The 57,671-nt window shown below is 39.6% G+C and carries 53 protein-coding genes, 1 other RNA gene, 1 pseudogene and 1 riboswitch (2 of these 56 cut by a window edge); of the genes and pseudogenes, 40 read left to right on the top strand and 15 right to left on the bottom strand.

What is annotated here, in order from left to right; translation table 11 throughout:
• The 10 genes from B5473_RS04570 to B5473_RS04525 all read left to right on the top strand — a co-directional run.
• On the top strand, positions 1-460 hold the 3' portion of the coding sequence (locus tag B5473_RS04570) for an ABC transporter ATP-binding protein (protein WP_079523884.1). 248 nt of this gene lie to the left of the window's left edge; the window shows 460 of its 708 coding nt (coding positions 249-708); the start codon falls outside the window, past its left edge; its stop codon occupies positions 458-460.
• Positions 461-473: 13 nt separating this feature from the next.
• Positions 474-1,337 (top strand): branched-chain amino acid ABC transporter permease, encoded by an 864-nt coding sequence (locus tag B5473_RS04565; protein WP_079523883.1) that lies wholly within the window; start codon positions 474-476, stop codon positions 1,335-1,337.
• Positions 1,338-1,341: 4 nt separating this feature from the next.
• A complete protein-coding gene (locus B5473_RS04560) occupies positions 1,342-2,367 on the top strand; it encodes a branched-chain amino acid ABC transporter permease (RefSeq protein ID WP_079523882.1) in 1,026 nt (341 codons plus the stop codon).
• The gene (locus B5473_RS04555) at positions 2,364-3,368 is read left to right on the top strand and encodes a 3-oxoacyl-ACP synthase (protein WP_079523881.1); all 1,005 of its coding nucleotides are present in this window, start codon (positions 2,364-2,366) and stop codon (positions 3,366-3,368) included. Before B5473_RS04560 ends, B5473_RS04555 begins: the two co-directional genes overlap by 4 nt.
• Before the next feature lies 1 nt (position 3,369).
• Complete coding sequence (gene phaZ / locus B5473_RS04550; protein ID WP_079523880.1) at positions 3,370-4,269, top strand: intracellular short-chain-length polyhydroxyalkanoate depolymerase; 900 nt, start codon at positions 3,370-3,372, stop codon at positions 4,267-4,269.
• Positions 4,270-4,285: 16 nt separating this feature from the next.
• Positions 4,286-5,017 carry a 3-oxoacyl-ACP reductase FabG gene (gene fabG, locus B5473_RS04545; protein ID WP_079523879.1) on the top strand — a complete coding sequence of 244 codons (732 nt, stop codon included), beginning with the start codon at positions 4,286-4,288 and terminating at the stop codon, positions 5,015-5,017.
• Between the two features lie 15 nt (positions 5,018-5,032).
• Entirely contained in the window at positions 5,033-6,511 is a 1,479-nt protein-coding gene (locus B5473_RS04540; RefSeq protein ID WP_079523878.1) for a class I adenylate-forming enzyme family protein, read from the top strand.
• Between the two features lie 206 nt (positions 6,512-6,717).
• Positions 6,718-8,820 carry an MMPL family transporter gene (locus B5473_RS04535; RefSeq protein ID WP_079523877.1) on the top strand — a complete coding sequence of 701 codons (2,103 nt, stop codon included), beginning with the start codon at positions 6,718-6,720 and terminating at the stop codon, positions 8,818-8,820.
• Between the two features lie 104 nt (positions 8,821-8,924).
• The gene (locus B5473_RS04530; RefSeq protein WP_079523876.1) at positions 8,925-9,593 is read left to right on the top strand and encodes a response regulator transcription factor; all 669 of its coding nucleotides are present in this window, start codon (positions 8,925-8,927) and stop codon (positions 9,591-9,593) included.
• Entirely contained in the window at positions 9,590-10,963 is a 1,374-nt protein-coding gene (locus tag B5473_RS04525) for a sensor histidine kinase (RefSeq protein WP_079523875.1), read from the top strand. The genes B5473_RS04530 and B5473_RS04525 overlap by 4 nt, the downstream gene beginning before the upstream one ends.
• Before the next feature lie 55 nt (positions 10,964-11,018).
• Here the strand turns inward: B5473_RS04525 and B5473_RS04520 are convergent, their stop codons facing one another.
• From B5473_RS04520 to madL, 3 genes are all read right to left on the bottom strand, one after another.
• Complete coding sequence (locus tag B5473_RS04520; RefSeq protein WP_079523874.1) at positions 11,019-11,954, bottom strand: carbohydrate kinase family protein; 936 nt, start codon at positions 11,952-11,954, stop codon at positions 11,019-11,021.
• A gap of 273 nt (positions 11,955-12,227) precedes the next feature.
• Positions 12,228-12,989, bottom strand: a complete 762-nt coding sequence (madM, locus tag B5473_RS04515; RefSeq protein WP_079523873.1) for a malonate transporter subunit MadM — start codon at positions 12,987-12,989, stop codon at positions 12,228-12,230.
• Between the two features lies 1 nt (position 12,990).
• Positions 12,991-13,398, bottom strand: a complete 408-nt coding sequence (madL, locus tag B5473_RS04510; protein WP_079523872.1) for a malonate transporter subunit MadL — start codon at positions 13,396-13,398, stop codon at positions 12,991-12,993.
• A gap of 191 nt (positions 13,399-13,589) precedes the next feature.
• On the opposite strand from madL, the gene B5473_RS04505 reads away from it, so the two are divergent.
• From B5473_RS04505 to B5473_RS04475, 7 genes are read left to right on the top strand one after another with little or no spacing between them, the layout of a single operon-like run.
• Positions 13,590-14,240, top strand: coding sequence for a GntR family transcriptional regulator (locus B5473_RS04505; RefSeq protein ID WP_079523871.1), 651 nt, complete (start codon positions 13,590-13,592; stop codon positions 14,238-14,240).
• 23 nt (positions 14,241-14,263) lie between these two features.
• A complete protein-coding gene (locus B5473_RS04500) occupies positions 14,264-15,190 on the top strand; it encodes an ACP S-malonyltransferase (RefSeq protein ID WP_079523870.1) in 927 nt (308 codons plus the stop codon).
• A 2-nt stretch (positions 15,191-15,192) separates the two neighbouring features.
• Positions 15,193-16,842, top strand: coding sequence for a malonate decarboxylase subunit alpha (gene mdcA, locus B5473_RS04495; protein ID WP_079523869.1), 1,650 nt, complete (start codon positions 15,193-15,195; stop codon positions 16,840-16,842).
• 12 nt (positions 16,843-16,854) lie between these two features.
• Positions 16,855-17,724, top strand: coding sequence for a triphosphoribosyl-dephospho-CoA synthase (locus B5473_RS04490; RefSeq protein ID WP_079523868.1), 870 nt, complete (start codon positions 16,855-16,857; stop codon positions 17,722-17,724).
• The gene (locus tag B5473_RS04485) at positions 17,678-17,974 is read left to right on the top strand and encodes a malonate decarboxylase subunit delta (protein ID WP_079523867.1); all 297 of its coding nucleotides are present in this window, start codon (positions 17,678-17,680) and stop codon (positions 17,972-17,974) included. The genes B5473_RS04490 and B5473_RS04485 overlap by 47 nt, the downstream gene beginning before the upstream one ends.
• Positions 17,967-19,655 (top strand): biotin-independent malonate decarboxylase subunit beta, encoded by a 1,689-nt coding sequence (locus B5473_RS04480; RefSeq protein WP_079523866.1) that lies wholly within the window; start codon positions 17,967-17,969, stop codon positions 19,653-19,655. The genes B5473_RS04485 and B5473_RS04480 overlap by 8 nt, the downstream gene beginning before the upstream one ends.
• Entirely contained in the window at positions 19,646-20,248 is a 603-nt protein-coding gene (locus tag B5473_RS04475) for a malonate decarboxylase holo-ACP synthase (protein WP_079523865.1), read from the top strand. The genes B5473_RS04480 and B5473_RS04475 overlap by 10 nt, the downstream gene beginning before the upstream one ends.
• 109 nt (positions 20,249-20,357) lie before the next feature.
• Here B5473_RS04475 and ssrS read toward each other — a convergent pair.
• The 3 genes from ssrS to B5473_RS04460 all read right to left on the bottom strand — a co-directional run bounded on the left by ssrS (position 20,358) and on the right by B5473_RS04460 (position 21,885).
• Positions 20,358-20,549, bottom strand: a non-coding RNA gene (ssrS, locus tag B5473_RS04470) — 6S RNA.
• A gap of 158 nt (positions 20,550-20,707) precedes the next feature.
• The gene (locus tag B5473_RS04465; RefSeq protein ID WP_176142014.1) at positions 20,708-21,352 is read right to left on the bottom strand and encodes a YfbR-like 5'-deoxynucleotidase; all 645 of its coding nucleotides are present in this window, start codon (positions 21,350-21,352) and stop codon (positions 20,708-20,710) included.
• 362 nt (positions 21,353-21,714) lie between these two features.
• The gene (locus B5473_RS04460; protein ID WP_254865240.1) at positions 21,715-21,885 is read right to left on the bottom strand and encodes a YjfB family protein; all 171 of its coding nucleotides are present in this window, start codon (positions 21,883-21,885) and stop codon (positions 21,715-21,717) included.
• A 323-nt stretch (positions 21,886-22,208) separates the two neighbouring features.
• On the opposite strand from B5473_RS04460, the gene B5473_RS04455 reads away from it, so the two are divergent.
• From B5473_RS04455 to B5473_RS04430, 7 genes are all read left to right on the top strand, one after another.
• Complete coding sequence (locus B5473_RS04455; RefSeq protein WP_079523863.1) at positions 22,209-22,952, top strand: LysM peptidoglycan-binding and 3D domain-containing protein; 744 nt, start codon at positions 22,209-22,211, stop codon at positions 22,950-22,952.
• 85 nt (positions 22,953-23,037) lie between these two features.
• Positions 23,038-23,577 (top strand): superoxide dismutase family protein, encoded by a 540-nt coding sequence (locus B5473_RS04450; protein WP_079523862.1) that lies wholly within the window; start codon positions 23,038-23,040, stop codon positions 23,575-23,577.
• Positions 23,578-23,938: 361 nt separating this feature from the next.
• Positions 23,939-24,964 (top strand): TAXI family TRAP transporter solute-binding subunit, encoded by a 1,026-nt coding sequence (locus B5473_RS04445; RefSeq protein ID WP_079523861.1) that lies wholly within the window; start codon positions 23,939-23,941, stop codon positions 24,962-24,964.
• An 85-nt stretch (positions 24,965-25,049) separates the two neighbouring features.
• Entirely contained in the window at positions 25,050-25,556 is a 507-nt protein-coding gene (locus tag B5473_RS04440; protein ID WP_079523860.1) for a DUF1850 domain-containing protein, read from the top strand.
• Entirely contained in the window at positions 25,549-27,564 is a 2,016-nt protein-coding gene (locus B5473_RS04435) for a TRAP transporter permease (RefSeq protein ID WP_079523859.1), read from the top strand. Before B5473_RS04440 ends, B5473_RS04435 begins: the two co-directional genes overlap by 8 nt.
• A 167-nt stretch (positions 27,565-27,731) precedes the next feature.
• Entirely contained in the window at positions 27,732-27,869 is a 138-nt protein-coding gene (locus B5473_RS20590; protein WP_014824892.1) for a hypothetical protein, read from the top strand.
• A 148-nt stretch (positions 27,870-28,017) separates the two neighbouring features.
• On the top strand, positions 28,018-29,130 hold the full coding sequence (locus B5473_RS04430; RefSeq protein WP_079523858.1) for an amidohydrolase: 1,113 nt from the start codon (positions 28,018-28,020) through the stop codon (positions 29,128-29,130).
• Positions 29,131-29,772: 642 nt separating this feature from the next.
• Here B5473_RS04430 and B5473_RS04425 read toward each other — a convergent pair.
• Entirely contained in the window at positions 29,773-30,483 is a 711-nt protein-coding gene (locus B5473_RS04425; RefSeq protein ID WP_079523857.1) for a Fe-S oxidoreductase, read from the bottom strand.
• A gap of 107 nt (positions 30,484-30,590) precedes the next feature.
• Here B5473_RS04425 and B5473_RS04420 point away from each other — a divergent pair, with 107 nt between their 5' ends.
• The 5 genes from B5473_RS04420 (at position 30,591) to ltrA (ending at position 36,118) form a co-directional block, all read left to right on the top strand.
• The gene (locus B5473_RS04420) at positions 30,591-31,019 is read left to right on the top strand and encodes a DUF4395 domain-containing protein (RefSeq protein ID WP_079523856.1); all 429 of its coding nucleotides are present in this window, start codon (positions 30,591-30,593) and stop codon (positions 31,017-31,019) included.
• Positions 31,020-31,390: 371 nt separating this feature from the next.
• On the top strand, positions 31,391-32,665 hold the full coding sequence (locus B5473_RS04415) for a polysaccharide deacetylase family protein (protein WP_079523855.1): 1,275 nt from the start codon (positions 31,391-31,393) through the stop codon (positions 32,663-32,665).
• 26 nt (positions 32,666-32,691) lie between these two features.
• On the top strand, positions 32,692-33,186 hold the full coding sequence (locus B5473_RS04410; RefSeq protein ID WP_079523854.1) for a sigma-70 family RNA polymerase sigma factor: 495 nt from the start codon (positions 32,692-32,694) through the stop codon (positions 33,184-33,186).
• A 3-nt stretch (positions 33,187-33,189) separates the two neighbouring features.
• Positions 33,190-34,266, top strand: coding sequence for a S26 family signal peptidase (locus B5473_RS04405; RefSeq protein ID WP_079523853.1), 1,077 nt, complete (start codon positions 33,190-33,192; stop codon positions 34,264-34,266).
• Positions 34,267-34,855: 589 nt separating this feature from the next.
• On the top strand, positions 34,856-36,118 hold the full coding sequence (gene ltrA, locus B5473_RS04395) for a group II intron reverse transcriptase/maturase (RefSeq protein ID WP_079523941.1): 1,263 nt from the start codon (positions 34,856-34,858) through the stop codon (positions 36,116-36,118).
• A gap of 55 nt (positions 36,119-36,173) precedes the next feature.
• On the opposite strand, the gene B5473_RS04390 is transcribed toward ltrA, so the two are convergent.
• From B5473_RS04390 to B5473_RS04380, 3 genes are all read right to left on the bottom strand, one after another.
• On the bottom strand, positions 36,174-37,145 hold the full coding sequence (locus tag B5473_RS04390) for a DMT family transporter (RefSeq protein ID WP_079523851.1): 972 nt from the start codon (positions 37,143-37,145) through the stop codon (positions 36,174-36,176).
• 229 nt (positions 37,146-37,374) lie between these two features.
• Positions 37,375-38,598 carry a peptidase T gene (gene pepT / locus B5473_RS04385; RefSeq protein WP_079523850.1) on the bottom strand — a complete coding sequence of 408 codons (1,224 nt, stop codon included), beginning with the start codon at positions 38,596-38,598 and terminating at the stop codon, positions 37,375-37,377.
• 30 nt (positions 38,599-38,628) lie between these two features.
• Positions 38,629-39,294 (bottom strand): lysoplasmalogenase, encoded by a 666-nt coding sequence (locus B5473_RS04380; RefSeq protein ID WP_079523849.1) that lies wholly within the window; start codon positions 39,292-39,294, stop codon positions 38,629-38,631.
• Positions 39,295-39,464: 170 nt separating this feature from the next.
• Here B5473_RS04380 and B5473_RS04375 point away from each other — a divergent pair, with 170 nt between their 5' ends.
• Positions 39,465-41,144, top strand: a complete 1,680-nt coding sequence (locus B5473_RS04375; RefSeq protein WP_079523848.1) for a hypothetical protein — start codon at positions 39,465-39,467, stop codon at positions 41,142-41,144.
• Positions 41,145-41,404: 260 nt separating this feature from the next.
• On the opposite strand, the gene nfsA is transcribed toward B5473_RS04375, so the two are convergent.
• Entirely contained in the window at positions 41,405-42,139 is a 735-nt protein-coding gene (gene nfsA, locus B5473_RS04370) for an oxygen-insensitive NADPH nitroreductase (protein WP_079523847.1), read from the bottom strand.
• Between the two features lie 246 nt (positions 42,140-42,385).
• Positions 42,386-42,500, top strand: a riboswitch (SAM riboswitch).
• A 116-nt stretch (positions 42,501-42,616) separates the two neighbouring features.
• Here nfsA and B5473_RS04365 point away from each other — a divergent pair.
• The 3 genes from B5473_RS04365 to B5473_RS04355 all read left to right on the top strand — a co-directional run bounded on the left by B5473_RS04365 (position 42,617) and on the right by B5473_RS04355 (position 46,128).
• On the top strand, positions 42,617-43,921 hold the full coding sequence (locus B5473_RS04365) for an O-acetylhomoserine aminocarboxypropyltransferase/cysteine synthase family protein (RefSeq protein ID WP_079523846.1): 1,305 nt from the start codon (positions 42,617-42,619) through the stop codon (positions 43,919-43,921).
• A gap of 189 nt (positions 43,922-44,110) precedes the next feature.
• Positions 44,111-44,509, top strand: coding sequence for a hypothetical protein (locus B5473_RS04360; RefSeq protein WP_079523845.1), 399 nt, complete (start codon positions 44,111-44,113; stop codon positions 44,507-44,509).
• A 632-nt stretch (positions 44,510-45,141) separates the two neighbouring features.
• Complete coding sequence (locus B5473_RS04355) at positions 45,142-46,128, top strand: homoserine dehydrogenase (RefSeq protein ID WP_079523844.1); 987 nt, start codon at positions 45,142-45,144, stop codon at positions 46,126-46,128.
• Between the two features lie 237 nt (positions 46,129-46,365).
• Here the strand turns inward: B5473_RS04355 and B5473_RS04350 are convergent, their stop codons facing one another.
• Complete coding sequence (locus B5473_RS04350) at positions 46,366-46,596, bottom strand: DNA-binding protein (RefSeq protein WP_079523843.1); 231 nt, start codon at positions 46,594-46,596, stop codon at positions 46,366-46,368.
• Positions 46,597-46,717: 121 nt separating this feature from the next.
• Here B5473_RS04350 and B5473_RS04345 point away from each other — a divergent pair, with 121 nt between their 5' ends.
• The 6 genes from B5473_RS04345 to B5473_RS04325 all read left to right on the top strand — a co-directional run bounded on the left by B5473_RS04345 (position 46,718) and on the right by B5473_RS04325 (position 53,315).
• Entirely contained in the window at positions 46,718-47,584 is an 867-nt protein-coding gene (locus tag B5473_RS04345; protein WP_079523842.1) for a DMT family transporter, read from the top strand.
• A gap of 430 nt (positions 47,585-48,014) precedes the next feature.
• The gene (locus B5473_RS04340; protein WP_079523841.1) at positions 48,015-48,701 is read left to right on the top strand and encodes a response regulator transcription factor; all 687 of its coding nucleotides are present in this window, start codon (positions 48,015-48,017) and stop codon (positions 48,699-48,701) included.
• A gap of 144 nt (positions 48,702-48,845) precedes the next feature.
• Positions 48,846-51,041, top strand: coding sequence for a sensor histidine kinase (locus B5473_RS04335; protein ID WP_079523840.1), 2,196 nt, complete (start codon positions 48,846-48,848; stop codon positions 51,039-51,041).
• A 59-nt stretch (positions 51,042-51,100) separates the two neighbouring features.
• Positions 51,101-51,322, top strand: coding sequence for a hypothetical protein (locus B5473_RS20385; RefSeq protein ID WP_139377677.1), 222 nt, complete (start codon positions 51,101-51,103; stop codon positions 51,320-51,322).
• Between the two features lie 73 nt (positions 51,323-51,395).
• Positions 51,396-52,466: a metallophosphoesterase gene (locus B5473_RS04330; RefSeq protein ID WP_079523940.1), complete on the top strand. Its 1,071-nt coding sequence runs from the start codon at positions 51,396-51,398 to the stop codon at positions 52,464-52,466.
• Positions 52,467-52,490: 24 nt separating this feature from the next.
• Positions 52,491-53,315, top strand: coding sequence for an undecaprenyl-diphosphate phosphatase (locus tag B5473_RS04325; protein WP_079523839.1), 825 nt, complete (start codon positions 52,491-52,493; stop codon positions 53,313-53,315).
• Positions 53,316-53,362: 47 nt separating this feature from the next.
• Here B5473_RS04325 and B5473_RS04320 read toward each other — a convergent pair.
• The 3 genes and pseudogenes from B5473_RS04320 to B5473_RS04310 all read right to left on the bottom strand — a co-directional run.
• Positions 53,363-53,725: pseudogene (locus tag B5473_RS04320) on the bottom strand (AIM24 family protein); the annotation flags it as partial.
• Positions 53,726-53,957: 232 nt separating this feature from the next.
• The gene (locus B5473_RS04315; protein ID WP_079523838.1) at positions 53,958-56,090 is read right to left on the bottom strand and encodes a heavy metal translocating P-type ATPase; all 2,133 of its coding nucleotides are present in this window, start codon (positions 56,088-56,090) and stop codon (positions 53,958-53,960) included.
• The gene (locus B5473_RS04310; RefSeq protein ID WP_079523837.1) at positions 56,083-56,451 is read right to left on the bottom strand and encodes an ArsR/SmtB family transcription factor; all 369 of its coding nucleotides are present in this window, start codon (positions 56,449-56,451) and stop codon (positions 56,083-56,085) included. The genes B5473_RS04315 and B5473_RS04310 overlap by 8 nt, the downstream gene beginning before the upstream one ends.
• Positions 56,452-56,913: 462 nt before the next feature.
• Here B5473_RS04310 and B5473_RS04305 point away from each other — a divergent pair, with 462 nt between their 5' ends.
• Positions 56,914-57,671: the start of an ATP-binding protein gene (locus tag B5473_RS04305; RefSeq protein WP_079523836.1), read on the top strand. It continues 1,144 nt past the right edge of the window; only the first 758 of its 1,902 coding nucleotides appear in the window; the start codon lies at positions 56,914-56,916; its stop codon lies beyond the right edge, outside the window.

The following is a 57,671-nucleotide window of genomic DNA, read 5'->3' as shown; positions in this document are numbered from 1 at the left end:
TGTGCCGGAAGACCAAGGCATTTTCGGACAGCTGACAGTAGAGGAAAACATGAAAGTGGCGATCCGCAAAGAAACGGACGCAACAATGCAAAAGCAGGCATACATTTTAGAGTTATTCCCGGATTTGAAAAAGTTTTGGAAGAAGCAGGGCGGCAATTTATCGGGTGGTCAAAAGCAAATGCTTGCGATGGCAAGGGCTTTTGTCAATGACAGCAAGCTGCTTTTAATCGACGAACCATCCAAAGGCCTTGCGCCAATTGTGATCGAGAAAGTAATGGAAGCTATTACTGAAATGAAAAAGCATACATCGATTGTACTTGTCGAACAAAACTTTATGATGGCGAGTAAAATCGGCGATACATTCACATTAATCGATGACGGGCGGACAGTGCAATCAGGAGAAATGCAAGGTTTGATTGAAGACGACCAGCTTAAGCGTAAATATTTAGGAATCGGATAAGGAGGGGAAGCTGATGGAACTAATAATCAGTTTAACGATAAATGGACTAGCGACAGGAATGCTTATTTTCTTACTGGCAGCCGGGTTGACGCTTATATTCGGGCTAATGGATGTGCTGAATTTTGCGCACGGCGGACTGTTCGTATGGGGTGCCTATACAGGGGTGTTCACATATTTATGGAGCAATAGTTTTATAGTCGGAATTGTTGTCGCGATTCTCACAGGTCTTGCCCTTGGGTTTATTACGGAAAAGCTTATTATTAAGCCGGTTTACGGGAATCACGTACAGCAGATTCTGATTACGCTCGGGTTCATGCTCGTTCTGCAGGAAATGATTAAAGTTGTTTTCGGTCCAAACGGTGTACCTGTTAAAGTTCCTTCTTACTTGGCAGGCAGTTGGCAAATTGGTGATTTAACGATTATTAAATACCGGATTTTCATTATCGTTGTAGGTTTTGCTTTATTCGGTGTTCTGTATTTCATTTTAAATCGTACGAAAATCGGATTGGTCGTTCGGGCTGGGGTTATGAACCGTGAAATGACACAGGCATTAGGTATTAACATTAAGCGCGTATTTTTGATTGTCTTTATGTGCGGTGCAGCATTGGCGGCGTTGGGTGGAATGCTGATGGCACCGTATTCAGGGGTTGTGTATGCGGAAATGGGAATGGAATATGCGATTTTAGGATTTATCGTTGTAGTCATCGGTGGAATGGGAAGTTTCCAAGGTTCATTGATGGCAGCGATTTTAGTAGGGCTTGCCGGGAGTTTTATGGCATATTATGTGCCGTTTCTATCCGTTGCGGTCAATATGATTTTAATGGCAAGTGTTCTGATTTTCCGTCCACAAGGCTTATTCACAGTTGCGAAGGGGTGATTCTATGTTAAAACAGCCATTAATTTTATCGAAAATGAATTTAGTGTTTGCAGTCGTAGTAGGAATCATGGCTGTATTACCGTTTGTACTGGATTCTCGAACGATGACGATTTTATTAACGCAGTTTTGTATTTTTGCAATACTCGCGATGAGTTACGATATTTTACTAGGTTACACGGGCATTATTTCATTCGGTCATGCGATGTTTTTCGGGATTGGTGCGTATACGACAGCGATTATGCTGAGCGATTTCGGTCCGTCAATCGGTATATTCGCTGCTTCAATTTTAGTAGGAATTGTATTATCCGCAATTATTAGTGTAATAAGCGGCGCATTGACGCTTCGTTTGAAAAGTCACTTTTATGCAATGTTTACGTTAGCGATTTCAGGGTTGTTTTTAGTGCTGGCAGAAAAGTGGCGGACGGTAACGAAAGGAAATGATGGATTTACATTCCGTGCACCGGAACTGTTTCGTGAGCGGCTGTATTTTTACTTTTTAGTGCTCATTTGTCTCGTTGTCATTTTCATATTACTGAAACGAATTGTTGCATCACCATTCGGGAAAGTGCTTGTTGCGATTCGTGAAAACGAGCAACGTACACGGTCACTCGGGTTTAAAACATTAGGTTATAAAATCATTGCTTCCGTTATTGCGGGTGCTGTTGCAAGTTTGGCAGGTTCGCTTTACGCGATATCGTTGCGCTTTGTCAATACGAGTGTTCTGACGATGGACATTACACTCGATGCACTAATGATGACGATTATCGGTGGAGTTGGAACGCTAATCGGACCAATCATCGGGGCAGGTGTCATTGAATTTGCCCAGCATTATTTATCAGGTCTTGCAAGAGACTATCCTATTTTTGAACGGTGGATTATTTTCTTCGGTATTCTGTACATTTTAGCTGTTATATTCTTCCCGCGAGGCATCGTAGGTACAGTTTCAATGCGCTACCATGAGTGGAAGATGAAAAAGGGCCAAAAAACAAAGGCATCTGTAAAGCTTCGTGAAAAGGAGATACAGCGATGATCGGAATAACGGGATTAGGAATGTATTTACCTGAAGGAAGAATGACCGGTGCCCAAATTGCGGAGAAGGCAAATATTCCAACGGTTGTCGTTGAAACGAAAATGGGCATTATTGAAAAAGTGGTTGCCGGTCCAAATGACCATCCAGTTGAAATGAGTGTAAAAGCAGCAAAGGAAGCGATTTCCGAAGCACAAGTGGATGCAAAAGATATTGATGTCGTGATTTATATTGGGGAAGAACATAAAGAGTACCCGTTATGGACGGCTGCCATTAAAATACAGGAAGAAATCGGTGCGGTCAATGCTTGGGCATTTGATGTCCAGCTTCGTTGCGGTACGGCGATTATGGCGATGAAAGTAGCGAAAAGCTTAATGCTGGCAGATGATTCTGTTAAGACAGTGCTACTGGCTGGAGGGTACCGCAACCATGATTTTATCGATTATGAAAATGAGCGGACACGTTTTATGTTCAATTTAGGCGCAGGTGCAGGTGCAATGATTTTGCAGAAAAACGCGGGCGGGCACGAAGTACTGGAAGCCTCGCTCATTACAGACGGTTCATTTTCGGAAGATGTCGTTGTTCCGGTAGGAGGTACAAAGGAACCGCTAACAGTTGACCATATTCAGGAAGGCCACTATATATTGGATGTTCTCGATCCTGAGGGGATGAAGCTTCGGTTGGAGCAGAAATCATTAAGCAATTTTTTAAAGGTAATTCACCAATCACTGCAGAAAAGTGGATATAGCGAAAATAATTTACATTATGTTGCGATGCTCCATATGAAAAAGTCTGCACATGACTATGTCTTAAAAGAGCTCGGCCTGTCAGAAGAGAATTCGATTTATTTATCGCATTACGGGCATATCGGGCAAATCGATCAGATTTTATCTCTGTGCCTCGCGCGTAAGGAAGGGAAACTGCAGGAAGGGCAAATTGTTTCATTAGTGAGTGCAGGTATAGGCTACGCATGGGGTGCTATTACAGTAAAGTGGGGGGCTTAATATGAATAAGCTGGACGTTTTAGCAAAAGTGGAATTATCAAATGGTGAAACTTTATCTTATCGGAAACGAGAAGGCGGCGATGAACTTGTCCTATTGGTTCATGGCAATATGACAAGTTCAAAGCATTGGGATTTGCTGATGGAATCAATGGATGAACGATTCACCATTTATGCGGTGGATATGCGCGGCTTTGGCGGATCGACTTACAATAAACGGATTACATCGATCAAAGATTTCAGCGATGATATTAAGCATTTCGTTGATGCACTTGAATTAAAGGACTTTACGATTGTTGGCTGGTCTACAGGCGGAAATGTGGCGATGCAGTTTTGTGCAGATTATCCGGGATACAGTAAAAAGCTCATATTATTTGCTTCCGGTTCAACACGCGGTTATCCATTTTATAGTTCAAATGCGGACGGTACTCCGGATTTTACAAAGCGCTTATCGACAATCGAGCAAATTGAGCAGGACCCTGTTAAAACAATCCCGATGCAGCAAATGTATGACACGAAAAATCGTGACGGGCTGAAGTTTATATGGAACAGTGCTATTTATACACAGAAACAGCCGGACGAGGAGCGCTATGAGCAATATGTGGATGATATGCTGACACAGCGTAATTTGGCGGATGTGTACCATGCGTTAAATACTTTTAATATAAGTGCAGTCGATAATGAAGTCGCAAAGGGTGCGAATCAGGTGAAGGATATTCAGATTCCGACATTTGTTTTATACGGTGACCGTGATTATGTAGTGAATGGGGCGATGACAACCGAAATTATCGAGGATTTTGGAGGCCGCGCTCAAATCATGAAGCTGGCAAACTGCGGACACTCACCGCTAGTCGACTGTCTGGATGAAACGAAAGAGGCAATCGAGGAATTTATCTTATCTTAAAAGGGGTCGGGGCTATATGCGATTAGAAAATAAAGTAGCAATTATTACAGGTGGTGCGGGCGGTATTGGCCTTGCAGCAGTAAAGCGTTTTTTGGAAGAAGGCGCAAAAGTAGCCATCGTAGATTATGACAAACAACAAGGAGAAAAAATTGAAGCAGAGCTGGGGGAAAATGTCGCTTTCTTTGCAGTTGATGTATCGAAACTGGCTGACGTAAAGGAAATGGTTGAACAGGTTGTTGATCGTTTCGGCAAAATCGATATTTTAATAAACAATGCAGGGATTACCCGTGATGCAACTCTTGTAAAAATGAGCGAGGAAGATTTTGAAAAGGTCATTCAAATTAACTTGAATGGTGTTTACTACTGCACACAAGCAGTAGCACCTCATATGATCGCACAAGGGTCTGGGAAAATTATCAGTACTTCATCGGTAAGTGGTGTATACGGTAATTTTGGTCAAACAAACTATGCCGCGACAAAAGCGGCCATTATCGGGATGACAAAAACATGGGCTAAGGAGCTTGGTCGTAAAGGAATTAATGTAAACGCTGTTGCTCCTGGATTTACCGCAACACCCATGGTCGAAAAAATGCCGGAAAAAGTACTCCAGCAAATGGAAGGCATTACAAGTTTGCAACGATTAGGGAAACCGGAAGATATCGCAAATGCTTATTTATTTTTAGCATCGGATGAGGCGAGTTATATTACAGGTCATGTTCTGCAAGTTGATGGCGGCATTATGATGTAGAAGGTGGGATGGCTAATGCAACAGCTGGACTTTTGGATTGCGAAACGAGCGGGCCAAACACCGGATAAAACAGCTTTAATTCAAATAGAAACAGGTGAGACGTGGACATATAAAGAGTTGATGCAGCATGCGAATGGATGGAGCAGCACTTTTTCCAACCAGCAGTTACAGCAGGGAGACCGAGTTGTAACGTTGATGGAAAATTCAATTGAAAGCTTTGCCATTTTAATTGCTTGTCGTTTAAATGAATTGATCTATGTTCCATTAAATACAAAATTATCTATATCCGAATTACAGGTGGTTTTATCTGATTGCACACCTGCTTTATTAATTACTGATGATACGCATTGTGAACGGGCAATGCAGCTTTCGCCAACCAAATTTTTAACATGCGGTAGCTCTGAATTAGTTGAGCCTACTACATATAATTGGCGTGATGAACCTCAGCTTCCGTGGATGATTATTTATACCGGGGGGACGACGGGTAAACCAAAAGGTGTTGTCCTGTCGTATGAAGCTGTCACTACGAATGCGATGAATACCGTCATTAGCTGGGGGTTAAATGATAAGGACTGCACACTGAATTATATGCCCCTTTTTCATACAGGAGGAATTAATGCACTTGCATTGCCGATTTTAATGGCAGGCGGAACAGTGGTTATCGGCCAGAAATTTGATCCGGAAAGAGCGGTTCGGGCCATTAATGAATATAAAACGACGGTTTCATTATTTGTTCCGACAATGTACCAATCGATTATAGAAACTGAGTATTTTAAACAGTCCAGTTTTCCGACAGTGAAAGTATTTTTATCGGGAGGCGCACCTTGTCCTAAACCTATATATGAATGTTTTCAAAAAAGAGGGCTGCTTTTTAAAGAGGGCTATGGGTTAACTGAGGCAGGTCCAAATAACTTTTCCATCGATGCGGAAGTTGCGATGAACAAAAAGGGTGCTATCGGAAAAAGTATGCTTTTCAATGAAGTAAAAATTATCAATAAAGAAGGTCAGCAATGTGCAGAAGGAGAAGTTGGCGAACTTTGCTTAAAAGGCAGCCATGTTTTTTCACATTATTGGAAAAACGAAGAGGCAACGAGCGAAACATTTGAGGATGGCTGGTTAAAGACAGGTGACTTGGCGAAGTTTGATGAGGACGGCGATTATTATATTGTCGGACGGAAGAAGGAAATGATTATTACGGGCGGAGAAAATGTGTATCCGCAAGAAGTTGAACAATGTTTAATCGCCCACGAAGCGGTACAGGAAGTATCCGTTATTGGTATTCCGAATGAAAAATGGGGCGAATGTGTTGTAGCGTTTGTAATTTCTGAAGATCATTCCGAACCACTTCAATGGGAGCTGTTAAAGTACTGTAAAAAACACCTCGCCAATTACAAAGTACCGAAACAAATCTACTTTCTGCAGGAGCTTCCGAAAACCGTCGTCGGGAAAATTGATAAGAAACAGCTTATCAATTGTGTATTTATAACGGAATAGAAAGCTTATTACAAAATTGAATGAAAAGAAGAAACATAGAAATTCATTATTCAATAGTTTCTCGAAATTTAAGAAGATCGAAATGCGATTAAACAGGCATTTCGATCTTTTCTTTTGGCTATGTATAGACTGATATTTTCATTGAAGTTTATATAAAGTTCATATAGCTCCTTTATAATGCAGAGGTATTAAAAAGGAGGATATCGATGAACAAGTTATTAAATCCAATTACAGATTGGGTATCAACAAAACGCGGTGCCTGGATTACACTTATTGTCTGGCTAGTGTTGATGATTGGCTTAAGTGCCGGTCCAATGCTAAGTGAGTATAAAGTGACAAACTTCCAGTCTCTGCCGGATGATGCGCAGTCGATTATCGCTGAAAATAAATTAAGCGAGTACTTCCCTAACGATGAAGGTACACCAGGTATATTAGTTTTCCATAATGAAGATGGAGAAATCAATGTTGACAGTGTGAAAGAAATTTTGAATGCAATGATTTCGAAAGATATTGAAGGTATCGATCAGATTATCGACATCTCCAATTTGCCGCCTCAAGCTTTAGCGGGCTTCACGTCTGAAGATAAGACAACTATGATTGTGCCAATGACACTGGAAAAAGGGCTTGGCAATTCTGAGTATGCGGAAATTAACGATTTTGCATCTGAAATCGGAAATGAGGCAGCTGAGAAAACAGGGGATACGAAGTTTTATATTACTGGTCCTGCAGGGATTGCCGGTGATACAGTAAAGCTGTTTGAACAGGCAGATTTACAGCTGTTATTTGCTACAATTGGGATCATTTTAGTTCTTTTAATTATTATTTACCGTTCTCCTCTATTAGCGATTATTCCATTACTTGCAACTGTAATTGTTTATCAGGTAGTAAATCAGTCGGTTGCTTTAATGGGGGCAGCAGGCTTAGAAATTAATAACTCTACAACCTCAATTATGAGTATTTTATTATTCGCGGCTGTTATCGATTATTCGTTATTCGTATTCTCACGCTACCGTGAAGAACTGAACCATTACGAAAATAAATATGAAGCGATGAAATATGCAATGCGCGCAACTGGTGAGCCTGTATTCTTTGCAGGCGGAACTGTATTGGCGGCAATGCTTGTTTTATTCTTCGCAGACTTCCGCGATTACCAAAACTTTGCACCAATTTTTGGTACTGCTGTATTTGTTATTATGCTCGGATCAATTACATTAGTTCCGGCATTATTCGCCTTATTTGGCCGTAAAGCATTCTGGCCGAAAGTACCGAAATTCGGTGAGACAAAGGAAGTAAAGCATGGAATTTGGGGAGCAATTGCTAAGTTTGTCGTAAACAAACCTTATTTATCAGGCGGATTAGTCCTGATTTTCATGATTATTACTTCATTGAATGTATTTAATTTAGATTATGAATTTGACACGGTGAAATCATTCCCGGAAGAACTGCCATCACGTGTCGGCTATGAAATCGTTGAATCGCGTTTTGATAAAGGGGAACTTGCCCCAACTTCATTATTGGTTGAAAGTGAACAGGCTTTAACAGAAGAACAAAAGCAAAGTTTAACGGAAGCATTATTAGCCGAAGATGAAATTGCTTCGGTACGTGCGTCAGCCGTTTCGGACGATGAAACGAAAATGAAATTGTCAATGGCGTTTGATTTAAATCCGTATGCGCCGGAAGCAATCGATAAGATTGACGAAATGCGTGAAAACAGCGCAGATTATTTAGCAGCAGCAGGTATCGACGGTGAGTTACACTTTGCGGGAACAACAGCTAAGCTGCTGGATGAACGCGATGTAAACAACGATGATATTATTAAAATTGTTATTTTAGAAACGATCTTAATATTAGTGTTATTATTTGTGTTAACGAAATCTTGGAAAATGCCGATTTATATGATGGCGACAATTTTAGTGTCTTACTTATCGGCATTAGGATTAGGGTTATTCCTTGTCGACGTATTATTTGGCTATGATGCAATCAGTACACGTGTACCGGTCTATGCATTCATATTCCTAGTTGCGCTAGGCATTGACTACAACATTATTTTAGTGTCCCGATTCCTTGAAGAACGCAAACATACAACAGTGAAACAGGCCCTGGGAATTGCTATCCGTAATACAGGAGGCGTTATTTCGTCAGCAGGTATCATACTGGCAGCAACTTTCGCGGCATTAATGACAATGCCGATTGCCGATCTATTCGTATTCGGCTTTATCGTTGCAGTTGGTATTCTTATTGATACATTCCTAGTACGTGGTATGTTATTACCGATGTTGATATTAACATTTGAAAAAGACAAGAAGTAATGGTTAGATGAAGGGACATCGAGTAATTCGATGTCTCTTTTTATGGATAGAATGAGAGTAAATATACATGAAATAGAACTTCAATTATTAAAGGCGGTGATTCAATGCGGATATTAGTAGTGGATGATGATGCATTTATACGGAAATTAATTGGCATCCATTTGAAAAAAGAAGGATTCGAAGCGCTGTTTGCGAGTGATGGCATGGAAGCATTAAATTTATTGCAGCAGGAGCCGGTCGATTTGGCGATTGTCGATGTCATGATGCCCAAAATGGATGGTATAAGCCTGACGAAAAATCTTGCTGAAATCGGTGTACCTGTATTGATGCTAACTGCCAAAACAACACTTGATGATAAGGAAAAAGGATTTTTGGCAGGGGCGGATGACTATATGGTGAAGCCGTTCGAACCGAAAGAACTGCTGTTTAGAGTGCGCGCGATTTTACGACGTTTTCAAAAGGTTGAAAGAAGTCAAATAAAGATTGCCAATATGCTCATTGACCGGCAAACGTATGAAGTAAAAGTAGGGGAGCAAGTATCGTTATTGCCTTTAAAAGAATTTGAGCTATTAGGCATTTTATGTTCCAGACCGGAAGTCGTATTTACGCGAGACCAGCTGATGGAACAAGTATGGGGCTATGATTATGACGGGGATGATTTTACACTGACAACACATATTAAGCGTCTGCGCAGCCGGTTGGAAGAAGTGAATGCACAGGTGAAAATTCAAACCGTACGCGGAATCGGCTATAAAATAGAGGAATTGAAATGAAAACATTATACAGGCAATATATTGTTGTGACATTGGCTGTAATCATTATAAGCATTACGATGTCGATGCTGTTAATCGGACAAATTTATAAATCGCAAATACGACCTGATACAGATGCCAAAAATTATGGGGTAGCCGAGGAAGTGCAGCAAATTTTAAAATCAATGCCTAAAGAAAGTGCGGATGCCTACTTTGAGTCCATTGCCAAACTTGGCTACCAAATAGGGGTTATCTATCCGGATGGAAATTTAACTTCATACGGTAGTAAGTTTAAAAAAACAAAGATCACGCCTGAAATGTTAAGCATTGTCGGTACAGACAAAGTGTATCACGGCATTCGCGATTATAACGGATCTTCCTACTTTATGAATCATTTCGCGAATGATATTCAAAATACAATCGGTGTATCGTTTCAACTAAATGATGAAAGCTATGCATTTTTTATCCGTCAGGAAAATGCCACACTCTTTTCTGAAATGCATTTATTGATCGTTAGCTTCATTATTATTACCGCTGTCGTTATTTTATTAACGATGATTTTGCTTGCCCGCCAGCTTGTAAGACCATTAAAACAATTGCAACAGGCGACAAATCAAATTGCTCTTGAAAATTATGATATCCAATTAACGATTGATCGTAATGATGAGCTAGGGCAGCTTGCAACACAGTTTCAAAAGATGGCCAACCGCCTCGCAGAAAATGATCAGATTAAGAAAGACTTCATCAATAATGTATCGCACGACTTTCAATCGCCTTTGCTCAACATTCAAGGCTATGCAAATGTATTGAAGGATGCGGACAATACGGAAGAAGAACGTGTGCAGTATTTGGAGATTATTGAGCAGGAAACGAAGCGTCTTTCCGCATTAACAAAACAATTGCTTTTACTAAGCTCGCTTGACCAGAAAAATTTACCGGTTCAAAAAAAGACTTATTCGTTAGATAGACAGTTGAAAGAACGGCTATTTTCAAAGCGATGGAAACTGGACGATAAGCAGATGGAGCTTGTATACGAGCTGGAACCGGTTGAAGTTTTTGCAGATGAGCAGTTAATGGAGCAAGTATGGGACAATTTGCTGTCAAATGCTATTCGTTACAGTGAGGATAAAGGGAAAATCATAGTTACATGCAGCAAAAAGGATAATCAGATTTTTGTAACGATAAAAGATAACGGAATTGGTATACCTGAAGAAGCACTTGAAAAAGTGAAAGAACGATTTTACCGGGTAGATCCTTCGCGCTCGAGTCAAAGCAGCGGGTTAGGCTTGGCGATTGTAACTGAAATCGTTAACCGGCATGCGGGACAGTTTATTATTGAAAGCGAGCTTGGGAAGGGAACGAAAGTGACAGTTGTTTTAAATGTCCATTAATAGAAAAAGGGCGCGTTAAAAGTGGAGTGAAACTTTTAACGCGCCTGTTTTATCACTAAAGTTCTTTTAATGAAGAAAGGGCTTCGATTGCACCGACTTTTTCACATACTTTTGATGCAGCACGATTGGCAAATTCGATAACGGTTACCCATTCATTAAACAAGAGATTTGTGTTTTCATATTTACTTAACTGATATAAAACGGCACCGACAAAAGCATCACCTGCACCGGTTGTATCGATGGAGTTTACGGGAAATGCCGGAACGGTTGTAATTTGCCCGTCTTGGATAAGCATTGTACCAGAAGCACCTTGTGTAATGGCGATTGTTTTGTCAGTAAACTGTGTGAGCCATTCGATTGCCTGTTCGAAGTTTTCTGTCTTTGCGAATAATAACAGTTCTTCATCGCTCATCTTTATGAAATTTGCTGCTTCAATGAAAGGTTCGCATTTATGAATGAATAAATCGGAATCGCCTTTCCATAAATCTGCACGATAATTTGGGTCAAATGAAATAAAATAGTTTTGCAGATGCAAAGTTTGCATTAACTGTTCGTACGTTTTACTGAAAGGTTCGCTTAAAAGGGCAGTGGCTGAACCGAAATGAATCATGTCCATTGTCATGAGCTGTTGCAGTTCCAAATCTTCAACACTGAGCAATTCGTCGGCGCCGCGATTAAAGATAAAATCTCGCTCACCATCTTTCTGTCTTGAAACAAAGGCCAAAGTAGTCGGTGCAGACGAATCCATTATCAATTGATCTGTATGAACACCTGCTTGCTTCAACGTTTGTTTTAAAAAGTGACCAAATGCATCGTCACCCACTTTTCCGCAAAAATGAGCCTGTCCTCCAAGCATTGCAATAGTTGCTGCTACATTTGCCGGAGCACCGCCTGCCTGTTTTTCAAACGTTTTCGCTTCTATAATGGATACTTCCGTATGAGTCGTGAAAAAATCGATGAGCAATTCGCCAATACAAAGAATTTTTTTCATAGCCGTTTCCTCCAAATATATGTGTTTCACTAAATATTGGCATAAAATTACTAGAATTAAAAATATTTACCCTATGAGTTAATAAAAAGCACAACAAAAAACGTGAGATACGGAAATGTCCTCACGTTTTATCTACTATTCATTTAATTGCAAGTTCAATTTCCGGCAGATGGATTTATCTTATAAAATTCTGGGGGAATGTTATAGAGAAAAATGTGACACCTTTTTGAAAATATGAACTTGCAACGTATATTTGGAGAAGGAATGATTAACTTACCAAATCATATCTGTTAAGATGAATAACAGGGTAGGGCAAAGTAAGCAGCCTAATCCTGTGTAGAAAGTAGCTGTAACGGCACCATACGGGACCAATCGTACATCCGTTGCAGCTAATCCTCCCGTAACACCGGAAGTAGTTCCTAGTAATCCGCCATATACCATTGCAGATAATGGATTGTTAAGTCCAATATATTTCGCAATAAATGGAGTTCCTACCATTACGACTACCGATTTTACTAACCCGGCTGCAATACTGATCGCAATAACTTCTGAGCTTGCACCTAAGGCAGCTCCCGTTACTGGACCAACAATATAAGTTACTGTTCCTGCACCGATTGTAGCAAGACTTACCGCATCTGTATAACCGAAAATAAGCGCAAAAATAATACCAACTACAAACGATAATCCAACACCGATAAAGAGTGAGGAAATCCCGCGAATACCTGCTTTTTTAATTTCGTCAAAGTTTGCACCGAAAGATGTAGCTACAATGGCAAAGTCACGAAGCATACTTCCGCCTAAAAGACCAATCCCTGCAAATAACGAAATATCAGCTAACCCTTTTGTACCGTCACTGAAAACACCGCCGAAATATGCCAATACTAATCCGAGAACGATTGCAATGGCCGATCCATGAATTAGCCCTTTCGTTAATTTATTCGAAATTAAATATGCGACATACATTGTAATCCCGACAATGACAAAACCAGTAATTAAGCCATTAGATTCTAATGCAGTTTTAAGAGCATCCCACATATTAGTTTACCTCCCCTGTTGCTGGGTGATTTTTGTTAAACTCAATGGCAGATTCTTTCGCCTTTTTCCCGCTTAATAATGGAACACATAACCAACTAATAAGAGTTACAGCAATTCCTGCGATAATTGCAAGAGGACCCCCTGTTAATGCACCTAATACATTTTGACTTGCTGCCATCGCAATTACGATCGGGATATACATTGCATTCCAGAAAGCCATGCCACTTTCGGCAGGTTTACTGATTTTCCCGCTCTTCTGCAATTTATCAACGACTACAATTAATAGCAACATTGCTATACCTACGCCACCCACATTTGAATCAATCCCCATTAAAGTACCGATTAATTCACCACAGAACATCCCAAATAAGAAACACCCAGCTAAAATGGCAACACCATATATAACCATAATTACACCCCTTTGCTTGTTTAGAACAGTCGACTGTATTCTGAATATAGAATAAACAATAATATATACATAATCAAGAAAAATATTATTTTTTTTAGAGAAAAGTAGATAATACGATTGAAATTTACGTTTTAAAGATATATTATAAATTGTATACAGTCGACCAAGTTCTTATAGAAGGAGAAGGTTAAATGAATTATTTTGAAAGAGCATTAGACAATGCCTTATCAATTAGAATTGCCAATAACTTGCTCGAACAAGTATTGAATGGTGAGTTAAGACCGGGAGATCAAGTCGTTGAATCGATCTATGCAGAACAGTACGAAACGAGCCGCTCTCCTGTAAGAGAAGCAATATATTTATTAGCTACTGAAGGAATTATTGAGCGTGTTCCTCGAAAAGGGGCATTCATTAAAGGCTATACATTGGATGATATGAAAGATTTACTGGATGTACGAAACCATTTGGAAATGCTGGCAGCAGAACGTATAGAAAATCCGAGTAAAGAAAAAGGCACACTGAAGGAAATGAAAGCCGTCTTAACGAAGATGACGAAAACGAAAAGCTATACAGAATATACGCACTTAAACTATCAATTTCACTTTCTTATATTCAAATTGAGTAATAGCCTAGTGCTAAATGATATGTACAGTAAAATAGCTATACCATTACTACGAATTCAAGTAATCCATTTTTCCAATAACGAAATTATTGATAAATCGATTATGGAGCATACAAGTATTTACGAATGCTTAAAGAATGATGACTTGGATCAGCTGAAGTCCATTTTAAGAAAGCATACAGAGGATGTAATCTTCAGTGTTCGAAATAAGCAGTTATAAAACAAAGGGAGGGGAAGTTAACGATGAAACAGGCATGGCTTTTTCCAGGGCAAGGTTCGCAATATGGCGGGTTTTTAGAGTCACTTCCTACGCACCCTACTATTAAAGAAACTTTGGATGAAGCTTCAGATGTTTTAAAAACAGATATTAAGCTGCTTGCAACAGCAGAAAAATTAAAGAGTACAAAAAATGTCCAGATTACAATGCTGGCAGCCGGTGTTGCAACAGCCCGCGCCTTTCTAAACGAAGGTGCAAAACCAGACTATTTGGCAGGTCATTCAGTAGGTGCATTTGCCGCCGCGGTGACGAGTGAGGTACTAACATTTAAAGATGCCCTGCATTTAGTTTCGCTTCGTGGGGAACTGATGGAATTTTTACAGGATGAGGCATATGGAATGGCAGTTGTTGTAGGATTGCCTGAATCAAATCTTATAGAAATAACACAGAAATTCCATACGGATGAAAAACCGGTCTATGTATCCAATCGTAATGCACCGCAGCAATTGACTTTATCGGGTCATAAAGAGGCAATGCAAAATGTATTGGACTACGTGGCGGGAAAAGGGGCAAGTTCAGCAAAGATGCTGAATGTTTCTACACCATCCCATTGTCCATTGTTTTTACCGGTTCAGGATCGATTGGCGAAGGAGATGGAGAATATAACGCTCCAAAGGCCGAAATTCCCGTTGATTTCAAATCGAAATGCAAGGGTACTTCGCCAGCCTTCCCGTATCGTTCAGGATTTGGCTGAAAGTATTGCTTTACCTGTCAGATGGCATGATGCAACTTCGATTTTATTTGAAAACGGTGTTCGTCAATTTATTGAAATGTCGCCAGGTGATGTGTTAAAAAAACTTGCTAAAAATGCGTTTCCAGAGGCGGATAGCTATAGTGTAGAAAAGAACGGATTTAATGATTGTCTATATTTAGCAAAAAATGAAGGGGTGTAAATATGGTATTAATTCAACAGCAGCGTTCTTGGTCAACAAGATTGGAAGGAAAGAAAAAGAGATTGGCGGAAGTGGAGCATCTAGTAAATGGTGTAACAATTCCTACAGAGAAAATTGTAGATGTACTTGAGTTGCTTATTAAACCGGGGGATCGGGTTGTTCTTGAAGGAAACAACCAAAAGCAGGCATCATTTTTATCTCAAGCTCTTGTAAAGGTAGATCCAGAACGTGTACATGATTTACATATGATTATGTCCAGTGTGTCGCGTCCGGAACATTTAGATATTTTTGAGGAAGGTATCGCCAAGAAAATCGACTTAAGTTTTGCCGGACCTCAAAGTTTACGTATTGCACAGATGATTGAAGATGGCCGATTGATTTTAGGGGATCTGCACACATATGTAGAGCTTTATGGAAGACTGTTTATCGATTTAATACCGAATGTTGCGCTAGTTGCAGCTGATAAAGCGGACCGTTTCGGAAACTTATATACAGGACCAAATACGGAAGAAACACCAACAATTGTAGAAGCAGCAGCTTTCCGTGATGGAATTGTCATTGCTCAAGTAAATGAAATTGTGGATGAACTGCCGCGTGTTGATATTCCGGGTTCTTGGGTCGATTTCATCGTTGAAGCGGATGAACCGTATGAGCTTGAGCCGTTGTTTACACGTGACCCGCGCCATATTACAGATATTCAGATTTTACAGGCGATGATGTGTATTCGCGGTATTTATGAAAAACACGGTGTTCAATCTTTAAATCATGGGATTGGTTTTAATACAGCTGCAATCGAGCTGCTTTTACCTTCATATGGTGAGCAATTAGGCTTGAAAGGCAAAATATGCAAAAACTGGGTTCTTAATCCGCACCCGACACTGATTCCGGCGATTGAAACAGGCTGGGTAGAAAGTGTTCACTGTTTTGGCGGTGAATTAGGAATGGAAAAATACGTGCAGGCCCGTCGCGATATTTTCTTCACAGGTAAAGATGGAAGTCTTCGTTCAAATCGTACGTTGGCACAGCTTGCAGGTCAGTATGCGGTTGATTTATTTATCGGATCGACATTGCAAATGGATGCATACGGCAATTCATCGACGGTAACAAAAGGGCGTGTTGCAGGTTATGGTGGTGCACCAAATATGGGACATGATCCGGGCGGACGCCGTCACTCAACAGAAGCTTGGTATAACATGATGACTAGTCAGGATGAATTGGCTCGCGGGAAAAAGCTAGTTGTACAAGTAGCGGAAACATTCCAGGATGCCAACACACCAGTCTTCGTTGAACGTTTAGATGCAATTGATGTAAAGAAACAGGCGAATTTAGCGGTCGCACCGGTCATGATTTATGCGGAAGATGTTACACATGTTGTGACAGAAGAAGGGATTGCCTACCTGTATAAAACAGATAGCCCTGCAGAACGTAGAGAAATGATTGCTTCGATTGCTGGGGTAACACCGCTAGGGATGGAAAATGATGTGAAGCGCACAAAATCACTTCGCGAGCGCGGTTTAGTGGCAATGCCGGAAGACTTAAATATTTTACGCGGTGAAGCGAATCGTTCATTGTTGGCGGCAAAAAATATTGATGAGCTTGTTCAATGGTCTGGCGGTTTATATGAGCCACCATCGAAATTCAAAAGTTGGTAAGGAGCTGAAGGGATGAAACAGCATGTAATTTGTAAACGGATTGCTGATGAGGCTGTTGCAGCATTAATCGAAGAAGTTCAATTAACACCAAAGCCAGGTTTAGTAGATACAGAAAATATTGGTGCACATCATGATTTATCTTTAATAAAAATGCAGAATTCAGCACATTCATTGCACAATACGTTTTATCAAATGGCAATGCTGAGTTTCAACCGACAGCCAACAGTAGAAATAAGGGAACAATTTGGCGCAATAGGACGGAATGGTGAAAAAGAAATGTTTGCGGTTACTGAAAATAGTAATACGCATAAAGGGGCGATCTGGTCGATTGGTTTACTTTGTTCCGCAATTGCAAGAAGACAGGGCAAGGTACTCTTTCCGCAAGTATTTAATGATGCTGCAGAACTGGCCAATCTTCCGGATCAATATATTCCGAAGTCCAAAACGAACGGGATTAAAGTAAAAGAGAATTATGGGATTTCAGGTGCCAGAGAAGAAGCGCAGCAGGCATTTCCCCATATTCAAAAGTATAGTTTGCCAGCATTTTTACAGGCGGCTCAAAAAATGTCGCTAAGAGATGCGAAACTTACTACATTGTTAGTATTGATCGCAAATTTAAACGACACTTGTTTACTTCATCGAGGCGGTCTTGAAGGTTTGGAGTTAGCGAAACAGGAAGCGAAGAAACTTCTAACAAACTTTTCAATCTCTAATATGAAGAAACTAGATGAGTTGTATATTAAGCATTGGTTATCTCCAGGGGGATCGGCTGATTTGTTGGCGGCCACATTATTCGTAATTAATATGTCAGATAAACTGAAAAGGGGTGCACAGCATGGAAAAGTTGAATTACACATTTCAGGCAAATCGTCCGGTTACTAAGCAAGCACATATCGGGGTTGTAGGATCGGGGGATTTAGAAATACTGATCCAGCCAATCGAAGGATCGGAAACAAAAGTAGAAGTTCGTACAGGAATTACGGGTTATGCGGAAACTTGGCAAAAAGTAGTGGAGCGTTTTGTTTCTCAGCAGGATATATTGGCTTCGATTAAGATTAATGATTTTGGTGCAACACCAGGTGTCGTATCGATAAGACTTGCACAGGCAGCGGAGGTGGTTTTCGGTGAATAATTCTATTACATTACCTGTAAGTATAGTAGAAAGTAAGGCTCGTGAACGTGCACTTTTACTATTAGATGAAGGAACAGCACATGAAATATTAGGTCCGTTCGACTTTTTTGAGTCACCTCATCTAGAAGCGCAAAACATCGTGCCGCAAAGTGATGACGGAATGATTATTATGCAAGGGACAATTCGAGGTCGTCGTTCATTAGTTATTTCAATAGAAGGAAGTTTCCAAGGCGGGGGAATCGGTGAAGTTTCCGGGGCGAAATTTGCAGGGGCTTTAGAGCGTGCATTTGCGTCATGTGAAGCAGGGGAACTAATTTATCCGGTCATCATTTACGATACAGGTGGCGTTCGTCTGCAAGAAGCGAACTACGGACTTCTTTCGATTGCTGAAATTAGTTCTGCGATTGTTGCTTTGAAAAAATATGTACCTGTAATCGGCATTATTCCGGGGAAAGTCGGCTCTTTCGGAGGAATGTCGCTAACAGCTGGTCTTTGTTCCGCTTTAATCATGACACGAGAAGGGCGACTTGGCATGAATGGTCCTGAAGTAGTTCAGCAGGAAGCTGGTATCCAAGAGCTAAATGCAAAACAAAAGCCGTTTATCTGGAAGATGATTGGTGGATCAATGCGCTACAATTCAAATTTAGTGGATGCCATCGTTGAAGATGATGTCGTAAACTACTTAGATACGCTGGAAGATTTATGGGCAAAAAACAGCTTCAAACAAAGAACAACGGAGTACGATACATTTTTAAATATGTTAAATCATTTGCAGTTTGAGGAAAAGATCAGCCCAGACGAAGCACAGGAAATTTTAAGCAACCGATCTGACTTGGCAAATGCTGAATTAAAGGTTGCAGATGGGGAAAATCCGAGCAGAGGCCGTACATGGTTTAATGCATTTACAAATAATGCACCATCGATCTCTGAAATACCATCTGTTTTAGTGGCAGATGCCCATTTAAATGGAGAGAAAGCTCGTTTTATTGCTGTAGTGCCAAACAGTGAAAGTAAATTTTACCGTGCACGCAACGGGGAATTTGGTCTGCAGGAAGCGTGGACTGTTGCAAAATATGTTCGTCAGGCAATTGAAGAAGATAAGGATTCAGCGGATAAAAGATTAATCGTTCCTATTATCGATGTTCCAGGTCAGGCATTCGGCTATCACGAAGAGTTATTTGGGATTTATTTAGCTTGTGCAGCAAGTGTTGAAGCGTATGCAGTAGCGCGACAAAGCGGACATCCAATCGTTACATGTGTAGTAGGTAAAGCGATTTCAGGAGCATTTTTAGCACACGGCATGCAAGGTAACCGTATTATTTCGCTTGATGACTCAGAAGTGCAAGTACATGTAATGTCAAAAAAATCAGCAGCGCTTGTTACAATGCGTACTGTTGAAGAGTTGGATGAATTCGCAAAATCTGTTCCATCGATGGCATATGATGTCCATTCATTCCAAACGCTTGGCGCATTACATGAGTTGATCGACGGTATTAACGCAGACGAACCTTCTAAAGAACAAGTTCGAAAAGTTCTTCATTCAATTGTAATGGCAAAAGAAGATATAATTCAGTCTGGAGATAGAACGTTAGCAAATCGAATTCAATCAAAAGTAGCGGTTGAAAATGGTCGTAAAGCATCGATTGCTGTACGTGAAAAGATTACACAACAATGGAACTAACTGTACATGATTTAGTGTATTTAAAGTCTATGGATCAAATTGAGTACTTCGGTAATTATCCTAAATGGATGAATGAGGACGAAATGGCTCAAGGCATTGCTGTTGTAAGACGTATGAAAGTAGAAGACGGGAAAGTTGCGATAGGCTTTCGTGGGGATAATCGATCTAAACGATTTGCTGCGATTACAGCGATATCTAACATTAAACGGGTGATTCGGCCTTTTGATGTTCTGATAAATTCATATCCTGCGACGCATGTCCAATCACTTACTTATATTGAAAAGATATTGGACGGTTTTAAATGGGGGATTGGCGGAAGTGTTGGTTTTTCAATGGGTACTGGAATCAACGTCTGCCATGAAAACAGTGATATTGACATTGTTTTGTACTGTGAAAAGCTACAGGAGCTGGATCAGTTGAAGCCTATTCTCTCACAGCTACAGAAATGTGCTCACCGGGTTGATGTCCAAGTGGAGATCTTAGGGGTCGGGGCCGTTGTTTTAGCTGATTATTTAGAACACGCTTCATTTATCGTAAGAACGAGTACGGGCCCGATTCTGCTTGAAAAAGAATCATTAGTATATAAAGGGTAGTCTGTTTCCCCATTGAATAACAAAACGTTATTCAATGGGGATTTTTGGTTTTTACATACAAAAAACACTTTCACCATATAAGTGAAAGTGTTTGTATATTGCTGCTATGTAAGCAGCCACATTGCCGTAGTTATTATAGAAAGTTTTAAACCACCACTCCTCAAAGTGGGTGTTCGCAAATGCTATCCTGTCTATCCTGAAGTCAAAAGAGTCCAGGCACGCCATTCCAACATCGATGTAAAACTCCCTGTATAAGTATAAAGGTTAAAACTTAATATTCGTACGTACAACGTAGCCTTATTGTTATCTTATAGTAAGTTAAATCGGATTGCAATAAAGTATGTTTTAAAAAAAAAGTCAAATGATTTGAACGGATTTATTGAAGATTTTCTGGGATAAAAAGATGGATTTATTTCCAAAATAAAAAAGCCTTCCTTATTAATCGGAAGCCTTCTGTTATTATTCAATATGCTGTTGTAAAATGTTTTCGGTTAAAAGCGCGATATCGATGACCGTCTTTTCCGTAACAACATCGGATAAAATTTCATTGCGGAAATAATCTACAGATACCGGAAGATCAATCAGCAGTAACTTGCTTAGTGCTGTTTCATACATATGAACAAACTCTTTGTCCGTATTCCCACGCTTCAGCTCTGCAAATGACTCGTAAAACTGATCCAGCTTGTCTGCAAACTCAAGCAGTCTTCCTTCAATTGTCTCGTCTTTGCCTTCTTTCATACGTTCAAAAAATACATCCTGTAAATCATGTGGAATCTCTTCTCGGATAAATTTCTCCATCATTTTCTCTTCGACATGTGAAAGCATTTGCTTTAGTTCGACACTTGCATGTTTGACAGGTGTTTTAATATCCCCGATGAAAACTTCGGCAAAGTCATGATTGATCGTTTTCTCGTATAGCGATTTCCAATCTATTTGACTGCCTGCACGTTCCTCCAATGTTGCAAAGAACATGGCGTACTGGGAAACTTTCCACGAGTGTGCTGCCACATTATGTTCTTCGAATTTAAAGCGACCAGGACAGCGGATGATACGCTCCAAATCATTTAAACTTGTAAAAAATGTATGGATACCTATAATAATCACTCCTTTTCCTTTATAGTAACAGTGTACTATTAGTTATACCCGAAAAATGTTTTTTTAAAAGTGTTTAACCAAAATTTAACGCAGCGTTTACATAAGCATTATCATTTCAAATAAGATGAAAAAACTTATAAAAAACTTGTTCAATTTTCTGATAAAATTTGGATTATCTAATATAGTATGTTGAATTTCTAAAATGTCTCCTCGCATTTCGAATATGTGATTCCGAAGTGCTAATAACAGGTTCCTAATTTCTAATAAGCAAAAAAATGTTCTAATATCCTCGTCTGACGCCAGACCTAACTAAATTTTTAAAAACAGAAAGGACGCTCACCATATGCGTGAGCGTCCTCTCTTTTTTTAAACTAAACCTGGACGTCAATCGTTTGTCCTTTATAAGGGTGGGGTGCTGGAGTTGCTTGCGGTTGGGGCATTGCTTCGATCATTTGAACAGCAGTTGCCGCACCGGTATTCATTGCCTTGTCTAAAATACTCATCTGCACAGTTTGCTGCAGTGATGCTAGCTGAGCTGACATAATGGCGTTTAATTCCATAGTAATCCCTCCTTTTCAATTATATCGTCAAAATAGAAAGAATTATTAAAGAAACAAGGGGATTTGTAATAAGTCTGAAAACGGATTCCCATTTATTTTTCGCTCTTTTCCTGTCCCTCCGCAAAAAAATGGTAAATCTATGTATAAATCGCTTCAAATTTAGTAATAATTATCCAAAAGCTCTGCAATGTGCTTGTAATGCAGGGTTCATATCCGCGTCATCGTGTTGCAATGTAGTTGCTGTAAGGTTATAGGAGAGTAAAAAACAACTTAAATTTATTTGGAAAATATGGAGGGACAGAAATTTGACAAAGAAAAAATTAATGGCAGTTCTATTAGCAGGAGTATTCGCTACAGGGGGGCTATTTGCATCTCAAGCTTCTGCAGATACTTATACGATCCAACCTGAAGATACACTTTATAAAATAAGTAAACAATTTCAAACATCTGTTGAAGATATAAAGGAATTGAATAATTTAACGAGTAATACAATTTTTGTTGGGGATACATTAAAAATTGGCGGTCATGATGAGAAAGTATATACAATTGCACCAGGCGACACTTTATTCCATATTGCATTAGCCCATGATGCAACAGTTGACCAGCTGCAGAAATGGAACAATATCAATTCAGACTTAATTTACCCGGGTGACTCCATCACGGTATCCGGACCTCAACAGGAATATACCAAGAGTGAAGTGAAAAGCGCGACAGGTGGTACACAGGCAAAAACATCAACAAGTTCAGCCCCTGATACAGGAAGAACGTTGACTGTTGAAGCGACAGCATATACAGCCTACTGTGAAGGATGTTCAGGAACAACTGCAAACGGTACGAATTTACGTGCCAATCCTAATTTAAAAGTAATTGCAGTAGACCCGCGTGTCATTCCGTTAGGGACAAAAGTTTGGGTTGAAGGATATGGGGAAGCTGTTGCAGCTGACACAGGCGGAGCAATTAAAGGCAATAAAATTGATGTATTTATTCCAGACTTAGGTAACGCCTATGAATGGGGCCGCCGTACAGTACAAGTTAAAATTTTAGACTAATACGAAAAGAAGCCACTCAATTTTGGGTGGCTTTTTGTATATTCAGCCCTCTTTATTGAAATACTAGCTGCAAGGAGGGGATAGTGTGCGAGTAATTAGCTTATTCGTATGTGTACTATTATTAAGCGGGTGCAGTTTATTTCAAAAGGAAACTGTTCCGGTAAGTGCACCGGAAGCTTTATCTGCGAAGGCGCAGATGTATGATACAAAAAATAACCCAGTTGGTGAAATTTTATTTAAAGAATCGTCTAAAGGAGTCGAACTGACTGCTGTATTAAATAGTTTACCGCCGGGTGATCACGGAATCCATCTTCATGAAGTAGGGAAGTGTGAACCACCTAGCTTTGAATCGGCAGGAGCCCATTTCAATCCAATGAAAAAGCAGCATGGCGTGAATAACCCAGAAGGTCCGCATTTAGGCGATCTACCGAATATTACCGCTGATGAAGCTGGTAAAGTGGAGTTAAATTTTGTGACAGCTGATTTTACGCTTGAAAAAGGAAAAGAAAATTCGCTTTTTGATGCAGATGGCACGTCAGTTGTCATTCATGAAAAAGCGGATGATTATAAAACAGATCCGTCAGGAAATTCAGGCGCGCGTATTGTTTGTGGGGTAGTCAAGTAATAGGACAAAGTGAAGAAATTTTAAACGCGAAAAATACCATTTTTCTATAAAGGAAAATGGTATTTTTTTTTTCCTGTGAGATACTTTTGTGTTAGGAATATACAGATTAATTGAATAACATTATATATATTAGAAAAATAATTTTATTCATTTTTTATGCACTTCACTCTATGCTTTAAAAGCTGAGAGTGATTTTCTGATTTAAGGCTGTTAGTGAAAAGCATCATTTTATAGCACTTTTATGATTTTTATAGAATATTATAGCTAGCTTAATAATTAGATTTTTAAGATATTAATTGACTTTTGAATATTTGTGTATGTAAAATGAAATTTATAATGAGGTAAAAAGGGGGAAAAATTAATGTTCAAATCTAAAAATATGCTTTTCTTGTTAGTACTTAGTGCTTTCATTTTAGTCTTGGCTGCATGTGGCGGAGACGATGCTGAAGAGTCAACTGGTACTGAAACATCAACAGGGACTGACACAACGGATTCTGGTTCTGAAAAAGCCGATTTCGGTGATGTTAAGTTTTTAAGTATTTTAACAGGTGGTACGCAAGGTACTTACTACCCATTAGGGGGAACTTTTGCGGATTTAATCACAACGGATACAGGTGTAAAAACAACTGCTGAAGTATCACAAGCTTCTGCTGCCAACATGACAGCTTTAGCTGCTGGAGACGGTGAAGTGGCATTCGTTCAGACAGATATCGCTTACTATGCAACTCAAGGAACTTTAATGTTCGAAGGTCAAAAAATTGACTCTGTAGTAGCATTAGGTGCGTTATATCCAGAAACAGTTCAATTAGTAACATTAGCTGATTCAGGAATTAAAACATTTGCAGATTTAAAAGGTAAGAAAGTTTCTGTAGGTGCACCAGGTTCAGGTACTTATGCAAACGCTGAACAATTACTGGAAATCCACGGACTATCAATTGAAGATGATATTCAAGCACAAAACTTAGACTTCGGTGAATCTACTGATGGTATTCAATCAGGTCAAATTGACGCAGCATTTATTACAGCTGGTTACCCAACTGGTGCTGTTGAAGCTTTAAATGCAACAAATGGTGTACACATTATTCCAGTTGAAGCAGACAAAGCGGCAGAATTAATCGAGAAATACCCTTACTATGCGGTGGATAATATCCCTGCTGGCACATATGGTTTAGAAGCGGAAGTTCCTGCTGTTTCTGTAGGTGCAATGTTAGCGGTAAATAAAGACCTGCCAGAAGATTTAGTGTATGCAATGACAAAAGCAATCTATGATAATACAGATAAAATTGGTCACGCTAAAGGCGAATTTATTAAAGCTGAAACAGGCTTAGACGGAATCGGTATTGACGTACACCCAGGTGCACAAAGATACTTTGACGAAGTAAAGTAATTAGGGAAAACTAAGGGCCTCTGTCGCAAAAAAAGCTTCAGAGGTCTTTGTTGTATTTTTTTTATTTAAGCGAGTGATCATCCAAATGAAAAAATGGGTCTTTATCATCCTTGTTTTTCTTAGTGTCATCGTTTGGTTTATTCCTTTTGAACGAAGCATAATTTTTACAGAGACAAGAGTTCAAAATCCTGTTCAGCATTTTTTACCGTTAAAAAGTGAAAATGAGTTTCAGTTGATTTTCACACATTCCATACATTTAACGGATGTGACAGAAAGTTATAAAGCGCTTCCTACTAATGAATTTCAGTTGCTTGCAATGGAATATACAGATGTGGCAATAGGGATGCCGGGTCATGCTGAGGAAGGGCAGACATTACATTATGAAGATGGGGTCTATACACTTCAGTACAATGATGCAAAATTAGAAGAATTTACGTTACATATTGGGAATGTCGACTATAAATTAAATCTTCAGCATAAAGGGAAAATCATTCCTTTAAAAAAGCATTTAATACGTGGGAAATCCTATTTAGTAACAATTCAAAAGTTGTCTTTATATGACAAATTGAAAGGAGTCGAATTAGATGACTGATAAAAAAGCCGCTGCAGATCCAGGAGCTATACACGAATCACTTACTTTGGAACAGCAGCAGGAGTTACTTGAAAAATATGATCTGGAATCGAATCAGCGTAACCCGCAAAACTTCATGAAGCATATTATTTATTTTGGTTTGCTGGCATTTACACTTTTCCAGCTTTATACGGCAATTTTCGGACAGTTTCCTGCGCAAATTCAGCGTACGGTTCACCTGGGATTTGCATTGACGTTTGTATTTCTATTATTCCCTGCGAGTCGTAAGCTATCAAAGCGTACAATTCCGTTTTATGACTATATTTTAGCTATTATTGCAATTGTTGTGGGGAGTTATTGGGTTATCAATTATGACCGGCTTGTTCAAAGTTTAGGTCAACTGCAAACAATGGATTTCTATATCGGAATTCTGGCGGTAATTATCGTATTGGAAGGTGCCCGTAGAGCGGTCGGTTTACCAATCACTATTATTGCCGGGCTATTTTTACTTTACGCATTTTACGGTCCGTATATGCCAGACTTTATGGCACACCGCGGTCAAAGTTTGGATAGTATTGTGAACTTAATGTTCTTCTCGACAGACGGGATTTTAGGGACACCATTAGCAGTATCTTCTACATTTATTTTTGCGTTCCTATTATTTGGTGCGTTCCTTGTTAAAACAGGGGTAGGGGAGTACTTCAATGATCTAGCGATTGCGATTGCCGGAAAATTAACTGGTGGTCCAGCGAAAGTTGCGATTTTCTCTTCTGCACTACAAGGAACAATTTCAGGAAGTTCTGTAGCAAACGTAGTAACTTCCGGTTCTTATACGATTCCGATGATGAAACGTCTTGGCTACAACAAAAATTTCGCAGGTGCTGTAGAGGCATCGGCATCTACAGGTGGTCAGTTAATGCCGCCGATTATGGGTGCTGCTGCGTTCTTAATGGTTGAGTTTATCGGTCGTGGTGTCACATATTGGGATATCGCCAAGGCTGCTGCTATTCCGGCAATTTTATACTTTACAGGTATTTGGATTATGACACACTTTGAAGCGAAGCGTTTAGGATTACGCGGCTTAAAAGAAGATGAAATGCCGGATCGCTCTAAAGTATTCAAGAAAATCTATCTACTTATTCCGATTGTACTGATTATCATCCTGATGATGTCAGGTGTACCGGTAATTCACGCGGCGCTTTACGGAATTATTTCTTGTATAATCGTCGGGTTCATTAATCCGGATGTGAAATTCGGATTTAAAGAAATTATAGACGGTATGGTTGATGGTGCACGCTCGGCATTAGCAGTAGCTGCTGCAACAGCTTGTGCGGGTATTATCGTCGGCGTTGTTGTAAAAACGGGATTAGGACTATCCCTTGCAAACAGCCTAGTTAAATTAGCGGGTGGCAGTATTTTACTTACATTATTCTTTGTAATGATTGCTTCGTTAATTTTAGGGATGGGTGCACCAACAACGGCAAACTATGTTATTACATCAACAATTGCTGCACCGGCAATTATTGCGTTATTGGCGCCGGATGTACCGGCAAGTGCAGCACCGCTTGTTATTGTTTTATCAGCTCACTTCTTCGTATTCTATTTCGGTATCATTGCGGATATTACACCACCTGTTGCGCTCGCCGCCTTTGCAGCATCCGGTATTTCAGGAGGAGATCCGATTCGTACTGGTGTGAACTCCGCTAAGCTTGCTATTGCGGCATTCATTATCCCGTATATGATTGTCTTCTCACCGGCACTGCTTATGATTGATGTAACACTTTGGCAAGTATTATGGGTAGTGTTAACTGCAATATTAGGTATGATTGCAATTGGAGTCGGAATAATAGGCTACTGGTACCGCTCTGTAAGCTGGATTGAACGTATTGTTCTGCTAGCTGCAGGATTAGCAATGATTTATCCGGAATCATTATCGGACACAATTGGACTTATTGTCTTTGTGGGCATGTTCGTGATTCAATGGATGACAAAAAACAAAGGGAATGGCTCTAAAACTGCTATTTCATAAATTGTAGGCGCCTGAAAATATTTTCAGGCGCTTTTCTATTTATCTCGAAAATAGATAGATTTAATACTTTTTATGCATTAAGTGCATTTATTTGTTGATTTTATTGAAAAACCATTATATTATTTAAATTAATTAAAAATTCAAATAATTTAAAGGGGAGAAATGGTATGTCAACACTTTTAAAGTCGACGTTTGAAACTTACTTATTTGACGAAGAGGTGGAGTTTGAGTTAGCCGAGCAGCAAGAGGTAACGGAAAGTGAAGAACGCACTCAATATCCACAAGGGTTTTTCTCAAGCTTATAAAGGAGTTTTTAAAATGAATTTAAAACTATTACGGCGTCTATCCAACGAAACTGATTGGATAGATGTCGTTTTTTTAGGCACTAATAATGTAGTATGCAAAAATTGTACTGTATAATAGAAGTACTAAATAATATTCGAGGTGCGTTTCATGTTAGCGGTTAATTCAACAGAACAAATGATTTTTGATTGGTTTCAATATTTCCATGCAAACCCTGAAGTAAGCTGGAAAGAAATAAAAACAACAGCAAAATTAGCAGAAATCTTAGATGATATGGGCGTCAGCTATAAAAAATTTGATGATGTGACTGGACTTGTTGCGGAAATCGGAAAAGGCGAAGAAACAATTGCGGTTCGCGCGGATATCGATGCACTATGGCAGGAAGTGGATGGCGTTATGCAGGCAAATCACTCTTGTGGACATGATGCAAACATATCAATTGTTTTAGGTGCGCTTTATTCATTAAAAAATGAACCTTTGAATAAGAAAATCCGTTTTATTTTCCAACCGGCCGAGGAAACGGGTGGTGGAGCATTGGCAATGATTGACCGTGGTGTAATGGAAGATGTTACCCATTTATTCGGTGTTCATTTACGTCCGATGGAAGAGCTGCCATTAGGAAAAGTATCACCTGCAATTTATCATGGTGCTGCAGCATTCTTAACTGGGACAATTACTGGCATTGATGCACATGGCGCTCGTCCGCACCAAGGGAAAAATGCAATTGATGTAGTAGTAGCGATTCAGCAAATGCTGAAGAATATTCATGTTGATCCATTTGAAGTGTACTCAGCGAAGTTAACGAAAATTGTAGCAGATGGCGGAAGCGTCAATATTATTCCGGGCAATGCAACCTTCTCGATCGATGTACGTGCACAGAAAAATGAAGTATTGGCGCAAGTACAGCGTGATGTTGATAAAGGCTTGAAACAAATTGCAGCGATGTTCGATATTGTGGTTGGATGGGATTGGATGGACGTTACGCCAGGCGCGGAAGTATCAACGGAAGCTGCTGCAATTGCAGAACGCTCGATTGTTGAAGCACTTGGAGAGCAAAGTTTAGCACCGGCAGTAATGACACCGGGAAGCGATGACTTCCACTTCTATACGATTAAAAATACAAAGTTGAAGGCGACGATGATTGGCGTTGGCGCAGATCTAGGTCCGGGACTCCATCATCCGAAAATGACCTTTGATGCAAAGGCATTGCTCGATGGTGCCAAAGTAATGACAACAACATTGAAAAACAGTGCAATGAAATAAGATGATAAGGCGATGCTATGTAGTTTGTAGCATCGTTTTTTTGCGTCGAGTGGTTTGCTGCGATATTAGAAAAGTTGAACCGGATATTAGAAAAGCGGGGATACTTATTAGAAAATCTGATACTTATATTTGAACATCTCAGCCACTTATTAGAACATTGGCTTACTTTATTAGAAAAACAGGAACTTATTAGAACAAGTGGGCTATATATTAGAAAATCTCTCCTGGCAAAAAAGAGCTGTGACTGTTCATCGGACCTTTACTGAAAGGTCATCGGTTTATTAGAACTTTTCAAGCGATATTAGAAAGACGGGGATGCTTATTAGAAGATCTGGTACTTATATTTGAACATCTCAGCCACTTTTTAGAACATTGGCTTACTTTATTAGAAAATCAGGAACTTATTAGAACTTTTCAAGGTATATTAGAAAACCGGTGACGCTTATTAGAAGATCTGGTACTTATATTTGAACATCTCAGCCACTTATTAGCACATCGGCTTACTTTATTAGAAAATGAGGAACTTATTAGAACTTTTCAAATTATATTAGAATAAGCAGACCAGATATTAGAAAACTTGACCCCAGTAAACCCGGCCAAACAAAAAAAGTGCCGCGATTCAACGGCACTTAAAACGAAACCCTATTTTTTCATCGGGCAAAATCCGCAAGCCATTAAGCCGGGGATGTCTTTTGAGAAACAGCAGCTTTTGCGAACGGGCTGATTGATGAGAGCAGAAGGGCTTTTTCCGCCTGTATAATTTAAAAACAACGATTTGTCCGAGAAGTAACGCCAAACATTTTTATCTTCGAGCATGTCCAGGTCCTCGAAAGCGCGGTCAGCCAATGCCGGGTTTTCAAGTAATGTATGGAAGTGCCAAAGCATGTATCCGAAAATATTTTCCCATAAAGTCAGAGGCGAAATAGACGTTGTTTTCCGTAACTGGCCAATAACAACAGATGTTTTGTATAAAATGTCTGTCATCACTCGTTCGCGCTCATCATCTTCCACATAGCGGAAATCATTTGGGTTTATATACATCCCGAGTGTATGAATGCCGAACTCCTGAACAATAGCAAAACGCAGATCTTCCGGCTTGCCGTCCCAAACTTCATCATACGTCGTCAGCATATAAAATTGCATCGCGACAAACATGCCGTAGCGACGTCCGAAGTGGGAAATGGCCGCCGCTTCCGTAGCAGCATTCGTAATACCCATCATCAAATTGCGGAAATCCGTCAAATAGAAGTCTTTATGTAGATTCGCCAATGTAAATAATGGACGGTCAGGTTCTTCGGTAAAAATACTATAGGAATTTAATTGTCGTACTTGATCATAAGAAAGTGCAGGCATCGTATCACCTTTTCTAAAAAAATATTTATATTTACTATACCATTTCTCTTCCCAAACGAGGTGAAAAACGCTAAAATGAATAAAACATATAAGAAAGGTTGGTTTTAATGACAAAACCGATTTCTATACCAAGACCATTAGTTCGTGTAAATCAGTGGGTTATATTTTTATCAGTCGTTATCACATGGGTGACAGGGCAGTACTGGATTTTGGCGATTCCGTTAATTGCAAATTTACTTGGGATTTTCACCGGGTTTAATCCAATTATGCGCTTTGCGAAAATATTTTTAACGAAAGACATCAAATCGTATATTCCTGAAGATATTGGACAGCAAAAGTTCAATTCAGCGATTGCTAGCATTTGTCTGGCAGGAGGAATAGTAGGGTTTGCCTTTAACTGGCCGGTTGTTGCATACAGCTTTACGATTATGGTGGCAGTCGCATCATTTGTAGCAATTTTAGGCTTTTGTATCGGCTGCTTTATGGTATTCCAATACAAACAGTACCAATATCGTCGTTCACTAAAAAATTCTTAAAAAGATTATTGGAAATAGGTTGACAATGATACTGATAATCATTATCATTATAACTGTAGCAAGAGCTTATTTGTAATACAGTACAAATAAGTCTGAGCTAACAACTTTTCTCCAGGAGTTTGTTAGCTCAGCCATAGCGTTCTAAACCCCCTCATTTAGAATGTAAGTTTGACAGTGTGTCAGACACTGAGTTTTTCACCCTTTATATTTTTCTTCTAGTTTTTCTTCCATTGTTGGGAGACCCATTGCCCGTGTCGCTTACAGATACGGGTATTTTTGTGTGCAAAAAAATTTCTAAAACTTTTTTGAAACTTATTTTGAATTTCTCCGTCTGTACGTTGCTTAAGCAAAAAACATAGGCGGAGGAAATGATGAAAAAGTTAATTGCTGTAGGGTTTATCGCATTATGCGTATTATTCCTGACAATTGAATATAGAGGTTCAAGTGAAAAGATTGAACGTGCAGTTGCAAATGAAAAGGATATTGCAGGTGTAGAAAACGGAACCCAAATAGAGCAAGCTACACATCTATTTGAAAAAGTTATAGTCCTGAATGAGGAACAGCCGATTTATATAAAAGGAAATGCGCTTACTGAAGTTGGAGTTGTTCATCCGAATACTTCATTCGCGATCGTAGGGGAAGATGAACTTTATTATGAACTGCGATTCGGGAAAATTTCAGCTTTTATTAAAAAGGGCAGTGCCACTGTAGAAAAACGTCCGCTTGAGACGTTAGTAAATACAGAAGTAACAAATTCGATTAAAACGACAGAACAGGTAAATGTATATGAAGAAAAAAACCTTAAGAGCAGTGTGTTGCTGCAGCTTTCACAGGGATTTCGTTACCCGATCGTGGGGGAGAGTGATGGTTGGTTTGTCATAAAAGTAGGGGAACGTGCCGGTTATATACATAAAAAATCAGTTGAAATAGATGAAGGAATTCCAGTTTTAGTGTATCATCATATTTTGCCGAAAGAAGAAATGGTGACAAATGCTAGTACGGTTTCTGTACAATCATTTGAACAGCAAATGGCCTTTTTAGATGAAGAACAATTTACTACAATTTCGACAACACAGCTTTATGATTATTTGGAAGGTCGCCAAATTATACCGGTTAATTCAATACTCATTACATTTGATGATGGTTTATTATCGACAAAGGTCTATGCTTACCCAATATTAAAGGAACATGGATTTTCTGCGGTACAGCATATTATATCTTCTCGTACAGAGCGATTTGAAGGTGAACAAGTTTTTGACGCCAAAGGACCGCTTCAATTTTTCACAGCCGAAGAGATGCAGCAAATGAAGGACGTGTTTCAGTACGAAGCGCATACACATAACTTGCATCAGTTCAAAAATGGGGCAGGAATTGCATTAGAGCTGTCATCTGCTGACATTGCGAGGGATTTGCAGCAAAATGTTAACATGCTGACAAATGCGACTTCTTTAGCGTATCCATTTGGTCATTACGATGAAGATATGATCGCAGCGATGAAGGAAGTAGGACTGTTAATCGGTTTTACGACAAATGAAGGCTATGCTAATATGCAGCAATCAAATTATGAGGTTAATCGTTTCGGCATGACGGAAAATAAAACATTTGAACAGTTCACGTCCTTTGTAAAGGGGGTGGACTGGTCTTAAAGATATAAGAAGGTGTAAATCGTTACATGAGAGAATTTGATGCAATTGTTGATGAGCACACGCGTTATTTAGTACGCATCGCTTATTTGTACGTTAAAAATTGGGCTACCGCCGAGGACATCGTACAGGAAGTGTTTGTAACATACTTTCAAAAGAGCGACCAGTTTCGCAATGAGTCGTCATTGAAAACGTATTTAACAAAAATGACAGCCAATCGCGCAAAAGATTATTTACGCTCATGGAAGCATAAAAAGGATGTCGTTTTTGAAACGATCTTTGCTCAAACGAAAGGGACGGACGAAGAGGTCATACAAAAAGAGCATCTTGCATCACTTGAACAGAAGTTATTCCAGCTACCACTGAAATATCGTGAGCCGCTCATTTTATTTTACTATGACGAACAGTCCATTGCCGATATTGCATTGTATTTACAGCTGAATGAAAATACGGTGAAAACACGTTTGCGTCGGGCAAAGCAACAATTGAAAGAGTTTTTTAACGAAGAGGGATTGGAGGAATGATGCATGGATCCATTAAAAAAACAACTGGATGAAATGATGGGTGATACACGCATGCAGGAAAGTCGTATTAAGCAGCGTGTGAAATCCGAAATGACTCCGACCCCCCGAAAACAGAAACGTTCATGGCATGTTCAATTAGTGACGGCAGCTGTTGCAGCAGTTGCGGTATTCCTATTTATGACGGCCGTTCCTTTTACGCAGAATTCGGGAAACGAAGGGCGGGGTGCCCCTTATGATCCGCTTGATGATTTAGCGGAAATTGCTACTCTTCAAAAACAGAAGCAATTATCAACAATCGATTATGATTCCTTTGCACAGCTACCAGTGCTAGAACAATTATCGGATTTACAATATGTAGATAAAGAAACCTTTACACTTGCAGGGAAAAAGGGACTTTACCATACAGTAATAGAACGTCAGGAAAATTTATTTGATGAAGCCGTATACGAAGCTGGCGATGTAGTACGAACGATGACAAATACGAGCAGTCATTTACCAATTTACGAAAACGCCTATTATGAAGTAGTCGCTGTACCAGGAGACCGTGTCGTTTTGCAGGACGGCAAGTTAACGGTAAATGGGAAGCCTGTAAGATCGGAATTAAAGGAATTGTATGAGGACAACGGCAACACGATTGCAGGAGGCTACGATCAGTTATTAAATGCGCGTGAATACTTTTTGGTAAATCATTTCCCGGCAGAAAATACTATGCAGGCAGGTACAATTACCGCTGTGCATAAAATTTACGGGGAAGTCGTAGCATTGGCAGAGCAAAGTACAACAGCATCAATTTATTTTGAGTTAGAAAATGACTATACACCAGAACAATATTTTGATCTTTATTTGTATGATCAAATTTTTGGAGATGGGTCAATTAGTAAAAGATTATCGGCAAGTGATACTCCATTTACACATTCGAACCGATTGGGCGAACTGTTTTTGGAAGCTTCCTACCGAAATGTTACGTATTTATCCGATACAGAAGTGGAAATACGCTACCAGTATGACCGTGAAGCTGTAGGAGAATATGTGTTTAAAATGTATAAAGATCCGACTGGCATCTGGCAGTGGGGAATGTAGCAAAAAGGGTAGCGACAAAATGTCGCTACCCTTTTTCAGTGTGCCCGGCATGCGCATGAACTATAGGGTGCAAGTCCCGAGCCCCGAAGACAGAAGTAGAGGTTAGCCAAGAGCAAGGGTGTCCGTGGTGACGCGGAATCTGAAGGAAGCTGGCGGCAAAACACCGGTCCGAGGAACACGAATCTCATATAAGGCTAGGTATGGCTGAGCGAGTTTGCTGAACAAAACAAAGCTCCTTCTGTCGAAGGTCATATCGAGTAAATGAGGCGGATAGACGGTGTGAAAGTGCATGCGCTTACCCGGGGAGGTCTGACAGAAATGCGAAGTACCCTTCATAACCTACTTGGTGACAAGTAGCTGAACTGTCAGAAGTCAGCAGAGGTCATAGTACAAGTAAGTCTAGAATTACTTGGAAGGACCGAACGATTAAGAGAGAATAGCCCTTGGCTTTCCAACTGGATGTATGAACACAGAAAACAGAGGAAACCTCACGCTTAGAAAGTAGTGGTGAATCCCACGAGGGTATTTGCGGAGGGTGTAGTCCAGTTGGGCAAAAGAAGAACAGCTATTCACGGAAAGGAACGAAATGGTGATGTTGAATCAAATTTTGGAACGGCAAAACATGATACAAGCATTAAAGCGAGTTGAAGCGAATAAAGGGAGCCATGGAGTAGATATGATGCCCGTACAAACCTTACGACAGCACATCCTCGAAAATTGGGATACCATTAAATCGAAGATTTTGGATGGAACCTATGAACCGCAACCAGTACGTCGAGTCGAAATCCCGAAACCAGACGGTGGCGTGCGTTTATTAGGGATTCCAACCGTAACAGACCGTTTGATTCAACAAGCCATCTCGCAGATTTTATCAAAGGAATATGACCAAACATTCTCGGATCATAGCTATGGGTTTCGCCCAAATCGAAGCGCTCATGACGCTATCCGAAAAGCGAAAAGCTATCTAAAAGAGGGACACCGATGGGTCGTTGATATGGACTTAGAGAAATTCTTTGACAAGGTCAACCATGACCGTTTAATGGCAACATTAGCGAAACGAATTTCAGATAAACCATTATTAAAACTTATTCGCAAATATCTCCAAGCCGGTGTCATGATAAATGGAGTAGTTTCAAGTACAGAAGAAGGAACACCACAAGGTGGCCCTTTAAGTCCATTACTTTCAAACATTGTGTTAGATGAATTAGATAAAGAATTAGAGAAACGTGGACTTAAATTTGTTCGATACGCAGATGATTGCAATATTTATGTGAGAACAGAACGTGCAGGATTACGAGTAATGAAGAACGTACAACGATTTATCGAAGGAAAACTTCGTTTAAAAGTTAATGAAAAGAAATCAGCCGTAGACCGCCCATGGAAACGCAAATTCTTAGGGTTTAGTTTCACATTTCATAAAGAACCTAAGGTTCGCATTGCGAAATCAAGTCTCGTCCGAATGAAGAAGAAAATACGAGAAATTACCTCACGTAAGATGCCATATTCCATGGAATACCGAATCGAAAAGTTAAACCAATATTTAATAGGATGGTGTGGATATTTTGCTTTAGCGGATACACACTCTATCTTTAAAACATTAGATAGTTGGATAAAACGAAGACTACGTATGTGTCTGTGGAAGAATTGGAAGAAACCTCGAACAAGAGTCAGAAATCTCATTCGCCTAAAAGTACCTTATGGGAAAGCATATGAATGGGGAAATACCCGAAAAGGGTACTGGCGCATTTCAAATAGCCCCATATTACACAGAACCCTCGGCAATTCCTATTGGGAGAGCCAAGGGCTGAAAAGTCTGCAAGTTCGTTATGAAACTTTACGTTATTCATCTTAGTTGAACCGCCGTATACGGAACCGTACGTACGGTGGTGTGAGAGGTCGGGAGTTAATCACTCCCTCCTACTCGATTTTGCTGCTTGTAATCTTTTATTCATAAGTACTGTGTGATAGCTATGTAGCAGCATGCCAATAATAATGACCGCCAGTCCGATTAAAGCGATCGGCTGCGGGAGGGGGACACTGAGTAAAATCATTTCACCGACCATCGCAAAGAGAACTTCCGTCGATTGTGTTGCTTCAACGGCCGCCAGCTTTCCTTGATCATGGCGCACACGGTCTGTTGCGATAAAGAAAAGTATTGTCGCAATGACACCGGAAGAAACCGCAACCAGCAATGATTGATACACTTGGCTTGCTGAAGGCAGACCGACAGTAAATAATGCATAGATTGCAAGTAAGATCCATGCAGGCAAGGAAGCGATTGTCATACCTAGAACTCGTTGAAACGGATCGACTCTTCCCTTGCATAGCTCCATCATTTTCCGATTGCCGAGCGGGTAGGCAAATGCCGCGATAATCACTGGCAGTATACCAAGTAGCAGGCTTTTCATAGAAACTGACTGTGCCTGCGGAATTTGAATAAGTAAAATCCCAAATAAAATAATGCCCGAGATGCCTAGTGAAATAAGCGGAATTTTTGCCCTCACGTTTTTTCCGGATATAGTTGTAATAAATAGCGGAGCCAACAAAACACCTGCTACAATCGTAAACTGCCATGTACCTGATACGAGCCAGCCTGGACCGAATGCCGCGGCAAATGTAAGCGGAGCATAAAATAATACGAACCCGACAAAGCTCCAAACGAGCCATGCACCTGGATGGTCTTTCATTTCATTCGATAAAATACGAAATCCGCCTTTTCCCCGTATAGCGACAATGGCAAAGAGAAAGGGAAGCATAAAGAAGTAGCGGAGTGAAGAACTCCATAGCCAGCTACCGCCTTCCAATTCCATTGAGTGGTTCAATACAAATGTAACCGCAAAAAATAAGGCCGCTAAAATGCCAATCAGTATTTCCTTCATCACACACCTCGCTTGATTGTATTGAATTTTCTGTCTATTAAGTATACAAAAAAATGGAGCGAAAGTAATCGCCCCATTCAATTTCAGTCATTATAATTTCACCGTCTAGGCTAAAGCGCCAACTCCTCGCACCATTAGGTCCCTCCGTGCAAAAGTGGTAAAGCGTTTACTTTTGCGTCGGGCCCTCCAATGTCTCTCGGAGTTAGACGGGCGCTTTAGCGCTTTTGGTCTAACGTTTTTCAAATAACTGAACAATTTCAATAATGACTTCCGTCGCCTTTTCCATCGTTTCAGCTGATACAAATTCATATTTGCCGTGCATATTTTCGCCGCCTGCAAAAATATTCGGTGTCGGCAAGCCCATATATGAAAGCTGGGAACCGTCAGTACCACCGCGGATTGGCTCGACGATCGGTGTAATGTTAAACTTGCCAAACGCTTCTTTTACAATATCGACGATTTCCATAACAGGCTCGATTTTTTCGCCCATATTGTAATATTGATCCTCGATCGCTACAGTAATGGCTTCTTCACCGTATTTTGCCTGTAACTCTTTGCCGACCTTTGCCATATACTCTTTTTTCTCTTCGAATTTAGCGCGGTCATGGTCACGGATAATGTATGACATTGTTGTTTCTTCAATTCCGCCGTTGAAATGCATTAAGTGGATAAAACCTTCATAGCCGTCCGTTTTTTCAGGTACCGCATCTTTTGGCATTTCGTTTTGGAATTCAATTGCCATTGTAATCGAGTTCACCATTTTATTTTTTGCTGAACCAGGGTGGATGTTCGTGCCGCGTGTCGTTACTTTTACGCCAGCTGCATTAAAGCTTTCAAATTGTAACTCACCAAGGGGACCGCCATCCATTGTATATGCATAATCCGCACCAAATTTCTCAACATCAAACTTGTGCGGACCGCGCCCGATTTCTTCGTCTGGTGTAAATGCTACACGGATTTTTCCGTGCTTGATTTCCGGATTGTTCACTAAGTATTCCATCGCCGTCATAATTTCAGCGATGCCGGCTTTATCATCCGCACCAAGCAATGTATTGCCGTCTGTCGTAATTAACGTTTGGCCAACATAGTTTTTTAAGTTCGGGAAGTAGTCCGGTGCCATTACTAAACCATTTTTTAATGTAATCGCTTCACCGTCATAGTTATCGATGCGCTGAGGCTGTACGTTTGTTCCTGTGTAATCCGATGTCGTATCAACATGCGCTAAAAAGCCAAGTGTCGGTACGTCTTTATCTGTATTTGATTCAAGTGTTGCAAATAGGTAGCCGTTTTCGTCCAGCGTAATATCTGTTAAACCGATTGCTGCCAACTCATCTTTTAATACATGTAATAAATCGAATTGCTTCATTGTTGAAGGGGTAGTGTCAGAGTTGAAATCTGATTGTGTATCAATTTTTGCGTAGCGTACTAAACGTTCAATTACTTTCTCTTTCATCCGAAAAAGACCTCCTAATACTTATTGCTTTTATTCTACACTTTTTATTTCGGTTTTTGAACTAATTTTGTCGTAATATTCAGTAATGCTGAGCATGAGGAAAAACTGTGCCCCGTAATATGTGAACATAATCAGGATATGGGCATAGGCAACATCAAACATAAACCGGTTAATGGCCAAAACCGAATCGGACATGATAAAGAGAAGGGCGCCGATTACAGCAAATTTACTGCCAGTTCGAAACGATGTCCATCCCATCGTTAAAATAACTAAAATATAAGCGGTCACTGCTATGGCGAGTACAGTATCTCCTTTTTGAAGAAGGCTTCCCGCAATCCAGAACATCATCACCGCACCGTATATAGCTAATACAATTTTTACATACAGTGGTGTGTTCTGCTGATTTGTTGAACGGAAAGCAAAAATATAGAAAATATGGCCAATCAGGAAAAAGCTCAGTCCAACGATGAACCACTGCAATGTATAATCGCCAACAGCACAGAAAATTAAACCGATGGAGATGAGCCAATAATACGGAGATTTCACTTGTACTTTTGTTAAAAATGCAAGCGCTATAAGTAAAATCATTGGCAAAAGCTTAAAGACCATTTTTAGTGAACTATCAATCGTTTCAAAAAAGAATACATAGTAAAAACCAAGCCCGAAGAACAGTAAAATTAGAACTTTACGTGCCATCCATTAACCCCCTAAGTAAAAATGTTTATATATAATTACCAAATAACCAAACTATGATTTCATAAAAATGCAATATATGCTCTATTATGCCAGAAATTATGCAGTTTTACTTGTTTATGAATCTTTTTGGAAGGTTATTCGTACATAGTAAGTAAGAGAGGGTGATTGTTATGGGACAATTATTGCTAATAACGGCAATTGGATCACTTTTGATCACATTATTATTAATGCCGTTATCAAAAAAGGTTCGCAATAAGGAGCTTTCATCAAAAACATTTACGAGTTTATTCATTACAACATTTATAGTAAGTTTTATTTCAGTATTTTTAACAGTATATATTTCTAAAATCGATCTAAGCTGGACGATTTTCTTATATGTAATACCTGTTGTAGCGATTATTGGGGCAATTTTTGCAGTTGGTAAGGAGCAAAAAATTAAATCGGCGATCGTGCTTGTCAGCATTATTGGGATCGGCTATCTAGTAAGTGCGCCATTTTTAAATGCAGATGAAAAATTCAAGTCTTCAGAGATGAAGGAAAAGACGGAAATTTCGCCGTTTGATGAGACGAAAACACCGGCAAGTGTACCGCCGAAATTCGTTAAAAACAAAATGAAAAAAGCGTTTGGACAGGTGCCAAACACAAGCTATTATGAATTAGGAAATCTGCAAATTCAAAAAGTGAATGATCAGTATGTTTACATTGCACCTGTAGAGTTTTCAGGATTCTTTAAGTGGTTCAACGGGAAAACAACACCTGGTTATTTCACGATGAGTGCGACAGATTCAAGCGATAATCCAAAGTTTGTGAAGGCTGAAATGAGCTATGTTCCATCTGCTTATTTAAATAAAAACCTGGAGCGTCATATTCGTCTTCAAAATCCATCGTTAATTTTCTATGGAGATCCGCAGCTGGAAATTGATGAAGATGGAAAACCATATTACATCCGTTCTTACGGCGAATTCATTTCTGCTCGTAACGGCTTTGATGTAAAAGGCATTGTGCTTGTTGATGCGGAGACGGGTGCAACAGAGAAAATTGCGATTGCAGATGTACCGGCATTTATTGATGGTGCTGTATCACCGGAAACAGTAAGTTTGCAAAACAGTTATTACGGTAACTATGTACACGGCTTCTGGAATAGTCTTGTCGGTAAAAAGGATGTTAAGTTGCCGAGTGATGAAGGTACAGAAGCAAACGTAAGCCCGATCTTTATGGAAGACGGGGAAATGTATTATTTCACTGATTTTACAAGTCCAAAAGAGGGCGTTGACTCGATGCTTGGTTATGCATTAACACATGCACGTACTGGTGAAGCAACGTACTATACAGGAAATCTGGAAGAGTCTTATATGGATTCACAAGGGGCTCTTGAAATTATCGAGAAAAAATTCATCGAAAAGGAATGGGAAGGTGAAATGCCGATCCTTTACAACTTCTACGGTGAAGCGAGCTGGTTGTCAGCTGTACTTGATGCGAACGGATTCCTGCAAAATTACTTTATCGTGTCTGCAGCAAATCCTGAAATTTCGGCATTTGGTACAACACCAAATGAAGCGTTAAGACTTTATAAAACAGCGCTAAGCCGTGGCGGAAGTACGGTAGACGGTACTTCAAATGCGGAAGAGGCTAAAGCGACCGTAAAAGTCGTGCGTGTTTATAAAGAACGTGTAGGTGATTTCACGATCGTATCATTCCTGGCGAACACAGGTGAAAACTTTATCGTTTCTACAGAAGTAGCACCATTTGCGATTTACTTGCAAGAAGGGGACCAGGCGACGATTACGTATGCAAAAACAGGAGAAGATTTCCAGCCTGTAAAAGCATTGCAGATTGAAGGGTTGAAATAAACAAATAAAGAATTTTGGGCAGAAGTAGAAGTACCGTTGGATAAGAGGAAAACCCTTATTAAGAAACGGATACTTTGTAAAATTGATTGGAATGGAGGGGAGGCGACTCCAGCGGGAATAGCGTGATGCCTGAGACTACAGGCTCAGGCCACGCCCGCGGAAAGCGTCCGACCCGAAATGGAAATCAATTTTTAACGCTCAGCAAAAAAATGCTATTTTTCTCACTCAGAGAGAAAAATAGCATTTTGGGTTTTATTAGCTTACTTCCAAGTAAAGCCTTGGGAAGCAAGGAACTCTTTAATATGCGGACGGTTTTGTTCAACTAAGTAATCAGCCATTTGTTTCGTCCATGTGGCAGTCTTCTGATTCGAAGATCGGCTGCTGTAATAGTCTTCCATAATTCCATCGTACTCATCTAGAAGCGTCTCGTATTTATCAACGTCATAACCATTTTCATGCAATACTGCAGCTACCGGTAAACGGGGTTTTGTTTCATTGCGTTTTGTCGGTGTGCCGATTGTCATCGCAAATAACGGGAAAACGTATTCCGGTAAATTGAATAGCTCGCTGATTTCCTTAGGGTTTGTACGGGCACCACCGATATAGCAAATGCCGTAACCCATTGATTCAGCTGCAACAACGAAGTTTTGAGCAAATAATGCAACATCTGCTACCCCTACAAGCACGTTTTCAGCCGTGTCAGCAGAAATATCAACTCCGTGTTTTTGCCCCGCTACTTGCAAACGTTTGAAATCTACGCAAAACAAGAAAGAGGCACCCGCTGTTTTGAACTGAAATTCATTTTTAGACAGTTCACCAAGCTTTGTCTTCTTCTCTTCATCCGTTACCCAAATAACGCTGTATGCTTGTACAAAATGCGAACTTGCCGCCATTTGTGCTGTTTCGATTAAATCGATAACAGTTTCTTTTGAAATTTCTTCACCTGTATATTTACGAACAGATGTATGACTGCGTAATAATTCTTTAGTATTCACGTGAACATCTCCCTTTTATGTAATAAAAAACTGAATTCTATATCCTTCAAGCTTATTTTAGTCAATATTTTACTTGAAGTCGATTATTAGCGTCTGTTCAATTCATAGGGAGGAAATTTTTGCATATCGTTAAATACAGATAAGAGTAATCAGAATAGAAATCTGAAAATTTTAATTTTTTTATGTTGACATATCGGATTAGTATGTTTTATACTGAGACTCAACGATGGAACACAAATCACATAACTCTTATCAAGAGCGGCGGAGGGAATAGGCCCTGAGATGCCCGGCAACCAGTAAGTGATGAACTGACTAAGGTGCTAAATCCTACAAAATGGACAATCATTTTGAAAGATAAGAGGAGGCAAACTTGCTCATGCGCAACCCTCTTCTTAACTGAAGAGGGTTTTTTTCATTTAAAAAATCCTCCTCAAAAACACCGATTTCACCATCGATTAAATTTTTGGGGGTAATAAAATGACAAACTTAAGACCAGAAACATTATTATTACACGGGGGTCAAAAGCCAGACCCGGAAACAGGAGCAATCGCAGTTCCGGTTTACCGTACAACGGCCTATGCATTTAACGACACAGCTCATGCGCAACGTCTATTTGCATTACAGGAAACAGGCAATATTTATTCACGTATTATGAACCCGACAGTCGGGGCATTTGAGGAACGGGTTGCTTTATTAGAAGGGGGCACAGCTGCAGTAGGGCTTTCATCTGGCGCAGCGGCAGTGGCATTTTCGATTTTAAACGTAGCCGGTGCAGGGGATGAAATTGTTGCGGCAGGTTCACTTTACGGTGGGACTTACAATTTATTCGCAACTACATTGCCTCGTTACGGCATTACAGTAAAATTCGTGGATGAATCAGATCCTGCAAACTTCCAAGAGGCAATTACGGATAAAACGAAGGCGATCTTCGCTGAAATTATAGGAAATCCAAGCTTGAAAGTACTGGATATTGAAGCGGTAGCAAATATCGCTCATGACAATGGTCTTCCATTATTAATAGACAGCACATTTGCTTCCCCATATGGAAGTAATCCGATCGAATTCGGCGCGGATGTTGTCATTCATTCTGCTACAAAGTGGATTGGTGGTCATGGAACAACGATCGGCGGGATTGTCGTTGATGCCGGGAAGTTCGACTGGACACAAGGAAGACACCCAGGATTTACAGAACCGGATACTTCTTACCATGGTCTACGCTACGGAATTGACACAGCAGGCGCTGCATTTGCGACAAAGCTTCGTGTTCAACTATTGCGTGATTTTGGTCCAACATTATCTGCTGACGCAGCATTTAACTTCTTGCAAGGACTTGAAACGCTTCATTTGCGTATTGTCCGTCACAATGAAAACACACAAAAAGTTGCCGAGCATTTAAGAAACCACCCATTTGTGGAATACGTAAATTACAACGGCTTTGAAGATTTTGCGACACATGATTTAGCGAAGAAGTATTTGAAAAACGGCTTCGGATCGATCATTACGTTCGGTATTAAAGGCGGACGTGAAGCGGGACGCCAAGTAATCGATAACGTGGAATTGTTCTCACATGTAGCAAACGTTGGGGATGCCCGTTCATTGATTATCCACCCTGCTAGTACAACGCACCAACAGTTATCTGCTGAAGAATTAAAAACTGCCGGCGTATCAGAAGAGCTCATTCGCTTATCGATCGGGTTAGAAGCAGCAGAAGATATTATCGCGGATTTAGAACAGGCATTAGCGAAAGTTGCGGCTGAAGTAGGCGCAGAAACAAACGCATAAAACTTGAAAAAAGGCTTAGCTTTTCCCATTCGAGAAGCTAAGCAATTTTTAGAAAATTAATTCCTACTATTTTTATAAGTTTTATTGACAAATTAAATACCGAGTAATACAATTGGGATAATAAAATTACCAACCGGAAAAATTTAAAGTGATGTTGCAGCATCATTGGAAGAAAAGGAGTTGTTCAGCATGGGGAAAGTATACAGTGCACAAAACGTTGCAGCCTATATTATTTATGAACTAAATGACGTAAAGGAATTTGTGAACGCTTGCGCTATCCAGCAAATTTTGGCGGATGTGAATACGATGTGGCAGCATGTTTTTGGACACAGTGCTTTCTCAGAACAAGCTCACGATCTTGCCACAGCGGGTTATGTTGTAAAGGAAGTTGCCGAGGAATACAAAATTCATGGTACAGCCCATATTTTATCGCCAGCCAGAGAGTGGTTCTTAAAATATGGTGAATTTCAGTTAGTGGAGCGCCCATACGCGGTCCCTAACTACTCGGCAAAAGAGGAAATCGTCATGACCAAGATTTTAACTGCCTATCGTTTACGGGCATACAATGATATAAACGTGGCAGTATAAAATAATTCCGGAACACTAGTGAGCCCCCTTGCTAGTGTTTTTTTTATTTTTTGTACGGTGTATGGCGTTTATTAGAAGAATGTAGACGGTTATTAGAAGAAGTTTTGGGGATATTAGAAGAAATGGTGATGTTATTAGAATTTGGGTGAACTTGGGGTTTGTGTACGCATTTTTTTAGGCGAAAATGGATGCGGAAGCCAGTGGTGACGTTTTTATTAGAACATTAGTTGAGTTATTAGAAGAAGTGTGAGGATATTAGAAGATTAAGCGAGAATATTAGCACATTCCGGCCTCATATTAGAACATTGAACGTTTATATTAGAAGATTGCAATTTTATTAGAACATTTTAAAATATATTAGATAATTTCCGAATATATTAGAAAATAGCAAAACGCTCTTACCGCCTAGCCCCAAATACAAGAAATGACTGGAAATATTTAAGCCATAGTCCCTAAATTAGCTCTTAAAAAATAAAATTTGGATGAATATTGACCGTTTACAGTAAACAAATGTCCTTCTAGGCGAGATTCCCCTTGTTTTCATGTATTATATAGGATAGAATTTTCTTTAAGATAAATTTTTTGAATTATTCGTTAATATATGTGTGTTAAGAATTTGGAGGAGAAAGGCAATGGCAACAATCAAAGCAGCGATCTTAGGATTTGGCACAGTAGGTCAGGGAATTTACCATATTTTAAATGAAAAGAGGCAGGAGCTTCGCGAAAAGCTAGGGGTTGAACTGGAGGTCGCGAAGATTTTAGTATCCGATGCAAGCCGTGAGCGTGTACCGGGCACAAAACATTTAATGACGGAATCAATGGATGACGTACTGGCGGAAAATAATCTGCAAGTTGTATTTGAAGCGATTGTAAATGAAGAGCCTGCATTCACTTACTTAAAGCGCGCTGTTGAGGCGAAATGCCATGTCATTACAGCGAATAAGGTAATGCTTGCAAAACGGGGCGAAGAGCTTGAAGCATTGGCGAAAGTAAATGGTGTTTTCGTAGGCTTCGAGGCAACGGTAGCAGGCGGTGTACCTATTATTAAAACAATGAAAAACATTCTTCTTGTCAACGAAGTAAGCTGCGTTCAAGGAATTTTAAATGGAACGACAAACTATATTTTGACAAAGATGCGTGCGGAAGGCTGGAGCTTTGAACAAGCGTTAAAAGAAGCACAGCAATTAGGCTATGCTGAAGCAGATCCATTTAATGATGTGTCGGGTCAGGACGCATTTAAAAAGCTTATGATTTTATCGAGTCTTGCATTTGGAGAACAGCCAAATTGGGCAGATGTTGAAGTGATCGGCATCGATACAATCTCATCAGAGCAAGTAGCGGAAGCAACAGCTCAAGGTCTGCGTTATCGTCATGTGGCAGAAGTGGAAAAACTCGAAGACGGTACGATTCAGGCAAAAGTAGCACCATTACTAGTAAACAATGAACATCCGCTTTATCCTGTAGACGATGTGTTCAATGCAGTGACGATGGAGACAAACTACATCGGAACATTATCTGTAATTGGGCCTGGTGCTGGGATGTATCCGACTGCAAGTGTAATGGTAGAGGATTACGCTGAAATTATCGGTAAACGTGCGGGGTTTACAGTAACTATATAATAAGAAGAAAATAAAAAAGAAGCGAACTCGATGAACGAATTCGCTTCTTTTCTTTTAATGAATTTAGACAATCTCGCATCGGGGATAACTTTAATATAGGATCTAGTCTCCGTCCAGGTAAAAGCGCCAACTCCTCGCATCATTAGGTCCCTCATGCAAAAGTGGTGGAGCGTTTACTTTTGCGTCGGGCCCTCCAATGACTGACGGAGTTAAACGGGCGCTTTAACACTTTTGTTCTTAGTCTTCATCTTTTATATCGATATCTTCAGGAATCGGTGTGTTCCTCCAGATTTCGATTTCTTCTTTAATTCGTTCGAGTTGCTGATGGTACGTATCAAATTGCGCACTATTAATTAAAAAGTGTTCACCATCATGCACTGCTTTAATGCGACCAGCATAAATGTACTGTAAAACCTGATGTTCAGGCATGCCTATATCTGCTGCAGTTTGTTCAACCGTTTTATACATCATGATGCCTCCTTTTTAGTTTTAGTTAACCTTATTATAAAACGATTTTAATAAAACTTCATCTCGAATAGACTTACAACGTATGATAGCATAATTAATATAATTAAATGGGGTGTGGGATGTGAATATTTTACCGTATCTGTTTGTGCTGCTGGCCGCAATGCTTTGGGGGACGGTCGGAACAACACAAACTTTTTTATCGGAAGGGATTTCTTCGTTTGCGGTAGCGGGTGTAAGGTCTGGTATTGGCGGTGGGGTGCTGTTGCTGGCGGTCCTTTTAATGAAAAAAATCTCGTTCCGTAACTGGTCATGGAAGTGGACCATTTTAGCCGCTATTGCGATAGCTTTATTCCAAAGTCTGTTTTTCACTTCTGTCCGCTTTACAGGAGTTGCAGTAGGGACGGTTGTAACAATCGGAAGTGCGCCAGTATTTGCGGGATTCATCGAGTGGGTGTTTTGGAAAGTTCGGCCAACCCTCGTATGGGCAATTGCGACAGTGCTTGCCATTGTCGGCTGTTTATTATTGTTTATGAATCAAGGTGAGACGGCGATTAACCCGCTTGGCATTGGGCTGGCATTGGCTGCTGGATCCATGTTTGCGCTTTATACGAATGTGAGTAAGCAGTTGATGAAACGAGAAGAAACATTGCCTGCTGTTGCCATGACATTTTCGATTTGTGCATTATTTTTATTGCCGCTTGCAGCGAAAGACGGTTTTGGATGGCTGACAGAAGGCGTAAATATTTGGCCGATCCTTTTTATGGCACTTGCTGCTACAAGTTTGGCATACATATTATTTTTAGGCGGCTTAAAGAAAATCAGTTCGTCAGCCGCAGTGACATTGAGCTTAGCCGAACCTTTAACAGCCGCATTACTCGGTGTGTTTTTAGTAGGGGAACATTTAACATTTGTTGCATGGATCGGTGTTAGTTTATTATTAGGTGGAATAGTTGTGCTAACATTTGGCACAAAGAAAGCTGCTTCATAGGAGGCAGTTTTTTTATTGCCATAAGTCCGCGATGAAAGTGGAACAAACTGTGCATAAAGTGGAATTTTCTTTGGGAGAAGAAGAACTTTTTAAATGAAAAGTAGAATTATAAGCGGTGAAAGTAGAAAAAATCGCATATAAAGTGGAACCTTTTCAAATTTAAATAAGAAATCTTAAGAATTTCTTCAGATTTACAGTAGTGAGATGTTAAGAAATGGGCTTTATTATAAACTTATAAGAAAAAGTTGGCTCTTCATTAAATAGTGGAGATGATAAAAAGGTTGATTGGAATGGAGGGGAGGCGACTCCTGCGGGAACAGCACGAGCGAGAGACTACAGGCTCGAGCCGTGCCCGCGGAAAGCGTCCGACCCGGAATGGCAATCAACCACTTACTATGATGGAGAACAAGAAAGTTGTGAGGTGAGCAAGATGAATCAGCTGACGGTGCTCGTTACAGATGACGATCAGGATATCCGGGACGGCATAGAAATTTATTTGAAAAATGAAGGATACCGGGTGTTAAAAGCGGCAGACGGGCTTGAGGCAATCGAACTGCTTGAACAAAATGAAGTACACTGCATTATTTTAGACATTATGATGCCGAATATGGATGGGATTACCGCCACATTCAAAATTCGTGCAGAACGCAATATCCCGATTATTATGCTCAGTGCAAAGGCGGAACAAACCGATAAAATCCACGGGCTTTCAGTAGGGGCGGACGATTATATTACAAAGCCGTTCCACCCGCTTGAACTGATGGCACGCGTAAAGTCGCAGCTACGACGCTATGTGAACCTCGGCACGGTAGGAGAACCCGCTCCGCTTGTCGAAGGACTTGAGCTGGATGCTGCGGCGCGGGAAATCCGTGTGGACGGAGAGCCTGTCAAACTGACACCGACCGAGTATAAAATAACCGAGCTTCTATTAAAGAATGCGGGGCGCGTCTATTCGATCAGCGATATTTATGAGCTCGTATGGAATGAACCTGCTTATAATGCCGAAAATATTGTTGCCGTGCATATTCGCAAAATCCGAGAAAAAATTGAAGCAGATCCGAAAAACCCCCGTTATTTGAAAGTAGTTTGGGGATTGGGTTATAAAATTGAAAAGTAAAATTCTCTCTTGGGTTGGAGCACTCGGCGCGGCATTCGGTTTTTATTTTCTCGGGACATATTTTATCGACTATTTGACAGGGCGTTTTGTACCTTTAGTAAAGCAATTTCTATATTTTTTATAATTAAGTGAGGAGGAAGAAAAATGAAAAACAATAAATTATACCTCCAGCTTTTTCTTATATTTGTAGTAGCAACTGCAGTCAGTTTAATTTTTACTAATGGCGGTCGTTATTTAGGAAAAACTTTTTATGAATCGCAAAACTATAACAACGAGGCAGAGAACTTGGTATACGAGTTCTCGCAATATGTGTTTAACACGCCGACGGAAGAGGAATTTAAAGTGGCTTTAACAGTATCGGATGAGGAAATGGACGATTACCGTACATATTACGGCTCCCTTGCTGAGCAAATTCAAAATATTAAAGAGCAGTATTCAAGCGAAATAAATGCAACACAAGATCAGGAAGTAATCGAGGCGATTGAACAAGAACGTGATGCCAAAATTGCCGACATTAAGAAAAACTTTGAAGATGATGAGTATGTAAAAGAAAAAATACTAGTAATTAAGAAAAAAGCAATTCAGCAGAAGCTAAAAGAAATTGAAAGAGAAAAGAAAGAAGTTTTGAGCAAATACAATCACTTTGCTTATGAATTTAAAGATGAAAAAACCGGAGAAGTTTACCGTAATGGCGATATTAGTGAAAAGAGTGTCTTTAAAAAAACAGTTAACAATGTAGGAAAAAACCTCTCAGGTCTCTATCCGCTTAATTATTATGAGTATGATAGCATGGGGGTTCTGCAAGATAGCTATACACTTGAGCAGGATTTATCGGATATTTCGGGTGTTGTAACAGTGCCGGCTAGTTGGATCGCAAACACTCATATAAGCAATGAAAAAAGTGCGTTTATCATTACGAAATATGTGTATTACAGCATTATTCTTGCTGGAATCATCAGTTTTATTTTATTAATGACATCTTTAGAACCAACACTTGAGCAATTCAATCGTAAGTTCCAACTACGTGAACTATTTGAACGTTTCCCTATTGATATTCGAATCGTAGCAACTCTTATTGCAACATACTTTGCATTTTTATTTAATGGTTCTTTTACAAGATCCATCCAGACGCTAATTTATCACTATACGGATAATCGTTCGGGTTTTCTTACGGATTTTATCGTAACAGGCGTTATCAGTTTTGCGCTTATTGTCGCAATCGTCTTTATGGTTGTTTCAATATGGATAAGTTTAAAAGGGCAGCGTGATGTGGAAAAAATCTGGCCGGAGACATTTACGGCGAAGTTTGTAGATGGTGCCATCTCAATGTTTGAAAATCGTTCAATCGGGATGCAGTCACTAATATTGCTTCTTGTTGTTTTCCTTGGAGGCTTTGGATTTGCCGTTGTTATGACAGCGGGAAGTTTCGGTGTTTTCCTGTTCTATATGTTTTTATTTGTAGTGTTCTTCATTCCGGCACTTTACATTTTTATGCGTCGTATGGGCTACCTGAACCGTATTATGCAGCATACTGAAAACATGGCGCATGGCCGTCTTACAAAGGATTTGAAAGTGAAAGGGAAATCTCCGTTAGCGAGACATGCCGAAAATTTAAATGGGCTTCGTGAAGGTGTCCGTAACAGTATGAATGAGCAGGCAAAAAGTGAGCAGATGAAAACAGAGCTGATTACGAATGTCAGCCATGATTTGCGTACACCGCTCACATCGATTATTACGTATACGGATTTACTGAAAAATCCGTCGATCACTGAGGAAGAGCGAAAAAAATATATCGAGATTTTAGATGCGAAATCGAATCGTTTAAAAACATTAATTGAAGATTTATTTGAAGTATCGAAAATGGCAAGCGGCAATGTAGAAATTACGAAACAGCGCATCGACTTAGCACAACTGTTGCAGCAGGCGGTCGGTGAGCATGGCGAAGACTTTGCAGCAGCCAATTTGGATTTACGTATCAATATTGCGGAGCAGCCGATTTATGCTCGTGTGGACGGGCAAAAGTGGTGGCGTGTAATTGATAACTTAATTATTAACGCACGGAAATATTCGTTGGAAGGCACACGTGTTTACGTCAATTTGAAGTCGCATGAAGGCAATGCGGAATTGACTGTGAAAAATGTAGCGAAATACGAGCTGAACGAGGAAGCATCCCAATTAATCGAGCGTTTCAAACGTGCCGATACATCACGTCATACAGAAGGCTCAGGGCTAGGGCTGGCGATTGCACAGTCAATTGTTGATTTGCATGACGGACAATTGGACATCGCAGTTGATGGGGATCTGTTTAAAGTGACTGTTAGTATCCCAACAGATAAATAATGAATAAAAACTGCAGCGAGGGGAGTGTGCCTTGCTGTAGTTTTTTGTTTGGAAGGGCGGTGACTATTAGAAGAAAAAAGTTTTTATTAGAAGAAGTAGGTGGGTTATTTGAAGATTCGGACCGGTTATTTGAAAAGTTCAGTCCCATAATAGAAAAACGGGTGAGGATATTAGAAAATACCGGTTATATTAGAACGAGTGAACGTCATATTAGAAGAAAATCAGTTTTATTAGAAAACCGCCACCGCCACAACTCTCCGCACATTTTAAAAGCTTATTGACTAACGCCATTACTCAAAATATAGTAAAATAGCAACATTGGAGATGACAAATAAAGTTAGGAGCAACATGATGATGCGTATACTTTTAGGCATAGTAGCATTAGCGATATATAGCGGCCTTACATTTTATCTTGGCTGGAATTTTAGGGCATGGCTGTTGTCGATTCAGCAATTTCGTTGGCCGATTGTTTATTGGACAGTGCTGTTTCTCGTATCATACGGTTATTTTATAGGAAAGCTCCATCCACTATTAACGCCATTCTCGGTGCTCGGCAGTTATTGGATGTTCTTTTTGCAGTACGGGCTCATTCTTTGTATCATTGCAAACTTAATTATTAAGTTTACACCGCTTACAACGAAACTGGTCGGTACAGGGGTTGTCGGTTTACTGATCGTTTTATTAATTGCAGGTACATATTTTGCATATTCTCCGGTAGTTCGAAATGCTACAATTAACATTGATAAGCCTGGGGACGATATGCGTATTGTTATGGCATCGGATTTCCACCTCGGTTTGTTGTCAGGGAAAGGGCATTTGGATAAGTTTGTTGCACTTTCAAATGAACAAAATCCCGATTTAGTCCTTCTTCCGGGTGATATTGTCGATGATAGTCCAAAGCGCTTTGTCGAAAAAGATATGGGCGAAGTGATGAAAAATTTAAAGGCGACATATGGTGTATACGGAGTACTGGGCAACCATGAATATTACGGCAATGAGATTCCTGAATTTAAAAAGGAAATGGCTGAGGCGAATGTTAAAATTTTAATGGATGAAACAATTTTAGTTGCGAATCGTTTTTATTTAACAGGGCGGGAAGATGCGACAAATGAAAACCGCTTAGCTTTAAAAGAGATGCAGCCTGAAAATGAAAACTTACCTTGGTTTGTCATGAACCATACACCGCTGGATTTGGATGAGCCAGCCCGTTTAGGTGTGGATTTTCATGTTTCCGGGCATACGCATCGCGGTCAAATGTGGCCAAACCATCTCATAACAGAAAGAGTTTTTGAGTTGGATTACGGTCTTCTTGAAAAAGAGCAGTTACATGCGCTTGTTTCGAGCGGCTTTGGTTTTTGGGGGCCTCCAACACGTATTGGCAGTCGCTCTGAATTATGGGTTATAGATGTAAAATTTAGCGAATAAGATTGCAAAAAGGGGAACGGAATAATGGAATGGATTGAGCTTTTAAAAGCTTTAATTTTAGGATTTGTCGAAGGGATGACCGAATTTGCGCCTGTTTCCTCAACAGGACATATGATTATTGTTGATGATATGTGGCTGCAAACGAAGGAATTTTTAGGATCCGGCTCGGCAAATACATTTAAAATCGTAATTCAGCTCGGATCGATATTAGCGGTCGTTTTCGTTATGTGGAAACGATTACTAAGTTTAGTTGGATTATATAAAATAGAAGGTCAGAAAAAGACGCGTTTTAATTTAGGACATGTAATTGTCGGTATTATTCCTGCTGGTATTTTTGGAGTGCTGTTTGAAGATTTTATCGATGAAAATTTATTCAGTATTAAAACAGTAATTATTGGACTAATTATCGGAGCGATCTTTATGATTATTGCTGATAAGTTTGGACCGAAAAAACCCGCAATTACGTCATTGGATGATATTTCGTACAGTAAAGCATTGAAAATAGGACTTATCCAATGTCTATCGCTTTGGCCAGGGTTTTCACGCTCAGGCTCAACGATTTCAGGCGGGGTACTTCTTGGGTTAGATCATAAAACAGCAGCAGACTTTACGTTCATTATGGCCGTGCCGATTATGGCAGGAGCAAGCGGTTTGTCGCTTGTTAAGAACTGGGATCAAATTAATGCCGATCACTTTTGGTTTTATGTAGTCGGCTTTGTGAGCGCATTTGTATTTGCACTTATTTCAATTAAATTCTTCCTGAAACTGATTTCAAAAGTAAAATTAACGCCATTTGCGATTTACCGAATCGTGCTGGCACTAATCTTAATTATCGTATTATCTGTATAAAAAGGAAAAGGAGCTGTCCTGAATTCGGGATCGCTCCTTTTTTGTGCTTATTTATTGAACAGATCGAATAATCCGCCGATACCGCCTTCACCTGCGTCTTTACCGCCACCACCTTGAGAAACTGGTGCTGCAGCAAACACACGGCTTGCCAAACGGCTGAATGGCAATGATTGTACCCAAACTGTACCAGGACCGGAAAGCGTAGCAAAGAATAAACCTTCCCCACCGAATAAAGCTGTTTTAATGCCGCTTACCATTTCGATATTGTAATTTACATCTTGTGTCATCGCGACTAAACAGCCTGTATCAATGCGCAATGTTTCGCCCGGCTGCAGTTTGCGTTCGTAAATTGTTCCGCCTGCATGTACAAAAGCCATACCGTCTCCTTCAAGCTTTTGCATAATGAATCCAGCCCTTATACTACCTTGAAAAGTGTCCAATAGCTATAAACCTTGTGATATAACGGTTTTATAAGATTTTGGTTATTGGACACTAATGTTGTTTGAAAAACCTTTAGAAAAGCCGTAAGGTTTTGCTTTTTTTATAGCGAAAACTTTCGATTTAGCTTATTTAAGTTGGACACTTTTAATTGGCTCGGTTAAATTTAAAGGCTGTTCTTATAGGGCTAGTGTCAGAAAAATTTTATTCTTTAACTCTCAATAACCTTAAACTGTTTAACGTTACAAGCAGTGTTGCTCCCATATCAGCAAATATTGCTATCCATAACGTTAACCAACCGGGCATAACTAACAGTAATGCTACTAATTTAATCGCTAAGGAGAAGGTGATGTTTTGCTTGATTATGACTAAAGCTTTACGGCTTAATTTAATGGTATATGGTAATTTGCTTAGGTCATCAGACATTAATGCAATATCAGCAGTTTCTAACGCTGTATCCGTTCCAGCACCACCCATTGCAACACCAACTGTAGATGCTGCAAGTGCTGGGGCATCGTTGACACCATCTCCAACCATTGCCACACTCTGATGTTTTTCACGAAGTTTTTTAATGAAGTTTAATTTATCCTCTGGCAATAAATCGGCTTTAATATCTGATACACCAACCTGTTTTCCAATGGCTTCTGCTGTTCGTTGATTATCACCAGTAAGCATTACTGTTTCGATTCCCATATAATTCAGTTGACTGATGACTTCTTTTGAGGATTCTCTCATTTCATCTGCAACGGCAATCAACGAAAGAATTTCTTTTTCCGTTCCCAAAACCATTACAGTTTTTCCTTGAGTTTGCATACGAGCAATACTTTCTATAATGGATGTTTCAATACCATTTCGAAGGGTTTCTTCAAACAAATTCGGACTTCCTACATAGTATATTTCATTATTTACTTTGGCTTTAACGCCTTTTCCTGTAATAGATTGGAATTCTTCAACCACGATACCTTTAAAGTTTAACCTGTTTTCTTCAGCTTTTCCCATAATCGCTGAAGCTAATGGATGTTGGGAACCATTTTCGATGGCTGCTGTAATTGTCAATAATTCACTTTCGCTTCTACCATATGTCACGATATCGGTTACAGCAGGAACACCTTTCGTAAGAGTTCCTGTTTTATCAAAAGCAATCGCTTTTAAATGTCCTGTTTCTTCTAAATAAACGCCACCTTTAATTAAAACACCGTTTCTTGCGGCATTACCTATTGCAGTAACAACAGCCACTGGAGTTGAAACAACTAAAGCACATGGACAACCAACCACTAATATTGCTAAACCTTGATAAATCCATTCACTCCAATCTCCACCAAACAGTGGGGGAAGAACGGCAATTAAAGCTGCCAAAATGACAATTGCAGGTGTATAGTATTTCGCAAATTTATCTACAAAAGCTTGAGAAGGTGCTCGTTCTGCTTGTGCTTCTTCTACAAGATGAATAATTTTCGAAAGCGTCGTATCTTCAACTCGTTTTGTTACTTTTACTTCAAGCAATCCTTCTTCGTTTAAGGTTCCGGCAAAGACCTCATCATTTTTTGTTTTAGTTACTGGAACACTTTCTCCAGTAATTGCAGCCTGATTTAACGTTGAAGTTCCCTTAATAACTGTTCCATCCATCGCCAATTTTTGACCGGGTTTTACAATCATGATGTCTCCAACCTGAATATCTTCAACATGAACCATCATTTCTTCAGTTCCACGACGAATTAACGCTTCTTTTGGAGCAATATCCATTAATGATTCAATGGATTGACGGGCTTTATCCATGGAATAACGCTCTAATGCTTCACTGATAGCGAACAGAATGACAACCATTGCCCCTTCGCCCCATTCACCAATAACCGCAGCTCCTAAAATGGCAATCGTCATGAGCGTATTCATATCAAACTTTAATCTGCTTAGATTTTTAAGCCCTTTAATGAATAGTGAATATCCACCAATTAAAATGGATGCTGCAAAACCAATCGTTGGAAGAATATGTTCTTCCCCGTATTGTTCACCTAAGAACCAGCTAATTACAAGCAATAATGCCGAGATATAGACCTTAATGTTTTCTTTTTGTTTCCAAAATGGTTCACGTTCAACCCTTTGTTCTTTTTCATCCCGAATCTTTAAATTTTCAAATGCTCCTGCTTTTTCTAATTCTTCAATCGTAGCACTTCCTTGAACCATCACTTTTGAAGCACCGAAATTCACTTTTGCATCTTCAACTCCCGGTAATTCTTTTACATTATTTTCAAAAATGGTGGCACAGTTCGTACAAGTAAATCCTTGAACACGATAGGTTTTCATTTCTTGTTCTGATATTTCTTTTTGTTGATTAGGCATTTACTTTCACCTCTTTCTTATGTGCTAACGCAATAACAATCAATTGCTTAATATGAACATCATCAAGCGAATAAAACGCCAGTTTTCCTTCTTTCCGATACTTCACAACCCCTTGCTTATGCAAAGTTCGTAAATGATGAGATGCTGTCGCAACAGAAGACCCAATGATATTTGCTACATCACACACGCACAACTCATCATCTTGGCATAAAGCATAGGAAATTTTTGCCCTATTTTCATCTGCAAGTGCTTTAAATAATTGGGCAACACTAGATAAATCTTCTTTTTCTAATTTCCCTTGTATTCGATTGACTTTTTCTTCGTCATAACAATAAATTTCACAAGTATCTTTTTTACTCAAACTAATCACTCCTTTTCATTCAAATATTCATTTGATTAAAATATACTCCTTTTTATTTTGTTATTCAAGTGGATGTTTGAATGAAACAATACAAAAAGAATTGGACGCTTTCAATTCCCAATAACGTATATTATTTTGGATATAAGATTCCCAATCCGACATTTGAGAACTTTATTTTCTATTCGACAACTTGCAAGTCCCGTTTTGCCTTGTGGAATGGATATATCCGAGTGTGGTGAAAAGGTACGTTGACTCGTTCAGAACTATCTATATACAGAAGGTATTGAGGCACGTGACCCGAAGAGGTAATTAGATTAGGCAGTGCCATGTGTTAGATGATAAATTGAGACATGGCACTTTTATTTATAGTGGTTTTAATTTCCTGTATATACAAATATAATCAAATATTTATTATGGTAATATTTCGAAAATATACTACCCTTAATTAAGGAGGGATAGTGTATGAAACTAAAAACATTAAAATTAAAAAATTTTCGAGGATATAAAGATATTGATATTGATTTTACAAATGAATTAAACTTAATAATTGGACGCAATGATGTAGGGAAATCCACATTAATGGATGCATTGGAGATTTTCTTTAATGGTGAATCAAAGTCCCCGCTGGTAAAACCTGAAATTATTGATTGTAATATTTATTCTCCAGAAAAATACTTTGAAATATCTTGCATTTTTGAAATCGAGAAAGAAAGACCAATCTATTTAGATACGACTCATTCAACAACTTTTGCTGATGAGTTTTTATTAAATAAAGATGGTAATTTGGAAATCATAAAAAAATGGAATTGTAGTAATACATCACTTACGGCAAAAAGCTTGTCTGTAAGTTTAAAAGCAAATTATCCGAAAATTTCTGAAGAACCATTTATATTATTAAAGAAACCAGAGTTACAAAAAAAGTTGAGTAGTTATAAAGATAGATTATTGAATTATGAAGATGTTAATAAAAATACCAATTCAATTATGAGAAAGGCTCTTTTCAATGTACTTGTTACGGATGAAACTATATTTGAAGAAATTAATATTGAAATCAAAAAAGTTGAAGATGCAACAGGTGAAAAAGATATCTGGAGAAAGTTAAAAGAAAATCTACCATTATTCTTTTTGTTTCAGTCGGACAGAAGTAATTCGGATTCCGACGGTGAGGTGCAGAACCCTTTAAAAATCGCTACAAAAAAGGTTTTAGCTGATTTACAGGA

The organism is Solibacillus isronensis (assembly GCF_900168685.1).
GTDB classification, from domain to species: domain Bacteria; phylum Bacillota; class Bacilli; order Bacillales_A; family Planococcaceae; genus Solibacillus; species Solibacillus isronensis_A.
The sequence above is the reverse complement of the archived record's forward strand: the minus strand, read 5'-3'. Positions and strand labels throughout refer to the sequence as shown.

What these genes read in the sequence shown, in the direction of transcription:
- B5473_RS04565 (WP_079523883.1), top strand. Translation starts at nt 474, where the DNA reads ATGGAACTAATAATCAGTTTAACGATAAATGGACTAGCGACAGGAATG.
- B5473_RS04560 (WP_079523882.1), top strand. Translation starts at nt 1,342, where the DNA reads ATGTTAAAACAGCCATTAATTTTATCGAAAATGAATTTAGTGTTTGCA.
- B5473_RS04555 (WP_079523881.1), top strand. Translation starts at nt 2,364, where the DNA reads ATGATCGGAATAACGGGATTAGGAATGTATTTACCTGAAGGAAGAATG.
- phaZ (WP_079523880.1), top strand. Translation starts at nt 3,370, where the DNA reads ATGAATAAGCTGGACGTTTTAGCAAAAGTGGAATTATCAAATGGTGAA.
- fabG (WP_079523879.1), top strand. Translation starts at nt 4,286, where the DNA reads ATGCGATTAGAAAATAAAGTAGCAATTATTACAGGTGGTGCGGGCGGT.
- B5473_RS04540 (WP_079523878.1), top strand. Translation starts at nt 5,033, where the DNA reads ATGCAACAGCTGGACTTTTGGATTGCGAAACGAGCGGGCCAAACACCG.
- B5473_RS04535 (WP_079523877.1), top strand. Translation starts at nt 6,718, where the DNA reads ATGAACAAGTTATTAAATCCAATTACAGATTGGGTATCAACAAAACGC.
- B5473_RS04530 (WP_079523876.1), top strand. Translation starts at nt 8,925, where the DNA reads ATGCGGATATTAGTAGTGGATGATGATGCATTTATACGGAAATTAATT.
- B5473_RS04525 (WP_079523875.1), top strand. Translation starts at nt 9,590, where the DNA reads ATGAAAACATTATACAGGCAATATATTGTTGTGACATTGGCTGTAATC.
- B5473_RS04520 (WP_079523874.1), bottom strand. Translation starts at nt 11,954, where the DNA reads ATGAAAAAAATTCTTTGTATTGGCGAATTGCTCATCGATTTTTTCACG.
- madM (WP_079523873.1), bottom strand. Translation starts at nt 12,989, where the DNA reads ATGTGGGATGCTCTTAAAACTGCATTAGAATCTAATGGCTTAATTACT.
- madL (WP_079523872.1), bottom strand. Translation starts at nt 13,398, where the DNA reads ATGGTTATATATGGTGTTGCCATTTTAGCTGGGTGTTTCTTATTTGGG.
- B5473_RS04505 (WP_079523871.1), top strand. Translation starts at nt 13,590, where the DNA reads ATGAATTATTTTGAAAGAGCATTAGACAATGCCTTATCAATTAGAATT.
- B5473_RS04500 (WP_079523870.1), top strand. Translation starts at nt 14,264, where the DNA reads ATGAAACAGGCATGGCTTTTTCCAGGGCAAGGTTCGCAATATGGCGGG.
- mdcA (WP_079523869.1), top strand. Translation starts at nt 15,193, where the DNA reads ATGGTATTAATTCAACAGCAGCGTTCTTGGTCAACAAGATTGGAAGGA.
- B5473_RS04490 (WP_079523868.1), top strand. Translation starts at nt 16,855, where the DNA reads ATGAAACAGCATGTAATTTGTAAACGGATTGCTGATGAGGCTGTTGCA.
- B5473_RS04485 (WP_079523867.1), top strand. Translation starts at nt 17,678, where the DNA reads ATGGAAAAGTTGAATTACACATTTCAGGCAAATCGTCCGGTTACTAAG.
- B5473_RS04475 (WP_079523865.1), top strand. Translation starts at nt 19,646, where the DNA reads ATGGAACTAACTGTACATGATTTAGTGTATTTAAAGTCTATGGATCAA.
- B5473_RS04460 (WP_254865240.1), bottom strand. Translation starts at nt 21,885, where the DNA reads ATGTCAGCTCAGCTAGCATCACTGCAGCAAACTGTGCAGATGAGTATT.
- B5473_RS04445 (WP_079523861.1), top strand. Translation starts at nt 23,939, where the DNA reads ATGTTCAAATCTAAAAATATGCTTTTCTTGTTAGTACTTAGTGCTTTC.
- B5473_RS04440 (WP_079523860.1), top strand. Translation starts at nt 25,050, where the DNA reads ATGAAAAAATGGGTCTTTATCATCCTTGTTTTTCTTAGTGTCATCGTT.
- B5473_RS04435 (WP_079523859.1), top strand. Translation starts at nt 25,549, where the DNA reads ATGACTGATAAAAAAGCCGCTGCAGATCCAGGAGCTATACACGAATCA.
- B5473_RS20590 (WP_014824892.1), top strand. Translation starts at nt 27,732, where the DNA reads ATGTCAACACTTTTAAAGTCGACGTTTGAAACTTACTTATTTGACGAA.
- B5473_RS04430 (WP_079523858.1), top strand. Translation starts at nt 28,018, where the DNA reads ATGTTAGCGGTTAATTCAACAGAACAAATGATTTTTGATTGGTTTCAA.
- B5473_RS04425 (WP_079523857.1), bottom strand. Translation starts at nt 30,483, where the DNA reads ATGCCTGCACTTTCTTATGATCAAGTACGACAATTAAATTCCTATAGT.
- B5473_RS04420 (WP_079523856.1), top strand. Translation starts at nt 30,591, where the DNA reads ATGACAAAACCGATTTCTATACCAAGACCATTAGTTCGTGTAAATCAG.
- B5473_RS04415 (WP_079523855.1), top strand. Translation starts at nt 31,391, where the DNA reads ATGAAAAAGTTAATTGCTGTAGGGTTTATCGCATTATGCGTATTATTC.
- B5473_RS04410 (WP_079523854.1), top strand. Translation starts at nt 32,692, where the DNA reads ATGAGAGAATTTGATGCAATTGTTGATGAGCACACGCGTTATTTAGTA.
- B5473_RS04405 (WP_079523853.1), top strand. Translation starts at nt 33,190, where the DNA reads ATGGATCCATTAAAAAAACAACTGGATGAAATGATGGGTGATACACGC.
- B5473_RS04390 (WP_079523851.1), bottom strand. Translation starts at nt 37,145, where the DNA reads ATGAAGGAAATACTGATTGGCATTTTAGCGGCCTTATTTTTTGCGGTT.
- pepT (WP_079523850.1), bottom strand. Translation starts at nt 38,598, where the DNA reads ATGAAAGAGAAAGTAATTGAACGTTTAGTACGCTACGCAAAAATTGAT.
- B5473_RS04380 (WP_079523849.1), bottom strand. Translation starts at nt 39,294, where the DNA reads ATGGCACGTAAAGTTCTAATTTTACTGTTCTTCGGGCTTGGTTTTTAC.
- B5473_RS04375 (WP_079523848.1), top strand. Translation starts at nt 39,465, where the DNA reads ATGGGACAATTATTGCTAATAACGGCAATTGGATCACTTTTGATCACA.
- B5473_RS04365 (WP_079523846.1), top strand. Translation starts at nt 42,617, where the DNA reads ATGACAAACTTAAGACCAGAAACATTATTATTACACGGGGGTCAAAAG.
- B5473_RS04360 (WP_079523845.1), top strand. Translation starts at nt 44,111, where the DNA reads ATGGGGAAAGTATACAGTGCACAAAACGTTGCAGCCTATATTATTTAT.
- B5473_RS04355 (WP_079523844.1), top strand. Translation starts at nt 45,142, where the DNA reads ATGGCAACAATCAAAGCAGCGATCTTAGGATTTGGCACAGTAGGTCAG.
- B5473_RS04350 (WP_079523843.1), bottom strand. Translation starts at nt 46,596, where the DNA reads ATGTATAAAACGGTTGAACAAACTGCAGCAGATATAGGCATGCCTGAA.
- B5473_RS04340 (WP_079523841.1), top strand. Translation starts at nt 48,015, where the DNA reads ATGAATCAGCTGACGGTGCTCGTTACAGATGACGATCAGGATATCCGG.
- B5473_RS04335 (WP_079523840.1), top strand. Translation starts at nt 48,846, where the DNA reads ATGAAAAACAATAAATTATACCTCCAGCTTTTTCTTATATTTGTAGTA.
- B5473_RS04330 (WP_079523940.1), top strand. Translation starts at nt 51,396, where the DNA reads ATGCGTATACTTTTAGGCATAGTAGCATTAGCGATATATAGCGGCCTT.
- B5473_RS04325 (WP_079523839.1), top strand. Translation starts at nt 52,491, where the DNA reads ATGGAATGGATTGAGCTTTTAAAAGCTTTAATTTTAGGATTTGTCGAA.
- B5473_RS04315 (WP_079523838.1), bottom strand. Translation starts at nt 56,090, where the DNA reads ATGCCTAATCAACAAAAAGAAATATCAGAACAAGAAATGAAAACCTAT.